Genomic DNA, 57,671 nt, shown 5'->3' with positions numbered 1-57,671 from the left:
CGGCGAGAGCGCGTCGATGTCGAGCGCATCCAGCGCGCTGCGCAGCTGGTCGGGCTCTTCCTCCTGCGCCTGCGCGGAGACCGCGAAGAGCGGCAATTCGCCCAGACCCGCGCCGAGCCCGCCGGTCGCCTCGCGACCCTTTTCGAGCTTGTCGAGCACCGCCTTGGCGCGGCGGATGACCGGGGCGGGGACGCCCGCCAGCTTGGCCACCGAAAGGCCGTAGCTGCGGTCGGCCGCGCCCTTGGCCAGCTCGTGCAGCAGCACCAGATCGCCCTTCCATTCGCGCGCGCGGACATGGTGGAGGCTCAGCGCATCGCATGTTTCGGCGAGGCGGCTGAGTTCGTGATAGTGCGTCGCGAAGAGGCAGCGGCACTTGAGCTGCTCGTGCACCGTCTCGACCACCGCCCAGGCGAGCGCCATGCCGTCGTAGGTCGAGGTTCCGCGTCCGACCTCGTCGAGGATGACGAAGCTGCGTGTCGTCGCCTGGCTCAGGATCGCAGCGGTCTCGACCATCTCGACCATGAAGGTGGAACGCCCGCGGGCCAGATTGTCCGAAGCGCCCACCCGGCTGAACAGCCGATCGGCGAGGCCCACGCGGGCCGAGGTGGCGGGAACGAAGCTGCCCGCCTGCGCGAGCAGGAGGATGAGCGCGTTCTGCCGCAGGAAGGTCGACTTGCCGCCCATGTTAGGGCCGCCGATCAGCCACAGCCGGTCGTCGCTACCGAGCGAGCAGTCGTTGGCGACGAAGCGCTCGCCGCCCTTGGCCAGCGCCTGCTCGACCACAGGGTGCCGTCCGCCGCTGACTTCGAGACAGGGCTCGTCGAGCATCTCGGGTCGTGCCCAGTCGCCCTCGACCGCGCGTTCGGCGAGGGCCGCGCAGACGTCGATCCGGGCAAGCGCGGCGGCAGTCGCGGCGATCGCCTCGCGCGCGGCAACCACCTCGCCGACCAGCTCCTCGAAATGCGACTCTTCCGCCGCCAGCGCATGCGCGCCCGCCTCGGCGATCCGCGTCGCTTCCTCGTGCAGGCCGAGCGAGTTGAACCGCACCGCGCCGGCCATGGTCTGACGGTGGGTGAAGCCGCTGTCGGCGGCCATCAGCTTGTCGCCGTGCTTGGCCGGCACCTCGATGAAATAGCCGAGAACCTTGTTGTGCTTGATCTTGAGCGAGGGCGTTTCGGTCTGCTCGCGATACTTGCTCTCGAGCGCGGCGATCGCCTTGCGTGCATTGCCGCTCGTCTCGCGCAGTGCGTCGAGCGCATGGTCGTATCCCGCCGCGATGAAGCCGCCCTGGCTGCGTTCGGTCGGGGGCGAGGGCACCAGTGCGCGGGCGAGGTGGTCGACCAGCGCGGCATGGCCGCCGAGCGCATCGCCCACGCGGCGGAGCAGCGCGGGGAGGTCGGCGCTGCCGGCGAGCATCTCGCGCACGCGTCGCCCCTCGGCGAGACCATCGCGGATCTGGCCGAGATCGCGCGGAGACCCGCGCCCGGCGACGAGCCTTCCGAGCGCGCGGCCGATGTCGGGCGCCTGCCGCAGAACGCCGCGCAGGTCGGCACGCAACAGGGGATCGGAATGGAAATGCTGGACCCCGGCGAGCCGCTCCTCGATCGCGGAACGGTCGGCGAGCGGCGCCGAGAGGTCCTCGGCCAGCTGTCTCGCACCCGCGCCGGTGGCACAGCGGTCGACGCAGGCGATCAGACTGCCCGCGCGCCCGCCGCCCTGCGCCTCGAGGATTTCGAGACTGGCGCGAGTCGCCGCGTCCATCGCCAGATGCGCGCCGCTGCCGCGCGCGACCGGTGGGAGGAGGAAGGGCAGGCTGCCGCGCCCGGCGTGGTCGAGATAGGCGATCAATCCGCCCGCCGCGGCCAGCATCGGCCGGGTGAAGCTCCCGAGTCCATCGAGCGTGGCGACGCCGTGGATCGCCTTCAGCCGCGCTTCGCCCTCCTCGCTGCGAAAGTCGGCGCGCGGGCGGGCGATCACTTCACCAAGCGACTGATCCCAGTCCTCGGGCGCCACGACTTCGCTCGCGCCGAGACGCGCGAGCGCTGCGTCGAGCGCTTGCGGAGCGCATTCCTCGAGCTCCATCCGCCCGGTCGAAATGTCGCAGGCAGCCAGCCCGACGCCGTCGCGCAGCGGTGCCACGGCCACCAGCAGGTTCGCCCGTCGCGGTTCGAGCAGCGCCTCTTCGGTCAGCGTGCCCGCGGTGACGAAGCGCACGATGTCGCGCGCCACCAGCGCCTTGGACGAGGGCGTGCCCTCGCGCTTGGCGCGGGCCTTGGCTTCGTCGGGCGTTTCGGTCTGCTCGGCGATCGCAACGCGGCAACCGCCCTTGATGAGGCGTGCGAGGTAGCCTTCCGCCGCATGGACGGGGACGCCGCACATCGGCACTGGTTCGCCGCCATGTTCGCCGCGCGTGGTCAGTGCGATGTCGAGAATGCCCGCGGCGGTCTTCGCGTCGTCGAAGAACAGTTCGAAGAAGTCGCCCATGCGGTAGAACAGCAGCGCGTCGCCGGCCTCGCGCTTGAGGGCGAGATATTGCTGCATCATCGGGGTGGGCTGGCCTGACATGCCCCCGGGCCTAGCGAGCGCGGCGGCGATTCGGGAGTCGCGCGGGGTGCCCTTTCCCCTATGACTTCGCGGCGCGAGCGGTTAGGGGCGGGGGCCAGCGAGACGAGGACCCCTATGGCTGACGAAAAAACCGCATTCAACACCCGCGAAGCGCTGTTCTACCACGAGACGATCCGCCCCGGTAAGATCGAGATCATCGCCTCCAAGCCGATGGCGACGCAGCGCGACCTCAGCCTCGCCTACTCGCCGGGCGTTGCGGCCCCTGTGGAAGCGATCGCGGCCAACCCCAAGGATGCGGCGCGCTACACCGCCCGCTCGAACCTCGTCGCGGTGATCTCCAACGGCACCGCCATCCTCGGCCTCGGCAATCTCGGTGCACTCGCCTCGAAGCCGGTGATGGAAGGCAAGGCGGTGCTGTTCAAACGCTTCGCCGATGTCGACTCGATCGATCTCGAACTCGATACCGAGGATCCGGACAAGTTCATCGAGGCGGTCGCGCTGATGGAGCCGAGCTTCGGCGGCATCAACCTCGAAGACATCGCCGCGCCCGAATGCTTCATCATCGAGCAGGCGCTGCGCGAGCGGATGAACATCCCGGTCATGCATGACGACCAGCACGGCACGGCGATCATTTCGGCGGCGGGGCTGATCAATGCCTGCCACCTGACCGGGCGCGACCTCAAGGACGTGAAGATGGTGGTCAACGGGGCGGGGGCCTCGGCGCTCGCCTGTACCGCACTGATCAAGTCGGTCGGCGTGCGGCACGAGAACGTGATCGTCTGCGACCGCGCCGGCCCGATCTATCCGGGCCGCGACAATGTCGACCAGTGGAAGAGCGCGCATGCCGTCGAAACCGAGGCGCGCAGCCTCGAAGAGGCCCTAGTCGGCGCCGATGTCTTCCTCGGACTCTCCGCCGCCGGCGCGCTGAAGCCCGAATGGGTCGCCAAGATGGCCGACAAGCCGATCATCTTCGCCATGGCCAACCCGGTGCCCGAGATCATGCCCGAGGAGGCCAAGGCGGTGCGCCCCGACGCGATCATCGCCACCGGACGCAGCGACTATCCCAACCAGGTCAACAACGTGCTCGGCTTCCCCTTCATCTTCCGCGGCGCGCTCGACGTTCAGGCGACCGCGATCAACGAGGAGATGAAGGTCGCTGCCGCGCGCGCCATCGCCGAACTCGCGCGCGAGCGCGTGCCCGATGAGGTCGCCGCCGCCTATGGCGTCAGCCACCAGTTCGGCGAGGAATACATCATCCCTGCGCCCTTCGATCCGCGTCTCATGGAGGTGGTCTCGAGCGCGGTCGCCAAGGCGGCGATGGACAGCGGTGTGGCGCAGGCGCCGATCGAGGACTTCGATGCCTATCGCCTCGCGCTGAAGGCACGCCTCAACCCGACCACCGCCGCGCTCACCAATATCTACGAGCAGGCCAAGGCCAACCCCAAGCGGATGGTCTTCGCCGAGGCAGAGGAGGACGTCGCGCTGCGCGCCGCGATCCAGTTCCGCGACTTCGGCTATGGCGAGCCGATCCTCGTCGGGCGGACCGAGAAGGTGCTCGAAAAGCTCGCCGAACTCGGCGTCGACGATCCCGACGACTGGATCATCGAAAACTCGGCCGTGTCGGACAAGGTGCCGGCGATGGTCGACTATCTCTACAAGCGCCTCCAGCGGCGCGGCTATACCGAGCGCGACGTCGGCCGGATGGTCAACCAGGAGCGCAACGTCTTCGCCGCGCTGCTGGTTGCGCTGGGTCACGGCGATGCGATGATTTCGGGGCTGACCCGCACCTTTGCGCAGACCGCGCGCGAGGTCGGCCGCGTGCTCGACCCCAAGCCGGGCGCGGTACCCTTCGGGATACACATGATGATCGGCAAGAACACCACCGTGTTCCTCGCCGACACCACGATCAACGAGCGCCCGACGGCCGAACAGCTGGCGCATATTGCCAGGGAAACCGCCGCGGTCGCGCGCCGCATGGGGCACGAACCGCGCGTCGCCTTCCTCTCCTATTCGACCTTCGGCAATCCCTCGGGTCAGTGGCTCGACAACATCCGCGATGCGGTGGCGATCCTCGACGCCGAAGAACCCGGGTTCGAGTACGAAGGCGAAATGGCGCCCGATGCCGCGCTCAACCCCAAGGTGATGCAGCTCTATCCCTTCAGCCGCCTCTCGGGCCCTGCGAACGTGCTCGTCATGCCCGGGCTGCAGTCGGCCAATCTCTCGGCCAAGCTGCTGCGCGAGCTGGCCGGTGAGACCACCGTCGGCCCGATGATGATCGGGATGGAGAAGCCGGTCCAGATCGCCCCGATGACTGCGATCGCGCCCGACGTGCTCACGCTGGCGGTGCTGGCAAGCGCTGGAGTGGTGGGCTAAAGCGATGATCGCCTGCCAGCGCGACCGCTTCGCCATCCCCGACGAGGTGCACTACCTCAACTGCGCCTATATGGCGCCGCTCGCGCACAAGGTGAGCGAAGCAATGGTCGAAGGCGCACGGCTGAAGGAGCAGCCGTGGGATTTTCGCCCAGGTGACTTCTTCTCGGTGGCCGAGCGTTTCCGGACCACTGCCGGTCGGCTGGCGCAGGTCGATGCCGAGTGCGTCGCGATCGTGCCATCGGTCAGCTATGCTCTGGCCACCGCCGCCGCCAATCTCTCCTTTGCCGAGGGGCAGCAGATCGTCACGCTGGCCGACCAGTTCCCCTCCAACGTCTATCCCTGGCGCGAGCTTGCCGCTCGCCGCGGAGGCGAGGTGGTGGCGGTGCGGCGTCCGTCGCAGGATTGCTGGACCGATGCGGTGCTCGAAGCAATCGGTACGGACACGGCGATCGTCGCGCTGCCGCACAATCACTGGGCCGACGGGCGGGTGGCGGACCTCGTCGCGGTCGGGGAGAAGTGCCGGTCGGTCGGCGCCGCGCTGGTGCTCGACCTGACGCAGTCGCTTGGGGCGATGCCGCTCGATTTCGCCGCGGTGCAGCCTGATTTCGCCGTAGCCGCCTGCTACAAATGGCTCATGGGCCCCTACGGCATAGGCATGCTCTACGTCGCCCCGCAGCACCATTCGGGCCGCCCGATCGAGTACAATTGGATCAATCGCGCCGGGTCGGAGGATTTCGCGCGGCTGGTCGACTATCGTGCCGATTACCAGCCCGGCGCGCGGCGCTTCGACATGGGCGAGAAATCCAACCCGCCCCTGCTGATCGGGGCGACCGCAGCGCTCGAATTCCTGCTCGAATTCGGGGTCGACGCGATTGCCGAGACGCTTGGCGCGGCGACGCAGCGAATCGCGGACGAAGCCAGCGAACTTGGCCTCCAATCGGCGTCGATTGGGACACGCGCACCGCATTTCCTCGCGCTCGAATTCCCCGATGGCGTGCCCGAGGGACTTACCGATCGCCTTGCCCAAGCACAGGTGTATGTGTCGCTGCGCGGCCAGTCGCTGAGGGTGACCCCGCATCTCTACAATAGCGAGGCTGATAGCGAGGCGCTCATCGCGACCCTGCGGGACTGTCTCGCCTAGTCCTCTTCGTCGACATAGGCCGACAGGTCGACATGGTAGTGCTTCGAGTTTTTCGGATCGACCCGCACGGGGACGTCCTTGCCCGATAGCTGCTCGCTCAAGTCGACCCAGACCGGATCGCTGGTGAAGCTCGTCTGCTTGCCGGTGAGGGGATGGCTCGCTTGTGCAGCGACGCGCCACGGGCTGCGTCCGTTCACCGTGGTGCTCGTATCGCGGTAACATTCGACGAACTTCGCGTCGATCGGCACGCCGACCCGCTTCAGCCGCGAGACGATCAGGCGACGGCGAAAATAGAAGTAGCAGGTGACCCAGCCCACGGTCGCGAAGATGCCTCCGAAGACAAGCAGGAAGACCGGCAGCATCCAGCGCCCGGAGAAGTCGTCGATCAGCGCTTTTTCGGGCGTGTCGGGAAGGTAGATGATCTGAACCTTCTCGCCGCGCGAATAGCTTGGCGGGTTGCTGCCGGAACTGGCGTTGTAGGTATGAGGTCGCCGATCGCGATCGCGGAACTCGACCACGGGAGAATATGTCCCGCCGCCTTCGCTGTCCGAGCTGAATTCGAGATCCACCACGATCCCCTCGGTGCGGATCCCGCCATCGATGATCGCCTGGTTCGAACGCCAGGACCAGACCCCGCCGGCCATGATTGCCGATCCGACCAGTCCGAACGCCAGACCCATCCACATGACGAATTTGGGCATGCGATGCTACTCCCTCCGCCGCCACCCTAGCGCGGTGGGAAGCGCAATGACCAGAGTGGCTTGCCGATGGTTAAAAGGGCAGGTCCTTGCCCGCATAGTCGGCGTAGCGGAAGCCCGCACCGCTCGCTCCTTCGAGGACATCGGCAAGACCCTTGACGCTTTCGGAGACGCTCAAGGGGGCCTGCGGGCCGCCCATGTCGGTCTGCACCCAGCCCGGATGGAGCGCGAGCGTGGCGATCCCGCGCGGACCGGCATCCTGTTCGGCCACGCCCTTGGCGAGCATGTTGAGCGCTGCCTTGCTGCTGCGATAGAGTTCGTAACCGCCCGAGCTGTCGGCGATCGATCCCATCAGCGAGGTCATGAAGCCGAGCGTGCCGCCATCCTTGACCGCGGGCAGCAGCGTCTTCGCCGCGCGCACCGGGCCGAAGGCATTGGTCATCATCACCTCGGCGACCTCTTCGGCACTGGCCTGCTCGCTCGACTGGTGGCGTGCGCCGGTAATGCCCGCATTGACGAAGAGGACGTCGAGTTCGCCTGCGCCGAAGCCGAGATCGGCATAGCTCGCCGGATCGGTCACGTCGCAGGTGACGATCCGCAGCGCGTCGCAGGCGAGTGCATGCAATTCCCCGCTGTGCCCGCGCTCGCTGGCGACGACCCGCCAGCCTCGGCCGAGAAACTCGCGCACCAGCCCGAGCCCGAGTCCTCGCGATGCGCCGAGAATGAAGATTGTCCTGTCGCTCATGGTCCGTCTCTTTCCGTTCGATTTCGATCACGCCGCGTTCGGCTCGCCGCATTGCCACCTGATTCCGTCTGCCGGTTCATCGCTGCGCAAGCGCCCAGGTTCCAACGGCGTTGCGGGGGCAGACTAACGCACCCGAAAGGAAGTGAAATGAAAAAGACAATCGCAGCGGCCGCAATCCTCGCCGGTGCCATGGTCGCAGCGCCGGCGATGGCGCAGGACAGCAACACCGCTCCGGGCGGTTTCTATGTCGGCGCGCTCGCCGGCTACGAAGGTCTCAATGTCGATTCGGCCGACAACAGCGTCACCGCCGATGCCGATTCGGCCGTCTACGGCGTCACCGCCGGCTACGACTTCTCGCTCGGCAGTGCTTTCGTCGGCGTCGAGGGCGAACTGTCGAAGAGCGGCGGTTCGACCGAATTCCCGAGCAGCTTCGGCGGCGCCCGCGACGGGCTCGAGGCCGAAGGCCAGTACTATGTCGGCGCACGCGCCGGCTTCGCGCTGACCCCGGGCATCGCAGCCTACGGCAAGGTCGGCTACACCGCGCTCGACACCAAGGCGTTCACGTCCGCCGGTTCGCTCGACGAGCTCAAGGAAAACGCCAGCGGCCTGCGCTTCGGCGGCGGCCTGCAGGTCCAGCTGCCCGGACCGCTCGAAGGTCGCCTCGAATACCGTCGTTCGCGCTACAACGATGTCGGCGGTGACGTCGGCGATGCGACCACCGACCAGGTCGTCGCGGGCGTCGGCCTGCGCTTCTAAGGCGCCGATCGGTTTCGAACTATCCGGGGGCCGTCCGGGAGACCGGGCGGCCCCTTGTCATTTGCGCCGGAAGCGGAAGTACCAGACCTCGTGGCCGTAGACCGTGCGCGCCTTGTGTTCGTAGCGCGTCTCGGGCCAGCCCGAGGGGCGATTTTCCCAGCTCGCGCGGCCCTCCACCTGCCATTCGAACTCGTCGGTGAAGCGGCGCATCACCATCAGCGCGTGGCGCAGATAGACCGGGTGATCGGTGCCGAAGCGAAATTCGCCGCCCGGCTTGAGCTTGTCCGCGATCATGCGCACCGGCCCGTCGTTCATCATCCGCCGCTTGGCGTGCTTGGCCTTCGGCCAAGGGTCGGGATGGAGCAGGTAGACCATGGTCAGCGCGCCATCGGGCACGCGGCGCAGCACCTCGAGCGCGTCGCCATGGTGGATACGGACATTGGCCAGCGTCCGGTCGCGGACGTGGGTCAGCGCCTGCGCCACGCCGTTGACGAAGGGCTCGGCACCAATGAAGCCATGGTCGGGCAGCAGGTCGGCGCGCTCGGCCATGTGCTCGCCGCCGCCGAAGCCGATCTCGAAATGGAGCGGGCGATCGAAGCCGAAGAGCGCTTCCGAGGTTACCGGGCCTTCGGGGGGAACCGCAATCTGCGGCAGCAACCTCTCGACCAGCTCCTGCTGAGAGGCGCGCAGCGGCTTGCCCTGGCTGCGGCCGTAGAGCCGGTTGAGCGTGGTCGGATCGCCTTCCTTATATGCTGACATGCGCCGCGCCGTAGCGCCATCATCCCCAGGCCGTCCAGAGTCCGTAGGCACTGGTGATGCTCAGCGCGATGCCGACGAGGATCAGCATGAGCTTGGGGCTGAAGTGCTTGGCCGCCATCGCGCCGAAGGGCGCCGCGGCGATGCCGCCGATGATCAGGCCCAGCGTCGGTCCGGCGATATGCGAAATGCCGAGGTGGTAGACGAAGCTCGCCGAGATGCTCAGCGTAAGAAAGAATTCGACCGAATTGACCGTGCCTACGACCTTGCGCGGGTCGGCGCCCTGGACGAGCAGGTTGGAGGTCACCACCGGGCCCCAGCCGCCGCCGCCCGCCGCGTCGAGAAACCCGCCGACCAAGCCGAGCGGTGCGACGTGCTTCGCCTCGCGCAGCTTTGGCGGGTAGAGCACGCCGCGCACCAGCAGCCAAACGCCGATGCCCGCCAGATAGGCCAGCACGAAGGGCTTGATCGTCTCGCCGTCGATCGAGGTGAGCAGATAGGTTCCTACAAGCCCCCCGATCACGCCGGGGATCAACAGCCGCAGGAACAGTCGCCCGTCGATATTGCCGTGCAGCAGATGGCTGATGCCCGAGGTCGCGGTGGTGAAGCATTCGACCAGGTGGACCCGCTGCGAGGCGAGCGCGGGCGGCACGCCGAGCAGGCCGACCATCAGAGTGTTGGTGATGACCCCGAAGGCCATGCCCAACGCTCCGTCGACCATCTGCGCTGCAAAACCGATGAGGATGAAGGGGACGATGGGCCCCAGATCGAAACCGAACACCTCCATTGCGGGGGCGGGCCTTTCGCTGTTGATACCCGCGGCCTCTACTGCGATTCGCGTGCCGCTGCGAGATAGAAAATCTGCGTAACTCGGGTGCTTGGGAAGATTCGCGCTGCTACCCCATTGCGGTGAGCGCCGGACAAAGAAAAACGCCCGGCAGCCGAAGCTCCGGGCGTCTCTCGCATTCCCGTCCGTGGAATTCGCTATCAGGCCGCTTCGGCCTCTTCGTTCGGGTCGCGCAGCACGTAGCCGCGGCCCCAGACGGTCTCGATGTAGTTCTCGCCGCCGCAGGCATGGCTCAGCTTCTTGCGCAGCTTGCAGATGAACACGTCGATGATCTTCAGTTCGGGCTCGTCCATCCCGCCGTAGAGATGGTTGAGGAACATTTCCTTGGTCAGCGTGGTGCCCTTGCGCAGCGAAAGCAGCTCGAGCATCGCGTATTCCTTGCCGGTCAGGTGGACGCGGGCGCCATCGACCTCGACCGTCTTGGCGTCGAGGTTGACCGCCAGCTTGCCGGTACGGATGACCGATTGGCTGTGGCCCTTCGAGCGGCGGACGACGGCATGGATGCGGGCGACCAGCTCTTCGCGGTGGAAGGGCTTGGTGACGTAGTCGTCGGCGCCGAAGCCGAAGCTGCGGATCTTGCTGTCCATTTCGGCGATGCCCGAAAGGATCAGGACCGGCGTCTGCACCTTGGCCACGCGCAGCTTCTTGAGCACGTCGTAACCATGCATGTCGGGCAGGTTCAGGTCGAGCAGGATGATGTCGTAATCATAGAGCTTGCCGAGGTCCAAGCCCTCTTCGCCGAGATCGGTCGAGTAGACGTTGAAGCCCTCGGTCGTGAGCATGAGCTCGATAGCCTTGGCGGTCGTCGGCTCGTCTTCGATCAGCAGTACGCGCATCGTAAGTCCCCTGTATGACCGCCGGTCTCTAGCGGTAACCCCAGAAAAGGGATGTTGTACTCTATTAACCACACAACATCTGAACGGAAAAGGTTAACGCGGCGTAAATCGCGTTAACTTTTTTCACGTGGTCCATGGGGATTACAGCGCGGCGAGTTTCTTTTGGCGCCGGCGCTGCGCGCTCGAGCCGATTCCGATCGCCTCGCGATACTTGGCCACGGTGCGCCGGGCGAGGTCGAACCCCTCCGCATTGAGCAGCTCGGCGAGCTTCTGGTCGGACAGGACCTTTTTCGGATCCTCGCCCTCGCACAAGGCCTTGATACGCGCCTTGATCGCTTCCGACGAGGCGCCTTCGCCATCGGCCGCAGCGACGCCGCTGGAGAAGAAATATTTGAGCTCGAATGTGCCGCGCGGGCAGGAGAGGTATTTGTTGCTGGTGACCCGGCTGACGGTGCTCTCGTGCATCTCGCTCTGCTCGGCCACTTCGCGCAGCGTCAGCGGGCGCATCGCGGTAACCCCTTGGCGAAAGAAGCCCTCCTGCCTCTTAACGATTTCGGCGGCGGTCTTGAGGATCGTCTTCTGTCGTTGGTCGAGCGCGCGGATGAGCCAGTCAGCCTCGCCCAGCTGTTCGTTGAGCCAGCTCTGCGAAGCCTTGTCGCGGGCACCCGATTTCAGCTCGAGATAATATTCGCGATTGACCACGAGCCGGGGCAGGCTCGCCTCGTTGAGGCGGATGTCCCAACCATCCTTGCTTGGCGTGATCAGCACGTCGGGCACGATGGCCGACTGCGCACTGCCGCCGAAGGCGAGCCCCGGCTTGGGGTCGTAGCCACGCAATTCGGCGAGCATGTCGGCGAAATCCTCGTCGTCGACTTCGCACATGCGCTTGAGCCGCGTGACGTCGCCAGCCGCGACGAGGTCGAGATTGTCGATCAGCCGCGCCATGCAGGGATCGTAGCGATCGGCTTCGCGCGCCTGCAGCGCCAGACATTCGGCGAGCGTGCGCGCACCGACGCCGGTCGGATCGAGCGACTGGACCGTTTCCAGCGCGCGTTCCGCCTCGACCAGCGGAACACCGAGTTCGTCCGCGATGACGCGAAGCTCGGTGGGGAGGTAACCGGCCTCGTCGAGCTCGCCGATGATCCTCAGCGCGACCAGCGCCTCGCGCGCGTCATGCGCCACGGCACCGATCTGGTCGGAAAGATGTTCGGCAAGCGTGGGACCGTTGGCCGACCGATTCTCGAGATCGGGCAACTCGCCCGTACCGCCGCCGATATCGCCGCGGCTCCAATCGCCGCCCTCTCCCTGGGCAAGATCCCCCGGAGCGGCTTCGGGGTCGAGCGCATGGTCGGCGATGTCGAGCGCATTGTCGCCGTCGAAATCGGGCGCGCTGTCGTGTTCCGAGGGTTCGGGGGAGGTATCGCCGCCGACCTCGTGGCGGATCTCGCCCATTTCGAGCAGCGGGTTCGATTCGAGCGTCTCGGCAACGAAGGTCTCGATTTCGAGATTGGACAGCGCCAGCAGCTTGATCGCCTGCTGCAGCTGCGGCGTCATCACCAGCGACTGGGTTTGCCGGATGTCTAGGCGCGGACCCAGCGCCATGCGTCAACTCCCGTCGGCTTCGCGCGTCACAGTGTGAAACTCTCGCCGAGATAGAGCCGGCGGACGTTCTCGTCCGCCACCAGCGCCTCGGGCGTGCCCGCGAACAGCACCTGGCCGCCGTAGATGATGCAGGCGCGGTCGACGATCTCGAGCGTTTCGCGCACATTGTGGTCGGTGATGAGCACGCCGATGCCGCGCGTCTTCAAATCCTTCACCAGGTCGCGGATGTCGCTGATCGAGAGGGGGTCGATCCCGGCGAAGGGCTCGTCGAGCAGCATGATCGACGGCTTGGCGGCCAGCGCGCGGGCTATCTCGCAGCGACGCCGTTCGCCGCCCGAGAGCGCCATGGCGGGGCTCGCGCGGAGCCGGGTCAACCCGAATTCCTCGAGCAGCCGTTCGAGCTCGGCCGCGCGAGTCTCGGCATCGGGTTCGACCATCTCGAGCACGCAGTTGATGTTCTGCTCGACCGTCATGCCGCGGAAGATGCTGGTTTCCTGCGGGAGATAGCCGAGGCCGAGGATCGCGCGGCGATACATCGGCAGCTTGGTCACATCCTCGCCATCCATGAGGATGCGCCCGGCATCGGGACGGACGAGGCCCATGATCGAATAGAAGCAGGTCGTCTTGCCGGCACCGTTGGGTCCGAGCAGACCGAGCACCTCGCCCTTGCCGACCGAGAGTGAAATATCGGTCAGGACCGCGCGCTTGTCATAGCTCTTGGCGATCGAAACCACCTCGAGTCCGCCCTGCGGGATCGGCGGGGCGGCATCGTGCACCGCATCGTATTCCGGGCTCGTCTGGATATCGGCCATGGGCCGCGACATAGCATGCACATCGGCCTTGAAAACCCGTGCAAAAGGCTTTTTCGACGAATTGGCAGGATTCGTGCATGATCCGCCTCCTGCAATCGGTGCAGCGTTGACAGAGCGCTTGCGCAGGATTGCTTGCCAGCAGGCCACAATTTTGAAACAATGCTCTCCGGGAAGAGAAAACAGGGGAGAGACGCCTTGAACGACGCGCTTCATGACGATCATATCGCCACCGGGCACACGGCACGCCGCGGACGCGACTGGCGCAAGGCGATGAGCGACAATGTGGCGCTGGCGCTGCTCGTTTACACCGCTCTCCAGATCTTCATGACCGTCGGCGCAATGAAACAGGGCGCATCCTCGATCCTTCCCTACCTCGCGCTTATCGTCCTTGTCGGGGGGATCATCCCCGCCTGCCGCTGGTTCGAACGCCGCTGGGTCGGGCTGAGCGACGACGAAGCCGCCGATATCGAGCGCAAGCCCGCATTCCGGCGCGACCAGATCATGCTGTGGGCGCTGGCCATCGGCCTGCCGGTGGCGCTGACCGCCTTCTTCAAGCTGGCTTTTTCCTGACCGGACCGGCGGTTGCCAGCGCGCCGCGCGCGGCCTACTTCGCGCGCATGATTTCTCAACATCGGCTTTTGCCATGATCGGCGTCGACGCAGCGCTCGCCCGCTGCCACGAGCTCGTCGACCTCGCGCGCCGGATGGGGGCCGATGCCGCCGATGCCGTCGCACGGGCCTCCTCTTCCGAAAGCGTCGGGGTGCGGCTCGGCGCGCTCGAGGAGGTCGAGCGGTCGGAGAGCGAGGAGGTCGGCCTCAGGGTCTTCGTCGGGCGCCGTTCGGCATCGATCAACACCAGCGATTTCGCACCCGAGGGGCTTGAGCTGCTGGCGCAGCGCGCGGTCGAGATGGCGCGGCTGGCACCCGAAGATCCCTATGGCGGGCTGGCTCCCTCCGAGGCGCTGTTCGCGGGCGAACCACGCGATCTCGATCTGGTCGATGCGGCCGCGCCCGCGCCCGAGGAGTTGCGCGCGGCCGCGCTCGCCACCGAGGATGCGGCGCGCGCCGTCGCGGGCGTGACCAATTCGAACGGCGGCAGTGCCTCCTATTCGCGCTCGGTCTTCGCGCTGGTCACCAGCAACGGCTTTGCGCGCGGCCATGCGGGCGGATCGCACTCGCTTTCGGCCAGCGTGGTCGCGGGCGAGGGCGGCGACAAGCAGACCGACTATGCCTATCGCACGCAGCGCCACCGCAGCGATTTGCCCGACCCGGCCGAAATCGGTCGCGAGGCGGGCGAACGCGCGGTGCGCAAGCTCGCGCCCGTCTCGATCCCCTCGGGCCGCATGCCGGTGGTGTTCGATCCCCGCGTGGGCGGTGGCGTGCTCGGCCATTTGCTCGGCGCGATGGGCGCTCCCTCGATCGCCCGCAAGGCGAGCTTCCTGATCGGTCGCGAGCAGGACCAGCTGTTCGACACTGCGATCAAGGTGCTCGAGGATCCGCATCGCCTGCGCGGACTGCGCTCGCGCAATTACGATGGCGAAGGGGTGGCGAGCGTGCCGCGCGCGCTGGTCGATGCCGGGCAGGTCACCGGCTGGCTGACCAATGTCGCCAGCGCCGCGCAGCTCGGGCTGCAGCTCTCCGGCCATGCCAGCCGGGGCAGTGGCGGCGCGCCGGGCATCTCCGTCGGCAATGTCTACCTCGAGGCGGGCGAACCGAGTGTTGCCGAACTCATCGCCGATATCGAGGACGGGCTCTACGTCACCGACCTCTTCGGGCAAGGGGTCAATCTCGTCACCGGCGACTACAGCCGCGGGGCGAGCGGCTTGCGCATTCGCGGCGGCGAGCTCGCCGAGCCGGTTGCCGAGATCACCATCGCCGGGACCCTGCCCGACATGTTCCGCGCGTTGGTGCCGGCGGACGATCTCGAATTCCAGCGCGGCATCGACGTGCCCACCTTCCGCATCGACGGCATGGCGATCGCCGGCACATGATCATGCGGCTGCTCCTGCTGCTCGCATGGGGGCTGGCGATCTCCGTGCCGGCCCACGCGCAGCTCCCGGAGCTCGACCAGCCGACCGAAGCGGCCAGCCCGGAAGCACCCGCTCCCGCCCAGACGATCGCCACCACGCAGGATAGCGGTGCCGACGCCAAGATCGCCGAGCGCATCGCGGGCATCTTCGCCGAGCTGCCCGCCTTCTCCTCGGTATCCGTGGCCGTTGCACAGGGTGTGGTGACGCTGTCGGGCACGGTGCCGCAGCAGGCCGATATCGCCCGCGCCGAGGCCATCGCCGGCCGCGTATCGGGGGTGGTTACGGTCGAGAACCGGCTCGAGCGCGACCTGTCGATTTCGTCGGAGAGCGGCGGCATCGCCACGCTCGCCGATCGCTGGGAGGGGCTGGTGAAGCTGCTTCCGCTGATCGCGCTGGCGCTCGCGGTCTGGGCCGGGATCACGCTTGTCGGCTATCTCATCGCGGGGCTCGAGCGCCTGTGGCACCGCCTCGCGCCCAACTCCTTCCTCGCCGAACTGATCGCCAGCGCAATCCGCTTCATCTTCGCGATCGTCGGCCTCGTGGTCGCGCTCGACATGGTCGGGGCGAGCGCATTGCTCGGCGCGGTGCTCGGCGGGGCGGGCGTGGTCGGCATCGCGCTCGGCTTCGCGATGCGCGACACGATCGAGAACTATGTCGCCTCGCTGATGCTGAGCCTGCGCCAGCCCTTCCGCGCCAACGACTGGGTGGTGATCGACGACAAGGAAGGGCGCGTCATCCGGCTGACCAGCCGCGCCACGATCCTGATGACGCTCGAGGGCAACCACCTGCGTATTCCCAACGGGCAGGTGTTCCGCGCGGTGATCCTCAACTACACGCGCAATCCGCAGCGCCGGTTCGATTTCGACCTTGGCGTCGATGCCGACGACGATGCCGATGCGGCCCGCCAACTGGGCCGCGAGACGCTCGCCGGGCTGCCCTTCGTGCTCGGCGATCCCGCGCCCGAGGCGCGGGTGATCGAGGTCGGCGAGAGTAATGTGGTGCTTCGTTTCCTCGGCTGGATCGACCAGCGCGAGGCCGATTGGTACAAGGCGCGTAGCGGCGCGATCCTGGCGGTCAAGGCGGCGCTCGAGGACGGCGGCTTCGCGCTGCCCGAGCCGATCTATCGCCTGCGCTTCGACGCGCGCACCCAGCCGCTGCCCCTGGCGACCACGCGCGAGCGTGCGGCTTCACCCGCCGACACTGCCCCACCGAAAAAGCCTGCGCCGGCAGCAGCGGTGGCGGACGTCACCCCGCAGGAGGAGATCAGCGAAATGGTCGAGGCCGAACGCCGCCAGGCCAAGGGTGCGAGCGAGAAGGATCTGCTCGACACCTCGCGCCCGGTCGAATGAGCCGGCCCGCATGAAAAGGGGGCGCCTCGCGGCGCCCCTATGATGTCACTTGGCCTTGTCGGCTTCGTAGCGTTCGATCGCCTCGATCACGATCTGCCGCGCTTCGGCGGCATCGCCCCAATTGCCGATCCGCACCCACTTCTCGCTTTCGAGATCCTTGTAGTGGGTGAAGAAGTGCTCGATCTGCTGGAAGATGATCGAGGGCAGGTCCTTGGTCTCGCCGACATCCGAATAATAGGGGAAGGTGGTGTCGACCGGCACGCAGATGAGCTTCTCGTCGCCGCCATGCTCGTCTTCGAGGTTGAGGACGCCGATCGGGCGGGCGCGCACGACACAGCCCGCGATGAAGGGCGAGCGTGCGATGACCAGTGCGTCGAGCGGGTCGCCATCGGGGCTCAGCGTATGCGGCACGAAGCCGTAGTTTGCCGGATAGCGCATCGGCGTGTGCAGGATGCGGTCGACGAACAGGGCGCCGCTGGCCTTGTCGAACTCATACTTGACCGGCTCGCCGCCGGTCGGAACCTCGATGATGACGTTGAGGCTTTCGGGCGGGTTGTCGCCCACAGGGATCATGTCGATGCGCATCTATACTCTCACGTTGCGTGCGGCCCCTCTCCCCAGAAAGACTGAGGCGCCCTTAGAGCGAGCGGGGCCGGGCCGCAACCGGCCAAAGACCTAGCGCGTGCGAGGAGCGAGCAGGAGGTCGAGCCCCTGCTTTCCCTTGCCGGTCTTTTCGATCCACGGGTAGCGTAGCCCGCCGTGGTAATCGATCGCCACGCTGTCGTAGCGGTCGCCGCGCTTGACCAGCAGGGTGATCGGCTCGCTGCCCGATTTGGCGGCGGCTACCGCTTCCTTGATCGTATCGGAGGAATATGCGGTGCCGTTGACGGCGACCACTTGCGCGCCGTTGACGATGCCCGCGTTGAAGGCCGGCCCGTCCCACAGGGTCGAGGTCACCTTGCCCTCATTGTCGAGATTGACGCCGAGCGAATTGAACAGGTCGAGATATTTCCCGCCCTGCATGCGGCCCTTGGCATAGGGGTTGGGCGTGTCTTTCCACACCAGCTGGTAACCGGCCATCTCCAGACCCTTGGTCGGCGCCGGCTGGTTCGGCTGGCGCAGGCGGGTGTCGAGGAATCTGGCCCAGTCGTAAGCGTAAACGCCGTTGAGCGTCTCCACCACCTCGTCGAAATCATAGGTCAGCACGCCCCAGTCGCCGTCGGTCTTGCCGAAGAAGGCCTTGGCGAAATCGTCGAGCCCCTTCTTGCCGCCCGTGCCCTCGCGAATGATCTGGTCGGCTTCGAGCCAGGTCAGCGCGCCCTCGACATAATAATCCTCGCTGCGCTGGAGCGAGGAATAGGGGAGCGGGCGGCGCGAATTGACGATCGGATCGTAGGTCGTGTCCTGCACCGCGCGCCAGGCGCGGCCCGGCTGGCCTTCGGAATAATTCGCCACCGCATTGGCGATCGTGCCGAGGATCGTGTCCTTCTGCTGCAGGCCCGAACGCGCGGCGAGGATCCAGCCCCAGAACTGGGTCTGGCCTTCATAAACCCACAGAAGATCGTCCTGCATCGGGGTGCGATAGTCGGGGGTCCACAGCCCCTCGGGGCGGCGGAACTTGCCGTTCCAGCTGTGCACCAGCTCGTGGCTGACAACATTGTGGTCCCAGTCCATCTCGTCCCACTTGATCAGCGCGTCGGGTTCGTACTGGTTCTCGGCCGAGCGGTGATGCTCGAGGCCGATCCCGCCCATCCGGTCGGTCATGGCGAGCAGGATGTCGTAATGGTCGAAATGCCGCGCGCCGAACAGTGCATCGGCCTCGTCCACCAGCCGGTCGAAGCGCGCGAGGTTTTCGGGCGCCAGCTCGAGATATTTGGGCGCGTCGGCGACCGCATCGAGCTTCACGCCCTCACCGAGCGACCATTGCTTGGCATATTTGCCCGCGAAGATCGGCGAATCGACCAGCGTCTCGTAATCGACATCCTGCCAGGTGACGGTGTCGCCGGTGCGCTCCTGCCCGTCGAGCGCGGTGAAGACCTGCCAGCCTTCGGGAACCGTGACCGTGGGCTTGACCGCGATGCGGCGGGTGTAGTGCCCTTCGGGATAGAGGCTCATCTTCTCCCACTGCAGGTTGAGCATTTCCTGCGTCATGGTGATCCGCCCCTCGCGCCCGGTGACGGGCGAGGTGTGGAGGAAGTTGGCGGTGACTTCGCGCACGCCCTCGGGCAGTTCGACCACGAAGCGGTAGACGTCGAGCGTGTCGCGCTTCCACGCAAGCGGCTGGCCGTTGGCGGTGAAGCGTATGTTCGACAGCAGGTTGATCGGCCCGCGCGCGGCATGGTTGCCGGGCAGCCATTCGGGGAACAGCAGCACCAGTTCGCGCGTGCCCGCCGCCACGGGGATCGTCTCGGTCACCGCATAGACGCCGCGGCGCGTATCGGTCGCATCGATGTTCAGCGCGATCGTCCCGCCGGGCCAGGCTGTATCCTGCGGCAGCGGCGTCCCGTCCTCCAGCTGCGGCGCGACCGGGGCCGAATTCGTATCGGGCCGGGCGGCGAGGGGGAAGGAGATGGCGAGGGCGGCAGCCAGGGCGAGCGACGCGGTCATTGTCTTCATGGGCGCCAGTCATGCGGACCGGGCGCGACCAAGGCAAGCGCAAGTTCGACGAGCGACTTCCCCCCCTCCATCGAACGCGCTAGACGCGCGCCCGACATGAGCAAGACCCCACAAGCCATTCGCGGAACGCAGGACATCTTCGGCGTCGATGCCGAAGCCTTCGCCTTCGTCGTCGAAACCTTCGAGCGCGTGCGCAGGCTCTATCGCTTCCGCCGCGTCGAGATGCCGGTGTTCGAGAAGACCGAAGTGTTCAGCCGCGCGATCGGCGAGACCACCGACGTGGTCGCGAAGGAAATGTACAGCTTCGAGGACCGCGGCGGCGAAAGCCTGACTTTGCGCCCCGAATTCACCGCCGGCATCGCGCGCGCCTTCCTCACCAATGGCTGGCAGCAGCATGCGCCGCTCAAGCTGGCGACGCACGGGCCGCTGTTCCGCTACGAACGCCCGCAGAAGGGCCGCTATCGCCAGTTCCACCAGATCGACGCCGAGATCATCGGGGCGGCTGAACCGCAGGCCGATGTCGAGCTGCTCGCCATGGCCGACCAGGTGATCCGCGAACTCGGGATCGAGGGTGTGACACTGCACCTCAACACGCTGGGCGACGGCGACAGCCGCGAAGCCTGGCGCGCCGCGCTGGTCGAACATTTCCGCGCGGTGAAGGACGAGCTGTCCGAGGATTCGCAGGAGCGGCTCGAGAAGAACCCGCTGCGTATCCTCGACAGCAAGGACCCGCGCGATAAGCGCTTGGTCGCCGATGCGCCCAAGATCGACGCCTATCTCTCGGACGATGCGCGCGCCTTTTTCGACGCAGTGACCAGCGGTCTCGACGCCGCGGGGGTCAAGTGGCAGCGCGCCGAAAGCCTCGTGCGCGGGCTCGACTACTACCGCCACACCGCCTTCGAGTTCATTCCCGACGAGGGCAGCGAGGCCGCGGGCAAGCTCGGCAGCCAGAGCACGATCCTCGGCGGCGGCCGCTATGACGGGCTGATGGAGAGCCTCGGCGGTGCGCCGACACCTGCGGTCGGCTGGGCTGCAGGGATCGAGCGGCTGGCGATGCTAGTAGGGGAGAAGGATGAAGGCGAACTTCAGGTTGCAGTCGTTGCGGAACATTCCCGAGTGGAGAAAGACGCGTCTAGATTAACTTCCCTATTACGCAGCAAAATGATCGTTGCAGATATGTTTGTTACAGGCAGCCCGAGGAAAAGATATGGTCGGGCGGTAAAAGCTAATCCAATGATCATAGTTTCATTGGATTACCGTGACGATGACTTGCATCAATCATGGAGAATAGAACGACCGATTGAGTCGGATGAGTTGCACGAAATTATGGCGACATTTACGCTGACTGGCGACACGTGATAGTACCCGTTAACCCGGACTTGACCTCAAGTCCGCTCCTTGCGGCCCAGTAAAAGACGAGCGCGGGCCTTGTCTTGGATGCGCGGAATTACTGTAGCGGGGGCGGTGATTTGACCATTCTCGCGGAACGCCTTTCCTACAGGCCGGATCGTTCGCTAAGGGGGCTCGGTTAGTTGGTAGGAACCGACCCGGCGTGGGCTCCCGACGCAAGTGTCGCCCCGCCTTTGCGTTAAAATTGCGCTATGAAAGAATAAGCTAGGCTAGAAAATCGAAGTTGACATCCCGTCGCCTTTGTCGCCCATCCATCACCCAAAAATACCATGACCATTCCCGCCGAACGCCTCGACCAGATCGCCAACCGTTTCGCCGAGCTCGAGGCGCGCATGGCCTCGGGCCAGCTCGAAGGCGACGCCTTCGTCCAGGCGAGCCGCGACTATGCCGAACTCGAGCCGGTGGCCAAGGTTGCCGCCGAGGTGAAGGCGGCGCGCGAGGAGATCGCCAGCCTCGAGGAGATGCTCGGCGATCCCGAAATGAAGGCCATGGCCGAAGAGGAGCTGGCCGACTTGCGCAAGCGCTTGCCCGAGGCCGAACGCGCGCTCGCCATCGCCATGCTCCCGCGCGACAGCGCCGACAGCAAGCCCGCGATGCTCGAAATCCGCGCCGGAACCGGCGGCGACGAGGCGGCACTGTTCGCGGGCGATCTCTACCGCATGTACGAACGCTTCGCCGCCGAACAGGGCTGGACAGTCGAGCCTGTCAGCATGAGCGCGTCCGAAGTCGGCGGGTTCAAGGAAGTGATCGCCAACGTCACCGGCACCGGCGTCTTCGCCAAGCTCAAGTTCGAGAGCGGCGTCCACCGCGTCCAGCGCGTGCCTGAGACCGAGAGCGGCGGGCGTATCCACACCTCGGCGGCGACCGTGGCGGTGCTGCCCGAGCCCGACGAGGTCGATGTCCAGATCGATCCGGGCGATCTCAAGATCGACGTCTATCGCGCCAGCGGTGCCGGCGGGCAGCACGTGAACACCACCGATTCCGCGGTCCGCATCACCCACTTGCCGACCAACACCGTGGTCACCTGCCAGGACGGACGCAGCCAGCACAAGAACCGCGAAAAGGCGATGCAGGTGCTGCGCACGCGGCTCTATGACGCGCAGCGCGAGGCGACGCAGGGTGCCGAGGCCGAGGCGCGCAAGGCCATGGTCGGCAGCGGCGACCGGTCCGAGCGCATCCGCACCTACAATTTCCCGCAAGGGCGCGTGACCGACCACCGGATCGGTCTGACGCTGCAGAAGCTGCCGCAGATCATTGCCGGACCGGGTCTCGGCGAACTGGTCGACGCGCTGATCGCCGAGGATGAGGCCAAGCGGCTCGCGGCGATGAGCGAGTGAGAGTCTCGCCGGTGGATGCACGCGGCCTTCGACAAGCTCAGGCTGAGCGGGTGTGGGTTGGACCCGCGTCAGCGTCCGCTCGTCCTGAGCCTGTCGAAGGACAGTCGCCCGGCGCGCGACAATGACCGTCGGCGACGCCATCCGCAAGGCAGCAGCCCGCCTTTCGTCCACCAGCGACACCGCGCGGCTCGATGCCGAACTGCTGATGGCGCATGTGCTCGATGCCTCGCGCTCGCAGATGCTGCTGGAGCGGATGCGCGACGCGGCCGAGGACCACCTGGCGGAGTTCGAGCAACTGGTCGCCCGCCGTCTGGCACATGAACCGATCGCCCACCTGCTCGGCGTGCAGGAATTCTTCGGGCTCGACTTCGCCGTCACCCCCGACACGTTGATCCCGCGCAGCGACAGCGAAACCATCGTCCGCGCGGCGCTCGGGGCGGCGCGGCCCGATGCCCGCGTGCTCGACATGGGCACCGGAACGGGTGCGCTGCTGCTGGCCTTTCTCGACCAGCGTCCCGAGGCGAGCGGTATCGGCATCGACGCCTCTCCGGCGGCAGTCCGCGTGGCAGCGGCCAATGGCGAACGCCTCGGACTGGCCGACCGCGCCCAATTTGTCAGGGCGAGCTGGCTCGACGAGGGCTGGGCGGCACCGCTCGGCCAGTTCGACCTGATCCTGTGCAATCCGCCCTATGTCGAGACCGGAGCCGCGCTCGATCCGGACGTGCGCGATTACGAACCGGCTTCCGCGCTGTTCGCCGGAGTCGAAGGGCTTGACGACTATCACGCCATCGTCCCGCACCTTGGCAAGCTTCTTTTTCCGGGCGGTGTGGTCGTCTTGGAAATCGGTGCGACTCAGGAGGACGCGGTTTCGCAGCTGGCCCGCGAATCGGGCTTCGCAGTGACCATGCAGCAGGACCTCGGCGGACGTCCGCGGGCACTGATTCTCACTTAGGGCTTGGCAAAGCCGATTCGAGCCTTTACCTCTGGCCACAGGCCAGCGGTGCGCGGCTAACGCCTCCCCGCCGGTTCCAGCTCCGACATTGCAGTTTTGGTGCGCGGCTTCGGCCCTGCATACCATGCACAGACCGGGGCACGCGAGTTGCGACAGGCGCAGCCGCGCAAGGGGTCACGCGGCCAGATGTGGACCGGTTCGGTTCGCGCCGCGCATTGAATGAGGACCAGCTACCCTTGAACACCAATCGCAACAACCGTCGTCGCGGACGCGGGAATCGTAATCAGGGCGGTGGCAACAACGCCAATCGCATCGATAGCCGCGCTCGTGGCAATGCCCCGCAGCTGCTCGACAAGTACAAGAAGCTCGCGCAGGACGCCCAGCACAATGGCGACCGCGTCCAGGCCGAATACTATCTGCAGTTCGCCGACCACTATTTCCGCGTGATCGCCGACAACAAGGCGCGCCAGGAAGAAGCCAAGGCGAAGCGCCACGACGATCGCGGCGGTCAGGGCGACGATGACGACGATGACGATGGCGACGACCGCCGCGGCAATCGTCGTCCGCGCGGGCGGCGCGACGAGCAGGACGAGGGCAATCGCAAGGACCGTGGCCGCAAGCCCCGGTCCGGTGACGATGCCGATTCCCGCGAGTACGAGCCTTCGGAAAACCCCTTCACCCGCCGTGACGAGGAAGAGGACGCTCCCAAGAAGCGCCGTGCTCCGCGCAAGGCGAAGCAGGGTCAGGACGGCGACGGCGAAATCGACGCTGCCGTGCTGCCGCCCTCGATCGGTGCGAGCGAGGGCGAGGACAAGCCTGCCCCGCGTCGTCGCAAGCGCAAGCAGGATGATGAAAGCGAAGTGAGCGCGGTCGGCTGATCGCGCTTGCAGTGCTGACCTGACCATCTAAGGGGGCAAGCCGATGGAGAAAATCCCCGGCTTGGCCCGCTCGCACCCGAATCTCGCCGCGCTCGTGCTGGGCGCGGCGTCTGCTTTCGGGTTCCAGCCTTTCCATCTCTGGCCTCTGGGGCTTGCCGCGATCGGCGCCTTCGGCTGGCTCGCCTGGCAGTCGCCCGGCTGGAGGCGCGCGCTTTTGGCCGGCTGGCTGTTCGGCGTGGCGCATTTCACCGTCACCAACAACTGGATCGCCACCGCCTTCACCTATCAGGCGGAAATGCCCGCCGTGCTCGGCTGGGCCGCGGTGCCCTTGCTGTCGCTCTATCTCGCCGTCTGGCCTGCCTTCGCCACCTGCGCCGCTTGGCTGGTGGCGCGGCGCAGCGGCCTTCCGGTCTTCGCGCTGGCCTTCGGCGCCAGTTGGATCGCGGCGGAATGGCTGCGCAGCTGGGTGTTCACGGGTTACAGCTGGGGGCCCCTGTCGATGATGGTGGTGGGGCCATGGGACCGGCCGGGCTTCGCCCGGCTGCTGCCTTTCGTTGGCAGCTACGCTCTTTCGGGGATCGTTGTCGCGCTCGCCGTCTCGGGCGCGGCGCTCGTCGGGAGGCGGCGCTGGGTGCCGGCTGCGGGGTTGGTGGTGGCGGTGACCGCGCTGCTCTATTGGCCCGCGGGCAAGGCCGATCAGGGCATTCTTCCGCTGACGCTGGTCCAGCCCAATTTGCGCCAGGACGACATCAACGACGCGACCAAGTTCGAGGACCAGTTTCAGAGCATCGCCGCGCTCAGCGTGCCCCGGCAACCGCTCAGCCACCGCCTCGTGCTGTGGCCCGAAAGCGGCGTCCCCGATTATCTGCGCGACGGCTATCCGCAGCGCTACTACAACCAGATGACTGCGGGTGGTGATCCCGCATTCGCCCGGACGCGGATCGGCCGCGTTATCGGGAACGACAGCCTGCTCCTGACCGGCCTGGTGGACCTCGAGATCGGCACGGTCGACGGGCGCGAACGCGCTATCGGGGCCTACAATTCGGTCACCTCCATCGATTCGAAGGGGCAGCTGGGCCAGCGCTACGCCAAGGAGCACCTCGTGCCCTACGGCGAATATCTGCCGATGCGCGACCTGCTCGAGCCGCTGGGCCTGTCGCGCCTGGTGGCAGGTTCGATCGATTTCATCCCCGGTCCGGGGCCGCAGAGCTTCGACCTGGGCGACTACGGCAAGGCGGGCATCCAGATCTGCTACGAGATCGTCTTCTCCGGAGCGGTCGCCGACCGGAAACACCGCCCCGACTATATCTTCAATCCCTCGAACGACGGCTGGTTCGGCGCCTGGGGCCCGCCGCAACATCTGGCGCAGGCGCGGATGCGGGCGGCCGAGGAAGGCCTCCCCGTCCTGCGTTCGACGACCACCGGCATAAGCGCGGTGATCGACGCGCGCGGCGTGGTGCGCGAGCATATCGGCCGCAATGTCGCCGGGCGGATCGATACGGTCGTGCCTCCCGCGCATGCGCCGACCTGGTTCGCCCGGCTCGGTCACTGGCTCACGCTGCTATGGGTCGTACTATTGTTGGGGCTTTCACTGGTTGCCATGCGCCGCGCAGGAGGCTACCGCGCGAAAGACACATAAAGACTTCTTTATATCGGGAAATCCAGTTTCATGCGCACCAGCTTTCTCTTCACGTCCGAGAGCGTCTCGGAAGGCCATCCCGACAAGGTTTCAGACCAGATTTCGGACGCCATCGTCGATCTGATGCTGGGGAAGGATCCCGAGGCCCGCGTGGCTTGCGAGACCATGACCACCACCCAGCGCGTGATCCTGTCGGGCGAAATTCGTTGTGCCCCGATGTACGACGCCAACAACCCTGACTGGGCCGAGAACGGCGGCTGGGCTCCGGGGGCCAAGGAAGAGATCGAACGCGCAGTGCGCCATACGGTGCGCGAGATCGGATACGAGCAAGACGGCTTCCACTGGCAGACGCTGACCTTCGAGAACCACCTTCATGGACAGTCGGCGGAAATCGCGCAGGGCGTCGATGCCAGCGGCAACAAGGACGAAGGCGCGGGCGACCAGGGCATCATGTTCGGCTTCGCCTGCGATGAAACTCCCGATTTCATGCCGGCGACGCTCGACTACAGCCACAAGATCCTCGAGCGCCTCGCCGCCGATCGCAAGAGCGGTGCGGCCCCTTTCCTCGAACCCGATGCCAAGAGCCAGCTGTCGCTGCGCTACGAGAATGGCAAGCCGGTCGCCTGCACCGCGATCGTCGTCTCGACGCAGCATGGCAAGGGCTACCACGAGGGTGAGAAGGAAGCCGAACTCAAGGCCTATGTTAAGAAGGTCGTCGCCGAGATCCTGCCCGACGGCTGGGTATCGGACGAGACCGAGTGGCACATCAACCCGACCGGTGCCTTCGAGATCGGCGGCCCTGACGGCGATGCCGGCCTCACGGGTCGCAAGATCATCGTCGACACCTATGGCGGGGCGGCTCCGCATGGGGGTGGCGCATTCAGCGGCAAGGACCCGACCAAGGTCGACCGTTCGGCCGCCTACATCACACGCTATCTTGCCAAGAACATCGTTGCGGCAGGCCTTGCCAAGCGCTGCACGATCCAGCTGAGCTATGCGATCGGCGTTTCGAAACCGCTGTCGCTCTATGTCGACACTCACGGCACCTGTGCGGAGGGTGTGACCGACGAAGGGCTCGAAGTGGCGATCCGCAACATCGAGAAGCTCGGTGGTCTGACCCCGCGCGGTATCCGCACGCACCTAGGCCTCAACAAGCCGATCTACCGCAAGAGCGCAGCCTATGGCCATTTCGGACGTCAGGCTGAAGGCGATACCTTCCCTTGGGAACGCACCGACCTGGTCGACGACCTCAAGGCCGCACTTGGCTGATCCCTAGCCGTGCTCGCCCTTGCGCGGGCTGGGATGGTCGAGAGCGAGTTCGGCTTCGGAGAAGGTGAACGGGCTGCGCACGCCGGGGATGCCGTCGAGGTCCACACGCAGGCCGCGTGCCTTCACCTGCGCTTCGGCAAAGACCGCGTCGATCGCGTTGACGCGACCGGCGGGGATGCCGTCTTCGGCGCAATCGGCGAGCAGCTCGTCCATCTGCCACTTGCAGGTCTCGGCGGCGATGATCGCGTCGAGCTCGGCGCGATTGGCGAGCCGACCCTCGTTGGTGGCGAATTTCTCCTCGCCCAGCAGATCCTCGCGGCCGAGCAGCGAAAGCAGCCTGCGGAACAGCCCGTCATTGGCAGGCGCCAGCACCACCTCGCCATCGACGACCGGGAAGACGCCATAGGCGCTCACCTGCGCGTGCTCGTTGCCCATCCGCGGCGGGTTCTCGCCGATGGTGAGGAAATGCAGCGCCTGGCTTGCGAGCAGACCCACCGAGCAGTCGAGCAGGGCCATGTCGACCAATTGTCCGCGCCCGGTGCGTTCGCGCATGGCGAGTGCGGCCTGAATACCGATGACTGAGTAGAGCCCACATGTGAGATCGGAGATCGAGATCCCCATCTTCATCGGCTGGCCCTGCGGTTCGCCGGTCAGCGCCATGAAGCCGCTCATCGCCTGGATGACGAAATCATATCCGGCTTCGTGGGCACGCGGTCCGGTTTGGCCGAAGCCCGTGATCGAGCAATAGACGAGGCGCGGGTTGGCCTTGGCGAGACTGGCGTAGTCCAGCCCGAACTTCGCCAGCGTTCCGGTTTTGAAATTCTCCAGCACTACGTCTGCCGATGTGGCAAGATCGCACACGCGGCCGAGGTCGTCCTCATCCTTGAAGTCGGCGACGATCGACCGCTTGCCGCGATTGGTCGCGTGGTAATAGGCCGCTTCGCGCTCACCGTTCGCGCGCTCGACCCAAGGCGGGCCCCACTTGCGAGTCCCGTCGCCATCGGGACTTTCGACCTTGATGACGTCGGCACCCAGATCGGCAAGGATCTGGCCCGCCCAGGGGCCGGCCAAGACGCGGGCCAGTTCGAGGACCTTGAGCCCTGCGAGCGGAGCATTCGGATTGCGAGGTTCGTCGAGCCACATGGCTCGCGGCTTGCGCGGGTGGCCGACGCCGGTCAAGTCACTCCATGCCGACTGCTGCGGCAAGTCCGCCGACCGCCTCGAGAAATTCCTCGCGGAAGTCCTGCACCACCTGCCGGCTCGAGCGGACCTGCTCGACCAGCCCGACGCCTTGGCCGACGAAATAGCTGACCAGTTCGCGCGCGCCTTCGTTGCCTGCCGCGGCCTCGCGCTCGATCCGCGCGAAAGCCGGCTCTGAGACCATGCCCATCAGCGGCATCGGCAGCGTACCCGGGCCTTCGGCCGCGTCCCAGGCGTCGTGCCAGGCGGTCTTGAGCTGACGCGCGGGCTTGCCCGTGCGGCTGCGTGAACGGACCGTATCGCGGCTCCTTGCCGCGACCATCTTGTCGCGGAAGGCCTCGCTCGTCTCGGCTTCGGGCGTGGCGAGCCAGATCGAGCCGGTCCAGGCGCCCTGCGCTCCCGCCGCCATCATCCCGGCCATCTGCCCGCCGGTCATGATCCCGCCCGCCGCGAGCACGGGGATCTCGTGCCCCGCACGGGCGAGTTCGCGAACGACTTCGGGGATCAGCACCAGCGTCGAGACCTCGCCGCAGTGCCCGCCGGCCTCGGTGCCCTGCGCGACGATGATGTCGACCCCTGCTTCGGCCTGGCGGATGGCGTGCTCCTTCGCGCCGACGAGTGCGGCCACGGGAACGCCGCGACGTTTGCCTTCCGCGATCATCGCGGCCGGCGCGATACCAAGCGCATTGGCGATGAGCCTGATCGGGTGGCGGAAGGCGACCTCCATCAGTGCGAGGCCGTTCTCGGGCGTGATGCCCATCCGCTCTTTCAGGATGGGCATTTCGGGTTCGGGGGCAATGCCGTACTGGCCGAGTACCGAGTTGACGAAGCCCTGGTAGGCGGGATCGATCGCAGCGGCGCGGCTCTTGTTGTCGGACAATTCGCGCACCCGCGGGTCGATGACTTCGGGTACGAGCACGTCGACCCCATAGGGTGCACCATCGACATGCGCGTCGATCCAGGCGAGTTCTTCCTCAAGCTGTTCGGGTGTGAAGCGCGTGGCGCCGAGGACGCCGAAGCCGCCGGCCTTGCTGACGGCGGCGACCACGTCGCGGCAGTGGCTGAAGGCGAAGAGCGGGAATTCCGCCCCGGTCATCTCGCACACGCGGTTCATAGGCATTTAGGTCTCTCCCTTGAAACCTACCCTATCCCTGCCACGCAGAGGCGCAAGCGATGTTTACTGGCCTTCCATGATCGCCGGGGCATCGCCGGGTTCGGGCTTCCACCGCGTCTCGGGCGGGAAGACCTCGCCGACGGTGCCCTTCTGCCAGGCCCCGTAAGCCGGGTTGGGCACGAGGAACCAGCCATTGCCCCACAGCTGCGCATAGGCGCCGCGCGCCACCATCGCGCGGCGCGCGGCAATCGCGTCGCCATCGGCGTTGAAGACGTCGGCGAAATCGCCGAGGTTGTCGCCCGCCATCGTGATCACGCAATAGCTGTCGGCGATGCGCGCACGGCGGCCGTCCTTGCGGCTGCCCATGGCATCGTCGCCGCGCAGGAACAGGTTTTCGAGATGGACCGCGGGCCCGGCCCCGGCCGCCTCGATCGCGGCCACGGTGCCGGCGGCCGTGTCGGAATTGCGATTGGTGTTGAAGATCACGGTGATGCCCGCTTCGCGCAACCGCCTGAGCCCGGTGACCGCGCCAGGCACGGGCTGGGCGATCCCCGCGCCATTGTCTGCCCATTGCTTCCATTCGTCCGGTTCGAAGGACTTGCCGCTGAACGCCTGCCAGTATTCGTAGCCGGTGTTGAGGAGAACGGTTTCGTCGACATCGAAGACCGCGGCGAAAGGCTTGGCAGAGCCGTCGGCGCGCAGGCAGGATGGCGTGCCGATCCCGCCGTCCGCATCGGGCAGGCCGAGCGGCACCGACTGCGGAGCCTCGCGTTGCTGCGCGACCAAGATGGCGTAATCCGCGATCTGCCGCCAGGTCTGGATCGAGGCACCGGCAGCTTCGCCCGAAGCGTAGAGCCAGCGCATCGTATCGGGCGCAGGCTTTTCATCGCCCACTTCCGGCGCGGGTGCGCTCGCAATCGGAGCTGCATCGGCGATGGCGCAGCCGGCCAGCGCGAGGGCGCTGGTCGCGATCAGAATCAGGCGGGTCATGCTCTTGCCTCCATATCGGCAGGAAGGGGGAGGGAGGGTGTCTCGACCTGCCATAGCAGCGAATGGATGCGCCACTCGCCGTTTTCGTCGCGCCTGAACTGGAACGAGTTGATGCCGCGCGTCGCGCCTTGGGTCCCATCCGGTTCGGTCCAGTCGCCCGAGTAGGACGACCAAGCATGCGCGATCGCGCCGAAGACTTCGATCCGGTTGACGAGCGCGCTTTCGGAAAAGCCCCGATCGGTGAGAAAATCGCGCTTGGTCGCGATGTATTCCTCGACCGTGCAGCTCTCGGTGCCGTCGGCGCGAATGGCGGTCATGCGTGCGCAGGGCCAATACATCGCGCGCATCGCGGCCCAGTCTCTCGGTTCGCCAGCCGGCCCCGAGATCACGGTATAGGCCTCGGCGACCAGGTGCTCGATCGCCCTTGCGTCCTCTTGCGTTCCACGCTCCATGGACTTGCCGTAATCCAGCGCCCGGGCGCTGTCACTAGCCTCCTGCGGTGTCTATCGGAGGCGATGGATTGTGCAGTGCAACGCGATTTCGTTTCGGTGCAATAAACTGCAATCACGCATTTCAGACACTTGGCGACTTTTCTGCTATACGAGTTGCGCGTCACGCAACAATCCTTGTTCTTTTCGCACTTGCACAAAAAGGCGGCCGCCAGCATATCTCTCCCTGCCTTTCAGGCATCCTCTCCCAAGACTTCCAAGCCCGGTTGGTTCGCCAGCCGGGCTTTTTTCTTACCGGCTGGACCTTCGCGCCCGGCTCGCTCATTGCATCGATTGGTACGGGTCCCCAAGTGGGGCCGGAAAAATCGAACAAGTAATGGAGCCGAGCCCAGATGGCCGATGCGGACGCTGCACCAGCGGTAGAGGAAACCACAGTCAGGCTGCAGGTGGCGGCGGCACGGCAGGACGAAAGCGGGCAGGGCATCGCGCGCATGCCGCGATCCGCCTTCCAGGCGCTTGGCGTCACCGAAGGTGGTGTCGTCGAGATCACCGGCAAGCGCACGACCGCGGCGATCGCCATGGCCGCCTATGACGAGGACCAGAGCCTCGACGTCGTGCGACTCGATGGTCTCCAGCGCGGCAATGCCGAAGTCGGCTCGGGCGAGCATGTGAAGGTCGCCGCCGCCGAGTCGCGGCCCGCCACACGGGTAGTCTTCGCCCCCGCGCAGCGCGAGATGCGGCTCCACGGCCCGGCCCAGGCGCTCAAGCGCAATTTCTTCCGCAAGCCGCTGGTCGCCGGCGATCTGGTCGCGACGACCGGCCAGCAGCCGGTGCAGAACATGCCGCCCGAAGTGCGCCGCATGTTCAACGCCCCTGCTTATGCGCTCACACAGATCCGCCTCAGCGTCGTCTCGACCAGTCCCAAGGGCATCGTCCATATCGACGAGAACACCGAGGTCGAGCTGCGCGCCGAGTTCGAGGCGCCGCGCGATGCGCGCGCAGTGGTCAATTATGACGATGTCGGCGGGATGGGCGAGACGATCCAGCAACTGCGCGAGATGGTCGAGCTGCCGCTGCGCTATCCCGAGCTGTTCACCCGGCTGGGCGTCGATCCGCCCAAGGGCGTGCTGCTCCACGGCCCGCCGGGAACGGGTAAGACCCGTCTTGCGCAGGCGGTCGCCAACGAGAGCGACGCGAACTTCTTCACCATCAACGGGCCCGAAATAATGGGTTCGGGCTATGGAGATAGTGAGAAGGCGCTGCGCGAGGTGTTCGAGCAGGCGAGCAAGGCTGCGCCAGCGATCGTCTTCATCGACGAGATCGATTCGATCGCGCCCAAGCGCGACCGTGTGCCCGGTGAGGCGGAGAAGCGTCTCGTCGCGCAGCTGCTGACCCTGATGGACGGGCTCGAGGCGCGCTCGAACCTCGTGGTGATCGCGGCAACCAACCGCCCCGATGCCATCGACGAAGCGCTCCGTCGTCCGGGCCGCTTCGACCGCGAGATCGTGATCGGCGTCCCCGACGAGAGCGGACGGCGCGAGATCCTCGGCATCCACACCCGCGGCATGCCGCTGGGGGACAAGGTCGACCTCAACGAGTTGGCCAAGGCGACCTACGGCTTCGTCGGCGCAGACATCGCCGCGCTCGCGCGCGAAGCGGCGATCGACGCAGTCCGCCGCATCATGCCGCGGATCGATCTGGACGAACGCACCATTCCTCCCGAAGTGCTCGACGATCTCTATGTCGGGCGGGAGGACTTCCTCTCCGCGCTGAAGCGCATCCAGCCTTCGGCCATGCGCGAGGTCATGGTGCAGATGCCCAATATCGGCTGGTCCGATATCGGCGGGATCGGCGACGCGATCGAGAAGCTGAAGGAAGGCATCGAACTGCCGATGAAGAACCCCGAGGCCTTCCATCGCCTTGGCATCCGTCCGGCCAAGGGCTTCCTCCTCTATGGCCCCCCGGGCACAGGCAAGACGCTCTTGGCAAAAGCCGTGGCCAAGGAAGCCAATGCCAATTTCATTTCGCTGAAAAGCTCGGACCTGCTGTCAAAATGGTATGGCGAGAGCGAGCAGCAGATCGCGCGCCTGTTCAAGCGCGCCCGCGCGGTCGCCCCCTGCGTGTTGTTCATCGACGAAATCGACAGCCTCGTGCCCGCTCGCGGCAGCGGGCAGGGCGAACCGCAGGTCACCGGCCGCGTGGTCAATACGATCCTGGCCGAGATGGACGGGCTCGAGGAACTGCAGTCGGTCGTGGTCATCGGTGCGACCAACCGCCCGACGCTGGTCGATCCGGCGCTGCTGCGCCCCGGGCGCTTCGACGAACTCGTCTATGTCGGCACCCCCGACAAGGCGGGACGCGAGCAGATCCTCGGCATCCACACGAAGGACATGCCGCTCGCCGATGACGTCGACCTCGCCGACATCGCCGGGAAGACCGAGCGCTTTACCGGCGCCGATCTGGAGGACGTGGTGCGTCGGGCAGGCCTCAACGCGCTTCACCGCGAAGGCGGGGATGTCCAGAATGTTGCCGCGGTCGATTTTGCCGCCGCGCTCGACGACAGCCGCGCCACGGTCACCTCGCAGATGGAAGAGGAATACCGCAAGATGCGCGGCGAGCTGAAGAAGCGCGCCGCCGACGTGCGCCCGATCGGCTTTCTCTATGAGGGCATGGTCGAAAGCACCCGCGACGAGAAGCACGGCGGCGAACCGACGGGTTAGCTTCCCTTCACGCGCTGGTTCGCCGCCTCGACCTCGAGCCGGTGGCGGATCAGCGCCTCGGGCTGGTTCTGCTTGATCCAGGCAAGCATGTGCTCGCGGACATCGCAGCGCAGCGTCCACAGATCGCCGATCGTATCCGCGCTCATCGACAGGCGTAGCTCGATGCTTTCGGGATAGGCTTCGGTCATCAGCAACTGGAGGTTGCGCCCGTCCCACAGCGCGTGGGCCTGGACGAAACGCTCGAATTCCGCACGGATCGGTTCGACATCGGCGATCGGGTCGAGATGCAGCATGACCGGGCCGGTAAGCTTCTCGCTGACCCGCGACCAGTTCTCGAAGCTGCCGTCGAGGAAGCGGCTGGTCGGCACCACGAGCACGCGCTCGTCCCAGGTGCGCACGGTGACGAAGCTCATGCGGATTTCCTCCACCCGCCCCGCCTGGCCGTCGACCTTGACGAGGTCGCCGATTCGCAGCGGCTGGGTGAGCGCCATCTGCAGGCCCGCGATCAGCGACTTGAGCGCCGGCTGGGCCGCTGCACCGACAGCCAGCGCGGCAAGGCCGGCCGAGGCGAGCATGGTCGTGCCGATATCGCGTACGCCCGGAACGTTGAGCATGATCAGCGAAACGGTGATGATGATGATCCCCACCTTCACCGTGCGCGAGAGGATCGCGATACGCGTCAAGCGTCCGCGATGGGCTACCGGATCTTCGGCCTCCCCGATCTGCGCCTCGTAGCCGCGCGCGAGCCCGCGCACGACGGCATAGGCGACCCAGCCGACCACCGCAGGGGTAAGAAAGCGGGCGAGCACGTCCCAGCCGCGCCCGACCAGCGCATCGTTTTCAGCGGCCACTGCGATCGCGAAGGCTATCGCCGCCCAGCGCAGCGGCTTGCGCACCGCTTCGACCACGGCATCGTCGAGCGTGCTCTCCGAGGTCAGAGTCAATCGGCGCAGCACCACGAAGGCGACCCAATGCGCCAGCAGGGCAAGCGCGACCGATCCGCCCAGCGCGATCAGGGTGTGGATCAGGCCGTCATAGGAGATCGACCAATTGCGCGGATCGTAGCGTTCGAGCATTACGACAATCGGTATGGGTGGGCGAACCTGATGGCAAGCCTAGTCGCCGACCGGCAGGTCGATGGATACCAGCAGTCCGTCCTTGGTGAAGCCGCGCTCGAACGTGCCGCCGAACTGGCGTGCGGCGCTGGTCATCAGCAGGCTGCCGAAGCCCTTGCGCTCGGGCAGTTCGGACAGCTCGGCGCCGCTTTCGCGCCAGGTCAGCTTCACGATGCCGTCGGTTTCTGTCCAGGTGACATGCACGGTGCCGTCGTTCTTCCAGGCACCGTATTTGACCGCATTGGTGGTCAGTTCGTGCAGCACCAGTCCGAGCGGGGTCACGCGCTTCGCCGGAAGCATGACGTCGGGGCCGTCTATTTCGGCCGGGTGCTTGCTCGAACGGTATGGGGCGAGCGAGGTCTCGACCAGAGCGCGGAGCGAGGCGACCGGGCGTTCGAGCTCGCCCTGGCTGACCTCGTGCGCGGTGAGCAGCGCACGGATCCGCTGGGCGATGCTTTCGGTCACCTCCTTCGCCTCGGGCTTGTCGCGTGCACTCATCTGCACGATCGCAAGGATCACGGCGAAGAGGTTCTTCACCCGGTGGTTGAGTTCGCGCGCGAGCAGGTCGGCACGGTCGCGCGCCTCGCTGACCACTGCCGCCTGTGCAGCCTCGGCCTCCGCCCGGGCGGCACGGCCGACCAGGCGCGCGCCGGCGAGCATGGCCAGCACCAGCAGGACGAGGAGCGCCCCGAGCAGCGGAAGAACGCGGGCCTCGGTCCGGGCCGCCTCGGTGATGCGCTCGGCAAGGACCTCGTTTTCGATGTCCTCCATCTCGGCGATCGCGCGACCGAGCCGCTCCATGGTCTCGACGCCTTCGTCGGTCAGGATGGCGCGGCGCGCATCGAGCAGCTGGCCCTTCTCGAGCATCTCGACGCCGCCCGCCATCTCGTCGAACTTGGCGCGCGCAAGCGTGTCGATCTGGTCGACCAGCTGTGTCTGGCGCGGAGTGGCATCCTCGCCGAGCAATTCGCGGATGCGGTCGAGCGACGGTTGGATCTGCTCGCGCCCGGCGTGGTAGGGCGCGAGGTAGCGGCGATCGAGCGTGATGAGATAGCCGCGCTGGCCGGTCTCCCCGCTCAGCGCCGCACGGTTCACCTGGCGCAGTTCCTCGAGCACCTCGACGGTGCGCCCGACCTGTTCGCGCTGGGCGCGCTCGGCCTCGACCGTCTGGTAGACCAGCACCAGCGTCGCGAACATGGCCGCTGCGATGAAGGTCAGCAGCGCGACGTTCATCCAGCGCGGATCGCGCGTCCGCGCGACGAACTCGTCGATCTCGTTCAGTGTGCTGCCCCCCAGCTGGTGCCCGTTCCGATCTCCACCCCCAACGGTACGTCGAGCCTCACCGCCGGTTCCGCGGCGCCGGCCATCACACGCTCGATCACCGCGGAGGCGGCATCGACATCGGCTTCGGGCAGTTCGAAAACCAGTTCGTCATGGACCTGCAGCAGCATGCGAACATGGGCAAGGCCAGCTTCTTCGAGCGCGGGCATCATGCGTGCCATGGCGCGCTTGATGATGTCGGCGCTGGTGCCCTGGATCGGCGCGTTGATCGCCGCACGCTCGCTCCCTTGTCGCTCGGCCTGGTTCTTGGAGGAAATCCGCGGGAACCAGGTCTTGCGCCCGAAGAGCGTCTCCGAATAGCCGCGCTCGCGCACCTCCTCGAGCTTGCGAACTATGTATTTCTGGATGCCCGGAAAGCGCTGGAAATAGGTGTCGATCATAGCCTGCGCTTCGTCGGGCTGGACGCCGAGCCGTCCGGCGAGGCCCCAGCGCGAGATACCGTAGAGAATCGCGAAGTTGATGGTCTTGGCCCGGCCGCGCGTATCGCGGTTGACCTCGCCGAACATTTCGGTGGCGGTGCGCGCATGGATGTCCTCGCCATTGGCGAAGGCCTCCTTGAGCGAGGGCACGTCGGCCATATGCGCGGCGAGGCGCAGTTCGATCTGCGAATAGTCGGCGGCGAGCAGGACGTGGCCCTCGCTGGCGACGAAGGCGTCGCGAATCTGGCGGCCGATCTCGGTACGGATCGGAATGTTCTGGAGGTTCGGGTCGGTCGAGGAGAGGCGGCCGGTCTGCGCCCCCACGAGGCTGTAGCTGGTATGGACGCGCCCGGTCTCCGGGTTGATCGCTTCCTGCAGCGCGTCGGTATAGGTGCTCTTGAGCTTTGCCAGCTGGCGCCATTCGAGCACCTTGCTCGCGATCTCCGCTCCGTCACCGGAGAGGCGCTCGAGCACGCTCTGGTCGGTCGAATACTGTCCGCTCTTGCCCTTCTTGCCGCCCTTGTAGCCGAGCTTGTCGAACAGCACGTCCCCGAGCTGCTTGGGGCTGCCGACGGTGAATTCGGTGCCGGCGATCTGGTGAATCTCCTTCTCCAGCCGCGCGGTCTCGCTCGCAAATTCTTCCGACAGCTTGGCCAGCCGGGTGCGATCGACCTTGATGCCGTGGCGTTCCATCTGCGCGACCACGGGGACGAGCGGTCGATCGACCCGCTCGTAGATCTTCGTCCCACCTTCGGTCGCGAGCCGCGGCTTCAGATGCTGGTAGAGGCGCCAGGTCACGTCGGCATCCTCGGCCGCGTATTCGGTCGCCTTGTCCAGCGGCACTTCGCCGAAGGGGATCGCCTTCCTGCCGGTGCCGCAGACTTCCTTGAAGCTGAGGCAGGTGTGACCGAGGTGGCGCTCGGCGAGCTCGTCCATCCCGTGGCCCCCGCCGATCCCGTCGAGCTGGCGGCCGGCGTCGAGATCGAAGCTGATGATCATCGTGTCGTCGATGGGCGACACGTCCACCCCGTTGCGCGCGAGGACGTTGAGATCGTATTTTCCGTTGTGGAAGACCTTCAGCACCGCCTCGCTTGCCAGCATCGGCGCCAGTGCGGCGAGCGCCGCAGCCCTGTCGATCTGTTGGGGCTTCTCGGCGAACATGTCGCTGCCGCCATGACCGAGCGGGATGTAGCAGGCATCGTTGGGGCCGAGCGCGAGGCTCACGCCCACGAGGTCGCACAGCATGCAGTCGAGCGAGCTGGTCTCGGTGTCGACCGCCACGAGCCGCGCGGCGTGGGCACGCTCCACCCAGTGCTCGAGCCGCTCGATGGTCTGGACGCACTCATAGGCAGACCGATCGACGGCCGGGAAGTCGGGCAGCGGCTGGCGACTGCCTTCGCTGCTTGCGGCCGCGCCGGGCGTGTCCTGCCTGGCCGGGTTGAGGTCGGTCTTACGCGAAGGGCTTCCGGTTCCGGCGTCGAGCCGTTTCAGGAGGCTGGTAAAACCGTGTTTCGATAGAAAGGCTGCCAGCGGTTCGGGGGGCACGCCTTCGAGCTTCATCTCGTCGAGCGCGATGGGGAGCGGGCAGTCTTCCCTGAGAGTGACCAGGACGCGACTCATCTCGGCATCGGCGCGATGTTCGAGCAGGCGCTCCTTGAGCTTGCTCTTCTTCATGTCTGCCGCCGCATCCAGCGCGGCGGTAAGGTCGCCATGCTCGGCGATCAGCTTGCTTGCGGTCTTCGGCCCGACGCCGAAGATGCCCGGGATATTGTCGACCGAATCGCCCATCAGCGCGAGCACGTCGCCGACCTTCTCGGGCGGCACGCCAAACTTCTCCTCGACTTCCTCGATATAGATGCGCGCATTCTTCATCGTATCGAGCATGTCGATCCGCGCCCCGTCCTTCTCGCCGACGAGCTGCATCAGATCTTTGTCGCTCGACACGATGGTGACGTTCCATCCCTGGTCCTGTGCGACCCGCGCGTAAGAGGCGATCATGTCGTCGGCTTCGACGCCGGGCTCCTCGATGCAGGGCAGGCTGAAGGCACGCGTCGCATGGCGAATCAGCGGAAACTGCGGCACCAGGTCTTCGGGCGGATCTGGGCGGTGCGCCTTGTACTGGTCGTAGATCTCGTTGCGGAAGCTGTGGCTCGACTTGTCGAGGACTACCGCCAAATGGGTCGGGCCGTCGGCCTTGTGCAGGTCGTCGGCCAGCTTCCACAGCATCGTGGTATAGCCGTAGACCGCGCCGACCGGCGTACCTTCGGGGTCGGTGAGCGGGGGGAGTCGGTGGTAGGCGCGGAAGATGTAGGCCGAGCCATCGACCAGGTAGAGATGCGGTGTATCAGCCATTGTGGAGGGGCTTAGCAACGGCATGCCACAATGGGGAGCGCGATTTTTCCTGCGCTGCGCAAGCGGCGGATTAGTGCCAATTCCGGCCCAATTACGGCAAGAATGTGGCGGAGATTGGGCGAAACAGCTTGCGGTGCCCCAATTCGGCCATTATTTAGACACTGTGAGGCCCCATTTCGGGACTCGCGCGGGGAGAGGCCTTCGGGCTTTCGAACTGCACTCAAACTCGCTGTTCAAGGATTTACACCTATGCGCAAGATCGCTCTTTTCGCTGCCGCTTCGGCCGCTGCCCTGACGCTCGCTGCTTGCTCGGAAGCCACCGAAGACGCTGCTGAAGCAACCGCAGAAAACGCTGCTGCCGACACCGAAGCCAACATGGAAGCCGCTGGCGACGCCATGGAAGCCGGCGCTGAAGAAGTTGCTGCGGAAGCTGACGAAGCTGCTGCTGAAACCGAAGCTGCTGTCGAAGGCGACGAAACCCCGGCCGAAGCCGCTGCCGACTAATCGGTCGCCGTTTCGAACGCGGTTTACCGTTTCGAAAAAGAAAGGGCGGTGCCTTGCGGCGCCGCCCTTTTTCTTACCCCGCTTTGAAGAGCCTTAATTGCCGCCGTACTCCGCGCTCGCCCAGTTGCGGCCATCGTTGTCCGAGTTCTGCCAGAAGCCCTGATAGAGCGCCTGCGTGATGCTCGAAATGCGCGCATCGCGGTTGGCACGTGCTGCGAGCTTCTGGCTACGGCTGCCGTTTTCGATCGCCATCGAGGGGCTTTGCCCGGTTACGTAGATCGCCACAGCGATCGCACGTCCGTCGGGCGTGTTGAAGATCCCGATGTCGCTGGCTGTGCGGGCGAGCGTTCCGGTCTTGTGGGCCAGATTGGCGCTGACCGGCAGGACCGACCTCATCCGGTGTTTGCCGGTGCTCGTTTCCTCCATCGCGTCGAGCAGCACGCGGCGCGAATGCTCGCTGAGCCACTTGCCCTGATAGATGCCGGCTAGCAGTTTCCCCATCGCGCGCGGCGTGGCGCTGTCTTCGCGCACGACGTTCCAGGCCGGATCGGTGCGGCCATCGTCGCGGATCAGCGAGGCGATGTTGCGGGTCAGCTCGAATTCCTCGATCCCCGCCTCGCGCATCCACTTGTTGACGGCGCGCGGACCTCCGACTGCCGCGAGCAGCGCGTCGGTGCAGTCGTTGCAGCTCTTGCTGATCATCAGGCTGAGGTGCTGATAGGCGGGCAGATAGGCGCCACCGGGCCGCGGTAGGCGATATTCGCTGCTCAGACTCCAGCGGCCGGCATCCACTCCGGCGAGGAAGGTTGCCGCGATCGCCACCTTGCTGGTGCTCGCCATCGGGAAACGCTGGTCGGCAAGGACGCCGACATCGCGACCGGTAGAGAGATCGATGGCATAGACGCCGATGCGCCCGTTCGAACCCTCCGCCAACTGCGCGATCTGCCGCTCGAGCGGCGAGGAGAGCGCTGCCTCATAGGCTTGCGGCGCTCGCACCTCTGTGCCCAGCACCGCGTCGAACTGGTTCTCGAATCCGCCACCCTGTGCCAGCGATGGAGGTGCGATGAGCATCGCCCCGATCACTGCCAATCGTCCAAACAATCCTTTTCGCATACCGACCCTGTACACCCTCCGTGGTTAGGCGAAGCTTAATGACAAGCTCAGGGTACGGCACAAGCCTTCTCGCGACGAAAAGTGTTGCGCGCGGGACAGGTTTGGCGTTCTCCATATTGCTTCCGGTCCCGCGCGCCCGAGATCATGCGTTGGCGATGGCCTGTTCGATCTTTGCGGTGGATGCGCCCGACAGGGTCTTGTCGATCTCGCCGACGAGGCGTTTTTCGAGTTCCGAATGATAGTGGCGCCGCATCTCGCCCAGCGTCTTCGGGTCCGCGATCACGAGGACATCGGTGATCTCCCCGGCGATCGACTTGGCGTTGAGCCATTGTGCCGCCGCGGCGCCATGGGCCAGCTCTTCGAGGTCGGTCCGACCGACCTGCTGGCCGACGTCGTCCTGATGCTTCACGCCGGCGCTGAAATTGGTCGCATCGAGCGCGGGCTTCTGCGCATCCGACAGCCGCGGCTCGAGTGGCTTGCCGGTATTGCGCATCACGGTGAAGTTCTTGCCATCGACGATCGCGACATGGGCGTTGTTGGGAAGGCGCATGAATTGGTCTCCTCTAATGTTGTTCGTCCAGACAACGTGCCAGCGAGCGGAGAGGTCCGGGGTTGAGCCGGTCGCCGAATCGCGGCACAGATAGGTTGCATGGGAGAGACTGAAAGCGCGGGGGCGCTCGATCAGGGATTGGCTAGGGCGCTCGCGCGAGCAGGCTTGACCGCGCCTGAAGGGCTGCGACGCCTGACTGGTGGCGCCACGATGGAAAGCTGGCGCTTTTCGAGCGGTGCGGAGGACTTCGTCCTGCGGCGCGCGCCGAGCCTGTCCTTCATGGAGGGACGACCCTACGGACACGACACCGAAGCCGCGATCATCCGCGCAGCGCACCGGGCGGGCGTGACCGCGCCCGAAGTACTGGTCGAGCTGATGCCCGAGGATGGCATCGGCAGCGGGTTCGTCATGCGCGCGCTGCCCGGTACGCCCGACCCGCGGGCGATCCTCGCGATGGATGATCCGGGACAATTGCTGCGCGAAGTGGCGCGGGATCTGGCGCGGATCCATTCGCTGAGCCGCGAATCGCTGCCCGGCGACGTACCCGAGATGGACTATGCGGAAGCGGTCGCGGGTCTCGCGCAGCAATTCGACGAGGCAGGCGCGGACCGGCCGATCATCGCACTCGGGCTCCACTGGTTGCAGGCCAATCTGCCGCCCCGTGTCGAACCCGTGCTCAACCACGGCGACTATCGCCTCGGCAATATCCTCGCCGAGGATTCGCACCTCACCGGCGTGCTCGACTGGGAACTCGCGCATTTCGGCGACCGCCACGAGGATCTCGCCTTCGGCTGCATGGCCGTGTGGCGCTTTGCGCGGGTCGACCGACCGGCGCTCGGGCTCGGCACTCTGGAGGATTACCTGTCCGCCTACGAGACTGCCGGAGGTGCCGCCGTCGATCCGGCCCGGTTCCGTTTCTGGCTGGTCTATCGCACCGTCTGGTGGGCACTCGGCTGCCTGCGCATGGCGAGCTTCTGGCGCAGCGGCGACGACCGCATGCTCGAACGCGTGGTCATTTCGCGGCGAACCAGCGAGCAGGAACTCGACCTGCTGCTGCTGCTCGAGGACGACGCACCCGAGGAGGAGCGCCTGCGGCCCGTGTCCCCGGCGGCGGGGGCACACCAGCCCTCAGGCGAAGCGAGCGTGGGCGAGATCGCGACTGCCATCGCCGAATGGCTGGCCACGGTGAAGGACCGGATGGAAGGCCACGACCGCTTCCAGCTGGCGGTGGCGCGCAATGCGCTGGGGATGATCGCCCGCAACGACGCCGCCGCGACGCAGGCCGAGGACGCGACCCTGGCACGCGACCTGCTCGAGGGCAGCGCATCGCTGGCGACCCCCGGCATGCTCGCCCGGCTGCGCCGCGCAGCCCTCGACAAGCTGGCGGCCGACGTACCCAAATATCCGATGCTCGCGCGAGCGCGGAACCTGTGGATGGGAGAGGACTGATGGATTTCGCGATACCCCAAGCGCTCGAGGACTATTACGCTGAGCTCGAAGCCTTCATCGAGGGCACGATCGAGCCGTTGGTCGCCAGCGACGACAACATCCGCTTCTTCGACCATCGCCGCGAGGATGCGCGCACTGACTGGGAGCGTGGTGGGCTGCCCAACCACGATTGGGAAGACCTGCTGCGGCAGGCGCGCAAGGCGGCGGACGAAGCTGGTCACTGGCGCTTCTCGGCGCCGAAGAAATACGGCGGCCAGGACGGGTCAAATTTGTGGATGGCGGTGATCCGCGACCGTTTCGCGCAGCGCGGGCTCGGGCTCCACAACGACCTCCAGAACGAGCATTCGATTGTCGGCAACTTCCCATTCGTCGCCATGTTCGAAACTTTCGGGACCGAAGAGCAGAAGCAGGAATTCATCAATGGCGGGTTCGAGGGGACGCGCCGCGTCGCATTCGGGCTGACCGAGCCCGACCACGGCAGCGACGCGACGTGGATGGAGACCAAGGCGGTGCGTGAGACGCGCGACGGGGGCGATGGCTGGCGGATCGACGGCGAGAAGATGTGGATCACCGGCATGCATGTCGCGACCCACTGCGCGATGTTCGCACGGACGGGCGGCAAAGATGGCGATGCGAGCGGGATCACCTGCTTCCTCGTGCCCAATCCCACGCCCGGACTCGAGATCGAGGAGTGGATGTGGACCTTCAACATGCCCACCGACCATCCTCGGTTGAGCGTCAACAATGTCTGGGTGCCCGACAGCGCGATCCTCGGCGTCGAGGGCCGCGGGCTCGCGCTGGCGCAGAGCTTCGTCCACCAGAACCGCATCCGCCAGGCGGCCTCTTCGCTGGGCGCGGCCAGCTACTGCATCGAGGAAAGCGTCCGCTATGCGCGCGAGAGGAAGCCCTTCGGCGAGGAGCTGGCGAGAAACCAGGCGATCCAGTTCCCGCTGGTCGAGCTCGCCACGCAGTGCGAGATGTTGCGCCTGCTGATCTACAAGACCGCCTGGGACATGGACAACATGCCGCATGAGGAGATCGAGAAGACGATCTCGGACAAGGTCTCCATGTGCAATTACTGGGCAAACCGACTGGTCTGCCAGGCCGCCGACCGCGCGATGCAGGTGCATGGCGGGATCGGCTATTCGCGGCACAAGCCGTTCGAGCACATCTATCGCCACCACCGCCGCTATCGTATCACCGAAGGTGCCGAGGAGATCCAGATGCGCAAGGTTGGCGCCTATCTCTTCGGTTATCTCGGGCCCCGGCGCGGCAAATACGGCTGATCGACGAAGGGCATTGCCAAGCCTTGCCGGGATGCTAGCCCTCGCAATCAGATGAGGGAGAACACAATGATCCTACGCCTTTCGCTGGTCGCCACCCTGCTGGCGACCGCCGCCCCGATTGCCGCGCAGTCCACGCCGATCGTGCTTCCGGGCGCACCGGGAGAAGCACCTCGGGTAATTGACGCCGAGCAGGCGATCGCGCTGTCCGATACGCGCTTCTCGCCCGCCGACGTCGCCTTCATGCAGGGGATGATCGTCCACCACCAGCAGGCGGTCGACATGGCCAAGCTGGTCAAGGAGCGCACCAACAACGAGGCGATTCTCAAGACCGCCGACCGGATCGAGGCGGGCCAGAAGGACGAGATGAAGTTCATGCGCACCTGGCTCGAGGACCGCGGCCTCGAGGTCGCCATGCCGGGCATGGGCCATGCGCACCACACGATGAAAGGCATGGCCTCGCCCGAGCAGATGCGCGAGCTCGCCGCTTCGAACGGCACCGCATTCGATCGCCAGTTCCTCCAGCTGATGGTCGAGCACCACCGAGGCGCGGTGACCATGGTCGACGACCTCCACCATATGCCGGGCAGCGCCTACGACCCGGTGATGTTCGAATTCACCAACGATGTCGTGACCGACCAGAAGGCCGAGATCGACCGGATGAATGCGACGCTCGCCACGCTCTCGACCGATCCGCGCGCGACGCTCGAGCCCGGTTTCCGCGACGCTGGCGAAGCGATTTCGAATCTGCGCAAGGTCGCCAGCCTCGAAAAGCCGGCCGGCTTCTTCGATCCCGAAAACCCGGCGCAGCTACAGCCGCTGAAGGAAAAGAAGGACGAGGACGAAGAAAAGGCCACCAAGTCGCCGCGCAAGGAAGGCCAGGAGGCCGAAGAGGACAAGCCGGAGTTCGGCGAGCGCGGCTCGCTCTTGAGCTTCGCCTTCACCGACATGGCCTTTTCGGGTGATATGCTCGTGGCGGGCAGCTATCATGGCTTCAACGCCTATCGCCTCGGCGAGGACGGCGTGCCCCAGCTGGTCAGCTCGGTGGTCTGCCCCGGCGGACAAGGTGACGTCTCGATCGCGGGCGACCTGCTGGTGATGAGCGTGCAGGACAGCCGCGCGCGCATCGACTGCGGCCTGCAGGGCATCGACGACAAGGTCAGCGCCGAGCGTTTCCGCGGTATCCGCATATTCGATATTTCGGATATCACCCGCCCGCGACAGGTCGGCCAGGTCCAGACCTGCCGCGGCAGCCACACCCATTCGATCGTCGAAGCCGACGAAAAGCGGCTGGTGGTCTACAATTCGGGCACGAGCTACGTTCGCGACGACGAAGAGCTGGAAGGCTGCTACGAAGTCGGAGGCGACAACACCGCGCTGTTCAGCATCGACGTGATCGAGATCCCCGTGGCCGATCCCTCCAAAGCACGCATCGTCGACCGGCCGCGCGTCTTCGCCAAGGACGGCGAGATCGCCGGGCTGTGGCACGGCGGCGACCATGGCGAGGGTACGCAAGAGACGTATCGCACCGACATGTGCCACGACATCACCGTCTTCCCGGCGAAGAACCTCGCGGCAGGGGCCTGTTCGGGCAACGGCATCATTCTCGATATTTCCGATCCCCTGAAGCCGAAGCGGATCGACGACGTGACCGACAAGGGTTTCGCCTATTGGCACTCGGCCACCTTCAACAACGATGGCTCCAAAGTGCTGTTCACCGATGAATGGGGCGGCGGTGGACGGCCCCGCTGCCAGGCGGGCGACCCGACGAACTGGGGCGCCGATGCTTTCTACGGGATCGAGGACGGTAAGCTCGTCTATCGCGGGACCTACAAGCTGCCCGCGCCGCAGGGCGACAAGGAGAACTGCGTCGCGCACAACGGTTCGATCATCCCCGTCCCGGGACGCGATATCTTCGTCCAGGCCTGGTACCAGGGCGGCCTCAGCGTGATCGACTTCACCGATCCGGAGGACATCCACGAGATCGCCTATTTCGATCGCGGTCCGATCGACAAGGATCAGCTCGTCACCGGCGGCTACTGGTCGGCCTATTGGTACAAGGGGCGGATCTACGCGACCGAGATCAGCCGCGGGCTCGACGTCTTCGCGCTCGAGCCGAGCGAATACCTCACTGCGGAAGAAATCGCGGCCGCAGAAGGCGCGGTCTATCCCGGCGGACTGTTCAACCCGCAAACGCAGACGCAGGTCACCTGGCCCGAAGACTTGGTGGCTGCGGCAGAGGCGAGCCGCAAGGGTGGCTAGGCAGCGGCCCGGCGCTTCAGCTCGACATAGAGTGCCGGGAGACCTTGCGCCAGCGCACGCGAACGGAGCTCGGCGTCCGCCGCGGCCTGCTTGGCGGCGGCGTCGGGGACGAAGATGGCGCGGGGCTGCTTGGCGTTGCGCCGCGCCGCTGCGGCGAGCGCCGTTCGTCCAGCAGCATCGGGCTCGATGCCGAAATGCGGCAGGATACGCGTCTCCAGCGCTTGCGGAAGCTCGGCGTAGTCGCACAGGGCGAGGCGCTCGGTCGGCTCCGCTTCAAGCCCGGCCCGCGCGATCGAGGCAATCACCCAGGCGAGATAGTCCCGATCCGCAATGGCCTCCGCTCCATCGAGGCCGAAGCTTTCGAGCGCCACGCCGCCGCGCCGAGCATGCAGCCCAGGTCGCCGGGTCTGTGACACCAGCACCTCGATGGGGTCGCGGAAGAGGAAAAGCGAAGCTGCGGACGGGAACAGCTCGGCGATACGGGGGAGGGCGAGCGTGTGCCAGCTATCGAGCTTGACGATGCGTGTGGTCGTTTCCGCGAACCGTTGGCGCAGGAGCGCACCGGCCATCCCCTGCACCATCCGAGCGGGGATCACGCCGTCGAGAAACAGCTTGATCGCCTGATCGAGGACGGGGGGTTCGGAAACCACGGTCACCCGGTCCAGGGCGCCCAACATCTGCCCCACCAGCGTCGACCCACAGCGCGAGAGATGGAACACGAGGCCGTCGGGTTGGGAGTGCCCTGCGAAGGCGCGCAGGGCGTCGAGCGAGGTCGAGCAACGCAGCACCAGGTTGATCGGGTGCGCGGCCACCCGGGCCATCGTCTGTTCGAAAAAGGGTTCGTCGAGCGGCGCGAAGGCAAAATGCAGCCATTCGACCCGCGGCGTTCCCCCTTCGCCATAGATCTGCACCGGTAGCCATTGACCCGGCGGCGCCCGGTCGAGGTGCAGCAAGGGCGGCCGATCGCGAACGGCGGCGGCTTCGGCCAGCACCCGCGACCAATCTGCCGTGCAACCATCGGTCAGGGTCAAGACCCCGGCAAGCTCGGCAGGGTCGGCGCAGGACGCCAGACGGCGCTCGAAGGCTTCGTCTGCAGCCACCTGCGCGATGATCTCGGCCAGAACTGTGCTGTCCATGTGCGTCCCCTTCCGAACCGCAGTGGCACAGATGCTGGCAAGGAGCGATAGGGGCAAGCAGGCGCCGGGTGGCTTGCGTCAGGCGCCGATCGCCTTTCGCACATCCTGGACGAAGCCGGTGCGCCGGATGATCTCGTAGAGCAGCCGGGCGGCCAGGCGGCCCGGCCAGCGCATCGGCCGGGGGACCTGCAGGAACAGCACCACGCGGGGCTCGCGGGTCTCGTTCCACACCTCATGCACGTTGGTTTCGTCGAAGACGAGCCATTCGCCATGGTGCCAGCGGACCGGTTCGCCGTTGACCTCCATCTCGCAGCGCTCCGGTCCCCCAGGGACCGACAGGCCGAGATGGCAGTTGAGCCAGGCCTTGGTCAGACCGCGATGACGCGGGACATGGGTGCCGGGCTCCATGATCGAGAAGAAGCCCACGACCAGCCCCGGGACCCGGTCGAGCATGGCGGCCGTCCGCGGACAGCGCGTGCGATTGGCCTCTGCCTTGAAACCATAGCCTTCAAAGAAGAAGCTCTTCCACGCCGATGTATTGGCGATACGGCGGTGATCGGGTGATATGCTGCCGAAGGCGGGGATCGACCGGCGCTCGGCGAGCAGGGGAGCGAGTTCCTCCTGAACCACGCGCCAGTTGCGGCGCAATTCGTCGAGGCAGGGCAACAGGTCCGCTCGCAGGATCGCGTCATCGCGGATCAGCGACTGGCGCGCGAACCAGCGATTGATCGGGTCGCGCAGGCGTTTGGCCGTGCGGACCAGCGCCGACTGCTTCGGTCGTGTATAGCGCTCCCGCGCTTCGGGCTGCGAGGGATTGTCGTTCGACACCGCGAGGGGTTCGAACCCATCCTCGCGACCGTCCATGCGGGGGCGGGCTTGGTACCCATCCCTCATACCATGGAGCATACCGGGCGGGTTGCGGCGAAGCTTGGAAAATCGCGCCAATGATGCTGCGCGAACGAAAGGCCCGGCGGGATCGCTCCCGCCGGGCCTCTGTAAGTCCGGTTGGTCGGTAAGGCTTAGAAGCCCATGCCGCCCATCCCGCCCATGCCGCCCATGTCGGGCATCCCGCCGCCAGCCGGCTTGTCTTCCGGCTTGTCGACGATGGCGGCTTCGGTGGTGATCAGCAGGCCGGCGACCGAGGCTGCGTCCTGCAGCGCGGTGCGCACGACCTTGGTCGGGTCGATCACGCCGGCAGCCACGAGGTTCTCGTAGGTGTCGGTCGCGGCGTTGAAGCCGAGCGTGTCGTCATTGGCGTCGACCAGCTTGCCGGCGACGACCGCGCCGTCGTGACCGGCGTTGGTCGCGATCTGGCGGACGGGAGCCTGCAGTGCGCGACGGACGATGTCGATGCCGCGGGTCTGGTCGTCGTTTTCGCCTTCGAGGCCGTCGAGCGACTTAGTGGCGTAGAGCAGGGCGGTACCGCCGCCCGGGACGATGCCTTCTTCGACCGCTGCGCGGGTTGCGTGCAGCGCGTCGTCGACGCGGTCCTTGCGCTCCTTCACTTCGACCTCGGTGGCGCCGCCGACCTTGATCACCGCAACGCCGCCGGCGAGCTTGGCCAGACGTTCCTGCAGCTTCTCACGATCGTAGTCCGACGAGGTGTTGTCGATCTGCGTGCGGATTTCGTTCACGCGTGCCTTGATGTCGTCTTCCGAACCGGCACCGTCGACGATGGTCGTGTTGTCCTTGTCGATGGTGACCTTCTTGGCCTGGCCGAGCATGTTCAGCGTCACGTTCTCGAGCTTGATGCCGAGGTCTTCGCTGATCATCTCGCCCTGGGTCAGGATCGCAATGTCCTGCAGCATGGCCTTGCGGCGGTCGCCGAAGCCCGGTGCCTTGACCGCTGCGACCTTGAGGCCGCCGCGCAGCTTGTTGACCACGAGGGTGGCCAGCGCTTCGCCTTCGATGTCTTCCGCGATGATCAGCAGCGGGCGGCCCGACTGGACAGCCGCTTCGAGAACCGGGAGCATCGCCTGCAGGTTCGAGAGCTTCTTCTCGTGGATCAGGATGTACGGGTTTTCGAGTTCGACCGTCATCTTTTCCGGGTTGGTGATGAAGTAGGGCGACAGGTAGCCGCGGTCGAACTGCATGCCTTCGACGGTTTCGAGCTCGAATTCGAGACCCTTCGATTCGTCGACGGTGATCACGCCTTCCTTGCCGACCTTGTCCATGGCTTCGGCGATCTTCTCGCCGACTTCACGGTCGCCATTGGCCGAGATGATGCCGACCTGCGCGATTTCCTGGCTGCCCGAAACGTCCTTCGATCGGCCCTTGAGGTCTTCGACGACCTTGGCGACGGCGAGATCGATGCCGCGCTTGAGGTCCATCGGGTTCATGCCGGCGGCGACCGACTTCATGCCTTCGGTGACGATCGACTGGGCGAGCACGGTGGCGGTGGTGGTGCCGTCACCGGCAGTATCGTTCGCCTTCGACGCGACTTCCTTGATCATCTGCGCGCCCATGTTCTCGAACTTGTCCTTCAGTTCGATTTCCTTGGCGACGGTGACGCCGTCCTTGGTGATGCGGGGTGCGCCGAAGCTCTTGTCGATCACGACGTTGCGGCCCTTGGGACCGAGCGTGACCTTGACGGCGTTGGCGAGGGTGTCGACGCCGCGCAGAATGCCTTCGCGCGCGTCGCGGCCGAACTTAACGTCCTTGGCTGCCATGGGTGTGTCTCCTGGAATTCTCGTTTAGTTGAAGAAATACATCCGGGTCGGCGATCAGCCGATGATCCCCATGATGTCGCTTTCCTTCATGATCAGCAGGTCTTCGCCATCGAGCTTGACCTCGGTACCCGACCACTTGCCGAACAGCACGCGATCGCCGGCCTTGACGTCGAGCGGGGTGACCGTGCCGTCTTCCGCCTTGGCGCCGTTGCCGACGGCGACGATTTCGCCTTCGCTCGGCTTTTCCTTGGCGCTGTCGGGAATGATGATCCCGCCGGCGGTCTTCTCTTCGGCTTCGATGCGACGGACCAGAACGCGGTCGTGCAGCGGACGAAATGCCATGATGATGACCTCTCTCTTCTACGAGTTTGAAACATGTGTTGGCACTCACTCGGTGAGAGTGCCAGCGGCGCGCATTTGGGGACGCGCCCGGAACGAGTCAACGGGACGCCGAACAAAAAAATGAACTCTTGCAGGCGTGCCGCGTTGGGGTTGGCGAAAGCGGGCGGTCCTTCCCATCTGGCAGCCCCGAACCCATCTCCCGACATGCCAAGAAGAGGGCCGAGCGACCAATGTCCACCGACCAGACCATCGCTGCGCTGACTATTCCCGAACAGATCTGGTTGTGGTTGCGACTCAACATGATGGACATCGCCGGCGCCTTCGCGGTGCTGGTCATCGGCCTGCTGCTGGCGAAGATCGTATCGGGCTGGGTCGAGCGCGCGATGACCCGCTCGCCGCGCTTCGAGCCGACGGTGGCCAATTTCCTCTCCAACCTCGTCAAATACGCGCTGTGGGCGCTGGTGATCGTGACCGTGCTCGGCCAGTTCGGCGTCGAGACGACCAGCATCCTCGCGGCACTGGGCGGCATGGCGCTCGCCGTCGGTCTCGCGCTCCAGGGGACGCTGTCGAACGTGGCCTCGGGGGTGATGATCCTGGTGCAGAAGCCGTTCAAGGTCGGCGAGGGCATCACCGCCGGAGCGGTCACCGGGACTGTCCAGCAGATTGGCCTGTTCACCACCGAGATCAAGCAGTTCGACGGCCTCTTCGTGATGGTCCCCAACTCCGAGCTGTGGAACCAGGCGATCGTCAATTTCAACCGTCACCCGACCCGCCGCTTCGAGCTCAAGGTCGGCATCGGCTATGGCGACAGCATGGAGAAGGCGCGCAACGAACTGCTCGCGCTGGCCGAGGCGGACGACCGCGTCCTGGCCGACCCCGCGCCAGTCGCCTTCGTCAGCTCGCTCGACGACAGCTCGGTCGGTATCGGCATGCGCGTATGGTGCAACACGCCCGACTACCTCGGGCTGACCTGGGACCTCACCGAAGCGGCCAAGGCACGCTTCGACGCGGTCGGAATCTCGATCCCCTTCCCTCAGCGCGAGGTCACGCAGAAGGCGGCGTGAGCTTTCCGTTCGCGCGGCGGCATGTGAGCTCCAGCTGCTCGCGCCGTCCCCAGCGCCAGGTGAGCAGCGCGGCAGCGAAGATGAGGCCGGTCGCAAGCCCGATCCATACGCCGGTGCCTTCGAGCGGAGTGCGAAATCCCAGCCAGAGCGCGACGCCGAAGCCCGGGACCCAGTAGCTGAACACCGCGATCAGCATGGGCACACGGGTGTCCTGCAGGCCACGCAAGGCGCCGGCGGCGACCGCCTGGACGCCATCGAAGAGCTGGAACGCGGCAGCTACCTTCATATAGCGCACCGCGAACGCCACCATCGCGGCATTCGCGGCGAGGGCCGGATCGATGTAGATGCGCAGGAGCGTGACCGGCGCCAGGATCATCAACGATGCGGTAAACAGCATGAAGGTCGCGCCCATCGCAATCCCGACCCAGCCCGCGCGGCCCATCGCCTCGCGATCGCCCGCGCCGTAGTGGTAGCCGACCCGGATCGTCGCCGCCTGACCGAGGCCGAAAGGTATCTGGAAGGCCAGCGCCGCGATCTGCAGCGCGATCGTATGCCCGGCGAGTTCGGCCGGACCGATCCGTCCCATCAGCAGCGCCGCCCCGCTGAACAGTCCGGCCTCGGCGATGATGATCACCATCACCGGCGTGCCGAGCACCACGAGTTCGCGCATGCGCGGCCATTCGGGCTTCCACCAATTGCCGAAGATGCGATAGCGGCGCAGCCGCCGATCCCAGCGGATTGCAGCAACGTAGCTCGCGAACTGGACGATCGCGGTGCAGACGCTGGCGAGCGCCGACCCCTCGAGGCCCATGGCGGGCGCGCCGAAATGGCCGAAAACGAAAGCGTAATTGAAGACGACGCTGGCGACGAGCGCCACGCCGGTGATGGCGGTGGCAAAGACGGGCCTGCCGAGCGCGGAAACGAAATTGCGCAATACGCTGGCGGCGATCATCGGCCACATCGCGAACATGATGATGAGTAGGAAATCGCCGGCGCGTGCGGCCAGATCGTCCTCCTGTCCGGTGAGGCGCATCAGCGCTTCGCCCTGCCAGCAGATGGCCATGCCGACGAGCGCTGCGGCGAGCGAGAGCCACAGCGCCATGCGCACCGAGCGACGTACCTCGCGCACCGAATGACGCCGGCGGCCGAGTTCCTCGGCGATCAGGGCGGCGACCATCCCGACCAGCCCGGTGAAGGCCCACATCGTCAGGCCGAACAGCGCGATCCCCAGTGCCGAGGCGGCCAGTTCACGTTCGCCGAGGCGGGCGACGAAGATCACGTCGACCGCATGAACCAGCATCTGCAACAGATTGGCGAGCGCCAACGGCCAGGCGAGCCGGAAGGTCTCGCGAAGCTCGTCGCGCCATCCGTCGCTACCGATCGGCAGGGGTTCCAGGGCGTGGTCGTGCGTCATGCAGCCGGCCCGGATATGCGATGTGCACGGCGCGCTCAAACGCCCAGCCGCGCGGGCGCGCATTTCGCGCTAACCATGATACCGGCGCGCCACAGTGCCTGCCCGCCGCTCATGCGAAAAAGGGCGGCGCCTTGCGGCACCGCCCTTCGTCTGATCTCGCGAACGAGATCGAAGCGTAAGCGTATGGCTTACTTGAGCTCGACGGTACCGCCGGCTGCTTCGATCTTGCCCTTGATTTCTTCGGCTTCAGCCTTGTTGACGCCTTCCTTGAGCGGCTTGGGCGCGCCTTCGACAAGAGCCTTGGCTTCCGAGAGGCCCAGACCGGTGATGGCGCGGACTTCCTTGATGACCTGGATCTTCTTGCCACCGTCGCCGGTCAGGACGACGTCGAATTCGTCCTTTTCTTCGGCTGCGGCACCGGCGTCGCCACCGCCAGCGGGGGCAGCAACGGCAACGGCAGCGGCGGCGCTAACGCCCCACTCTTCTTCGAGCGCCTTGGCAAGCTCAGCGGCTTCCATGACGGTCAGCTTCGACAGTTCTTCAACAAGCTTGGCGATATCGGCCATGATGTTTCACTCCAAAATTAAGGCCGGGGTGCCCCCAAAATGCCTGGGTGGCCATGCCCCGATGAATATGTGTTCGTACGTCGAACCGGCTCTTACGCGGCTTCCTTGGCGCCATAGGCACCGAAAACGCGAGCGAGCATCGAGGTGGGTTCCTTGATCGTGCGGACGACCTTGGTCGCCGGCGCGTTGAGGAGGCCCACGATCGTGCCACGAAGTTCGTCGAGGCTCGGCATCGAGGCGAGTGCCTTGACCCCGGCTTCGTCGAGCTTCTGCGCGCCCATCGATCCACCGACGATTTCGATCTTGTCGGTGGTCTTGGCGAAGTCCACCACGGCCTTGGCCGCGGCGACCGGATCCTCGGAATAACCGAGGGCGGTCGGACCGGACAGGTACTCGTCGAGACCTGCGTAGTCGGTGTCCTTCAGGGCGAGCTTGGCCAGACGGTTCTTCGCAACCTGGTAGGTCGCGCCGGCTTCACGCATCTTCGAGCGCAGTTCGGTCGACTGGGCGACCGTAAGGCCCAGGTTGCGGGTCACGACGACCACGCCAGCCTGGTTGAAGACTTCGCTGAGCTGGGCGACCGCATCGGCTTTCTGCGAACGATCCATGCCATACTCCTTCACTATGACCGACCAGGATGGCTCCCGGACGGCCGGCTACGTTTGTCCGTGCCGAAAACGACACGGGCGAGTCCGTTGATGGGGAAGGAGTGCGCCAGATGGCGCGAAACGGCGATGCGGGGCATCGCCATGCAATCTCTGTTCCCCGTCTAGGCTGGAAATTAAGACCGGCAGATCCCGGTCACCAACTGTCTCGGACGGATGGCCGCTTGCACGGCCGGGCGCGCATCTAGCGGAATTCTCCCGCGAGTCAAGGCACAGCGGTTACAGCGCACACAAGCAAAGAGGCCCGTCCCTTGCGGAACGAGCCTCTCGCAATCCTGGGCTCGGCGCCGGAGCGCCGAGCCGGAATGGATTATTCAGCCGGAGCTTCTTCAGCCGGAGCTTCTTCGGTCGCGGTCGCGTCGGTAGCGGTCGCGTCGACGGTAGCTTCGGTGGCCATTTCGTCGGTCACAGCCGGGGTCTCTTCGACGACCGGAGCTTCGACGGTGGTTTCTTCAACCGGAGCTTCCTCGGCAGCCTGTTCACCGCAAGCGGCGAGGGTCAGCGCAACGGGAAGCGCGGCAACGAGTGCGATCTTCTTCATGTGATTCTATTCCTGTAACGCCATGATTGGCGTGGCCATAAAATAGCCTCATTTTCGCCAAGGAGAAGACACAATCTTCGCGGGGGCGAAATTTTCTCGCAGCCATCGTTACGACCAGCGCGACCGCTGGCGCGGAAGCAGCGGCAAAGTCGTTCGCCGGGCGATAGATGCGATTGGTGGAGGAGCCTTCGACCCGGCCGGGCCGATCCGCCATCGACCGCACGTCTGACGGGAGGTTTCGGATGTATCGCGTGATGTCGGCCATGGCCGTCCTGTGCCTTGCGGGTTGTTCCGGCCCTCCCGTGGCCGAACCCGCCGCCCAGGCGATCGGTGAGAAGACCGGCCTGACCGCAGGCGACCGCGAGGCGCTGCGGGCGCTCGACCACAGCTACGCCAGGGCATGGCTGAAGCACGGAACCGCAGCGCAATCCGAAGCGCTGCTCGCGCTGTTCGCCCCCGATGCGGTGATCTATCCGGGCGGCGGGGGAGAGTCGCTGTCGGGCATGGACCAAATGCGCGCCTTCTGGTTCCCCGAGGGCTCGCCTCCGACCGAAGTCGAGTATTTCGAGCGTGAACCCGTAGCGATCGAGGGCTCGCCCGCCCTTGCGGCGGTTGCAGGGCGGAGCAGGATCGCCTTCACCTATGCCGGCAAGCGCAGCGCCCAGGAAGGCTACTACATCATCCATGCCCGGCCGGACGAAGCCGGGCACTGGAAGATCGTGCGGATGATGTGGAGCAATCGTCCGGTCGACTAGTCTGCCAACGGATTTCGATGGTCTCTCGATTCCCCGGTTGACCGGCGGCCCCCCAATTCCTACATGCCCCGCGACCGCACGCTTCGAGCGAGTCCGATTCATGCGCGGGAATCGGGCACAGGATGGAGGCGGCGTTTCCATAATCGCGACGCTTGAGAAGCTGCAGCAGGCCACCGGGACAGGTGCGTCATCCGCTGCGGCCTTTTCGCGTCCCGACCATGGATCTCACGCGCATGAGACTTGAATTCCGGTCCCGACCGCGCGGGCCCGGCGCACACGAGAAGAGGTAACTACCCCTTATGGCTACCAAGGCGAAGGCTCCGAAGAAGACCCGGGGCACGAACGCGCAGGGCACGGCGAAGCGTCGTATCCGCAAGATCTTCGGCGACATCCACGAAGTCGTCGACATGCCGAACCTGATCGAGGTGCAGCGCGAGAGCTACGAACAGTTCCTGCGCTCGAACAAGGAAACGGGTTACGTTTCCGGCCTCGAAAAGACGCTGCGTTCGGTGTTCCCGATTCGCGACTTCGCCGGCACCGCCGAACTCGACTTCGTCCACTACGAACTCGAAGCGCCGAAATACGACATCGTCGAATGCCGCCAGCGTGGCATCACCTATGCCGCCCCGATGAAGGTCACGCTCCGCCTGATCGTGTTCGAGGTGGACCAGGAAACCGAAACCCGTTCGGTCCTCGATATCAAGGAGCAGGACGTCTACATGGGCGACATGCCCCTGATGACGGGCAACGGCACCTTCATCATCAACGGCACCGAGCGCGTCATCGTGTCCCAGATGCACCGTTCGCCGGGCGTGCTGTTCGACCACGACCGCGGCAAGACCCACTCCTCGGGCAAGCTCCTCTTCGCGGCCCGCATCATCCCCTATCGCGGTAGCTGGCTCGACTTCGAATTCGACGCCAAGGACGTCGTCAACGTGCGTATCGACCGCAAGCGCAAGCTGCCGGTCACCGCGCTGCTGTTCGCGCTCGGCCTCGATGCCGAGGACATCCTCAACCACTTCTACAAAACCGTGGCCTGGAAGCGCGCCAAGGACGGTTGGGAAATTCCCTTCGTCGCCGAACAGTGGCGTGGCCAGAAGCCGGCCTTCGCGCTGGTCGATGCCAAGACCGGCGAGGAAGTCTTCCCCGCTGCCCAGAAGATCAGCCCGCGCGCTGCCAACAAGGCGGCCAAGGACGGTCTCGAAACGCTGCTGCTCCCGACCGAGGAAATCTTCGGCCGCTACGCCAGCCGCGACATGATCGATGAAAAGACCGGCCGCATCTACATCGAAGCGGGCGACGAGGTCTCGGCCGAGAACCTCGAAGTGCTCGATGCCGCGGGCATCGACGCGATGGACCTGCTCGACATCGACCACGTCAACACCGGCCCGTGGATCCGCAACACGCTGAAGGTCGACAAGGCCGAGAACCGCGACGAGGGCCTGGAAGCGATCTACAAGGTCATGCGTCCGGGCGAGCCGCCGACCAAGGAAACCGCCGAAGCGCTGTTCGAAGGCCTGTTCTTCGACGGCGAGCGCTACGACCTGTCGGCCGTCGGCCGCGTCAAGCTCAACATGCGCCTCGAACTCGATGCCGAGGACACCGTCACCACGCTGCGCAAGGAAGACATCCTCGCCGTGGTCAAGGAACTGGTCGACCTCAAGGACGGCAAGGGCGAAGTCGACGACATCGACAACCTCGGCAACCGCCGCGTCCGTTCGGTCGGCGAACTGCTCGAGAACCAGTACCGCGTCGGCCTGCTGCGGATGGAACGCGCGGTGAAGGAACGTATGAGCTCGGTCGACGTGTCGACCGTCATGCCGAATGATCTGATCAATGCGAAGCCCGCCGTGGCTGCCGTTCGCGAGTTCTTCGGATCCAGCCAGCTCTCGCAGTTCATGGACCAGACCAACCCGCTCTCGGAAGTCACCCACAAGCGCCGCGTTTCGGCGCTTGGCCCGGGCGGCCTCACCCGCGAGCGTGCCGGCTTCGAAGTGCGCGACGTCCACCCCACGCACTATGGCCGCATCTGCCCGATCGAGACGCCCGAAGGCCCGAACATCGGCCTGATCAACTCGCTCTCGACATTCGCCCGCGTCAACAAGTACGGCTTCATCGAGACGCCGTACCGCAAGGTCATCGACGGCAAGGTCACCGACGAGGTGGTCTACCTCTCGGCGATGGAAGAGCAGAAGCACACCGTCGCGCAGGCTTCGGCCGACCTCAACGACGACGGCTCGTTCGTCGAGGAACTGGTTTCGGCCCGTCACGACGGCGACAATTTGATGGCGCCGCGCGAAACCATCACGCTGATGGACGTCAGCCCCAAGCAGCTCGTCTCGGTCGCGGCATCGCTCATTCCGTTCCTGGAAAACGATGACGCCAACCGCGCACTGATGGGCTCGAACATGCAGCGCCAGGCGGTTCCGCTGGTCAAGGCGGAAGCGCCCTGGGTCGGTACCGGCATGGAAGAGACCGTCGCCCGCGATTCGGGCGCGGCGATCGCGGCTACCCGCGGCGGCATCGTCGACCAGGTCGACGCTACCCGTATCGTGATCCGTGCCATCGGCGATGTCGAACCCGGCCAGTCGGGCGTCGACATCTACACGCTGCAGAAGTTCCAGCGTTCGAACCAGGACACCTGCATAAACCAGCGTCCGCTGGTGAAGGTCGGTGAAACGGTCGAAGCCGGCGATATCATCGCCGACGGTCCCTCGACCGATCTCGGCGAACTGGCGCTGGGCCGCAACAGCCTCGTCGCCTTCATGCCCTGGAACGGCTACAACTACGAAGACTCGATCCTGATCAGCGAACGCATCGTGAAGGACGACGTGTTCACCTCGATCCACATCGAGGAATTCGAGGTCATGGCCCGCGACACAAAGCTCGGGCCCGAGGACATCACCCGCGACATCCCGAACGTCGGCGAGGAAGCCCTGCGCAACCTCGACGAAGCGGGCATCGTCTACATCGGCGCCGAAGTGCACCCGGGCGACATTCTCGTCGGCAAGATCACGCCCAAGGGCGAAAGCCCGATGACGCCGGAAG

47 protein-coding genes (2 of these 47 running past the window's edge) are annotated in these 57,671 nt (G+C 65.8%); 20 read left to right on the top strand and 27 right to left on the bottom strand.

From position 1 onward, the window contains the following. Positions 1-2,565, bottom strand: the 5' portion of a protein-coding gene (mutS, locus tag K3181_RS06360; RefSeq protein WP_221601882.1) for a DNA mismatch repair protein MutS. It extends 60 nt beyond the left edge of the window; the window shows 2,565 of its 2,625 coding nt (coding positions 1-2,565); it begins with the start codon at positions 2,563-2,565; its stop codon lies beyond the left edge, outside the window. Between the two features lie 114 nt (positions 2,566-2,679). On the opposite strand from mutS, the gene K3181_RS06355 reads away from it, so the two are divergent. After that, positions 2,680-4,938, top strand: a complete 2,259-nt coding sequence (locus tag K3181_RS06355) for an NADP-dependent malic enzyme (protein ID WP_221601880.1) — start codon at positions 2,680-2,682, stop codon at positions 4,936-4,938. Positions 4,939-4,942: 4 nt separating this feature from the next. Then, positions 4,943-6,079, top strand: a complete 1,137-nt coding sequence (locus K3181_RS06350; RefSeq protein WP_221601878.1) for an aminotransferase class V-fold PLP-dependent enzyme — start codon at positions 4,943-4,945, stop codon at positions 6,077-6,079. On the opposite strand, the gene K3181_RS06345 is transcribed toward K3181_RS06350, so the two are convergent. Further along, positions 6,076-6,780, bottom strand: coding sequence for a DUF3592 domain-containing protein (locus K3181_RS06345; RefSeq protein ID WP_221601876.1), 705 nt, complete (start codon positions 6,778-6,780; stop codon positions 6,076-6,078). The two genes, K3181_RS06350 and K3181_RS06345, sit on opposite strands and share 4 nt — an antisense overlap. Before the next feature lie 70 nt (positions 6,781-6,850). Beyond that, entirely contained in the window at positions 6,851-7,522 is a 672-nt protein-coding gene (locus tag K3181_RS06340) for an SDR family NAD(P)-dependent oxidoreductase (protein WP_221601866.1), read from the bottom strand. Positions 7,523-7,669: 147 nt separating this feature from the next. Between K3181_RS06340 and K3181_RS06335 the strand changes: the two genes are divergently transcribed. Further along, on the top strand, positions 7,670-8,278 hold the full coding sequence (locus K3181_RS06335; protein ID WP_221601864.1) for an outer membrane protein: 609 nt from the start codon (positions 7,670-7,672) through the stop codon (positions 8,276-8,278). 57 nt (positions 8,279-8,335) lie between these two features. Here K3181_RS06335 and trmB read toward each other — a convergent pair whose 3' ends face one another. From trmB to lptB, 5 genes are all read right to left on the bottom strand, one after another. Beyond that, a complete protein-coding gene (gene trmB / locus K3181_RS06330) occupies positions 8,336-9,037 on the bottom strand; it encodes a tRNA (guanine(46)-N(7))-methyltransferase TrmB (RefSeq protein ID WP_221601862.1) in 702 nt (233 codons plus the stop codon). 19 nt (positions 9,038-9,056) lie between these two features. Next, complete coding sequence (locus K3181_RS06325) at positions 9,057-9,821, bottom strand: sulfite exporter TauE/SafE family protein (RefSeq protein WP_221601860.1); 765 nt, start codon at positions 9,819-9,821, stop codon at positions 9,057-9,059. 200 nt (positions 9,822-10,021) lie between these two features. Continuing rightward, positions 10,022-10,717 carry a response regulator transcription factor CtrA gene (ctrA, locus tag K3181_RS06320; RefSeq protein WP_050601718.1) on the bottom strand — a complete coding sequence of 232 codons (696 nt, stop codon included), beginning with the start codon at positions 10,715-10,717 and terminating at the stop codon, positions 10,022-10,024. A 141-nt stretch (positions 10,718-10,858) separates the two neighbouring features. Continuing rightward, positions 10,859-12,319 carry an RNA polymerase factor sigma-54 gene (rpoN, locus tag K3181_RS06315; protein WP_221601858.1) on the bottom strand — a complete coding sequence of 487 codons (1,461 nt, stop codon included), beginning with the start codon at positions 12,317-12,319 and terminating at the stop codon, positions 10,859-10,861. A gap of 26 nt (positions 12,320-12,345) precedes the next feature. Further along, positions 12,346-13,131: an LPS export ABC transporter ATP-binding protein gene (gene lptB, locus K3181_RS06310; RefSeq protein ID WP_221601850.1), complete on the bottom strand. Its 786-nt coding sequence runs from the start codon at positions 13,129-13,131 to the stop codon at positions 12,346-12,348. Positions 13,132-13,326: 195 nt separating this feature from the next. On the opposite strand from lptB, the gene K3181_RS06305 reads away from it, so the two are divergent. The 3 genes from K3181_RS06305 (at position 13,327) to K3181_RS06295 (ending at position 16,509) form a co-directional block, all read left to right on the top strand. Beyond that, positions 13,327-13,701, top strand: coding sequence for a hypothetical protein (locus K3181_RS06305; protein WP_370034599.1), 375 nt, complete (start codon positions 13,327-13,329; stop codon positions 13,699-13,701). 73 nt (positions 13,702-13,774) lie between these two features. Further along, entirely contained in the window at positions 13,775-15,121 is a 1,347-nt protein-coding gene (locus K3181_RS06300) for a TldD/PmbA family protein (RefSeq protein WP_221601841.1), read from the top strand. Next, complete coding sequence (locus tag K3181_RS06295) at positions 15,118-16,509, top strand: mechanosensitive ion channel domain-containing protein (RefSeq protein WP_345725452.1); 1,392 nt, start codon at positions 15,118-15,120, stop codon at positions 16,507-16,509. The genes K3181_RS06300 and K3181_RS06295 overlap by 4 nt, the downstream gene beginning before the upstream one ends. A 45-nt stretch (positions 16,510-16,554) precedes the next feature. On the opposite strand, the gene ppa is transcribed toward K3181_RS06295, so the two are convergent. Both ppa and K3181_RS06285 read right to left on the bottom strand, forming a co-directional pair. After that, complete coding sequence (gene ppa / locus K3181_RS06290) at positions 16,555-17,094, bottom strand: inorganic diphosphatase (RefSeq protein ID WP_221601839.1); 540 nt, start codon at positions 17,092-17,094, stop codon at positions 16,555-16,557. Positions 17,095-17,184: 90 nt separating this feature from the next. Then, entirely contained in the window at positions 17,185-19,125 is a 1,941-nt protein-coding gene (locus K3181_RS06285; protein WP_221601837.1) for a M61 family metallopeptidase, read from the bottom strand. Positions 19,126-19,221: 96 nt separating this feature from the next. On the opposite strand from K3181_RS06285, the gene hisS reads away from it, so the two are divergent. The 6 genes from hisS (at position 19,222) to metK (ending at position 26,610) form a co-directional block, all read left to right on the top strand. Next, positions 19,222-20,484, top strand: a complete 1,263-nt coding sequence (hisS, locus tag K3181_RS06280) for a histidine--tRNA ligase (protein WP_247714877.1) — start codon at positions 19,222-19,224, stop codon at positions 20,482-20,484. Positions 20,485-20,804: 320 nt separating this feature from the next. Next, complete coding sequence (prfA, locus tag K3181_RS06275) at positions 20,805-21,872, top strand: peptide chain release factor 1 (protein ID WP_221601835.1); 1,068 nt, start codon at positions 20,805-20,807, stop codon at positions 21,870-21,872. A gap of 121 nt (positions 21,873-21,993) precedes the next feature. Next, entirely contained in the window at positions 21,994-22,824 is an 831-nt protein-coding gene (gene prmC / locus K3181_RS06270; RefSeq protein WP_221601825.1) for a peptide chain release factor N(5)-glutamine methyltransferase, read from the top strand. 236 nt (positions 22,825-23,060) lie between these two features. Beyond that, the gene (locus K3181_RS06265; RefSeq protein WP_221601814.1) at positions 23,061-23,702 is read left to right on the top strand and encodes a DUF4167 domain-containing protein; all 642 of its coding nucleotides are present in this window, start codon (positions 23,061-23,063) and stop codon (positions 23,700-23,702) included. Between the two features lie 43 nt (positions 23,703-23,745). Further along, positions 23,746-25,341 (top strand): apolipoprotein N-acyltransferase, encoded by a 1,596-nt coding sequence (gene lnt / locus K3181_RS06260; protein ID WP_221601812.1) that lies wholly within the window; start codon positions 23,746-23,748, stop codon positions 25,339-25,341. Positions 25,342-25,371: 30 nt separating this feature from the next. After that, positions 25,372-26,610 carry a methionine adenosyltransferase gene (metK, locus tag K3181_RS06255; RefSeq protein ID WP_221601810.1) on the top strand — a complete coding sequence of 413 codons (1,239 nt, stop codon included), beginning with the start codon at positions 25,372-25,374 and terminating at the stop codon, positions 26,608-26,610. A 3-nt stretch (positions 26,611-26,613) separates the two neighbouring features. Here the strand turns inward: metK and K3181_RS06250 are convergent, their stop codons facing one another. From K3181_RS06250 to K3181_RS06235, 4 genes are read right to left on the bottom strand one after another with little or no spacing between them, the layout of a single operon-like run. Further along, positions 26,614-27,753, bottom strand: a complete 1,140-nt coding sequence (locus K3181_RS06250) for a CaiB/BaiF CoA transferase family protein (RefSeq protein ID WP_221601808.1) — start codon at positions 27,751-27,753, stop codon at positions 26,614-26,616. Between the two features lie 37 nt (positions 27,754-27,790). Then, positions 27,791-28,930 (bottom strand): NAD(P)H-dependent flavin oxidoreductase, encoded by a 1,140-nt coding sequence (locus K3181_RS06245; RefSeq protein WP_221601806.1) that lies wholly within the window; start codon positions 28,928-28,930, stop codon positions 27,791-27,793. A 57-nt stretch (positions 28,931-28,987) separates the two neighbouring features. Further along, positions 28,988-29,914, bottom strand: a complete 927-nt coding sequence (locus K3181_RS06240; protein ID WP_221601804.1) for a 5'-nucleotidase, lipoprotein e(P4) family — start codon at positions 29,912-29,914, stop codon at positions 28,988-28,990. Then, the gene (locus K3181_RS06235) at positions 29,911-30,366 is read right to left on the bottom strand and encodes a Cif family virulence factor (protein WP_221601802.1); all 456 of its coding nucleotides are present in this window, start codon (positions 30,364-30,366) and stop codon (positions 29,911-29,913) included. The genes K3181_RS06240 and K3181_RS06235 overlap by 4 nt, the downstream gene beginning before the upstream one ends. A 389-nt stretch (positions 30,367-30,755) precedes the next feature. Between K3181_RS06235 and K3181_RS06230 the strand changes: the two genes are divergently transcribed. Continuing rightward, positions 30,756-33,083: a CDC48 family AAA ATPase gene (locus K3181_RS06230; RefSeq protein WP_221601800.1), complete on the top strand. Its 2,328-nt coding sequence runs from the start codon at positions 30,756-30,758 to the stop codon at positions 33,081-33,083. Here the strand turns inward: K3181_RS06230 and K3181_RS06225 are convergent. The 3 genes from K3181_RS06225 to polA are packed head-to-tail and all read right to left on the bottom strand — an operon-like array spanning position 33,080 to position 38,310. Beyond that, on the bottom strand, positions 33,080-34,159 hold the full coding sequence (locus K3181_RS06225; RefSeq protein WP_221601798.1) for a mechanosensitive ion channel family protein: 1,080 nt from the start codon (positions 34,157-34,159) through the stop codon (positions 33,080-33,082). The genes K3181_RS06230 and K3181_RS06225 overlap by 4 nt on opposite strands. 39 nt (positions 34,160-34,198) lie before the next feature. Further along, on the bottom strand, positions 34,199-35,431 hold the full coding sequence (locus tag K3181_RS06220; protein WP_221601797.1) for a sensor histidine kinase: 1,233 nt from the start codon (positions 35,429-35,431) through the stop codon (positions 34,199-34,201). A 44-nt stretch (positions 35,432-35,475) separates the two neighbouring features. After that, entirely contained in the window at positions 35,476-38,310 is a 2,835-nt protein-coding gene (gene polA, locus K3181_RS06215; RefSeq protein WP_221601795.1) for a DNA polymerase I, read from the bottom strand. A gap of 249 nt (positions 38,311-38,559) precedes the next feature. On the opposite strand from polA, the gene K3181_RS06210 reads away from it, so the two are divergent. Continuing rightward, the gene (locus K3181_RS06210; protein ID WP_221601793.1) at positions 38,560-38,814 is read left to right on the top strand and encodes a hypothetical protein; all 255 of its coding nucleotides are present in this window, start codon (positions 38,560-38,562) and stop codon (positions 38,812-38,814) included. A gap of 93 nt (positions 38,815-38,907) precedes the next feature. Here the strand turns inward: K3181_RS06210 and K3181_RS06205 are convergent, their stop codons facing one another. Together K3181_RS06205 and K3181_RS06200 are read right to left on the bottom strand one after the other, a co-directional pair. Continuing rightward, positions 38,908-39,897 carry a serine hydrolase gene (locus K3181_RS06205; protein WP_345725479.1) on the bottom strand — a complete coding sequence of 330 codons (990 nt, stop codon included), beginning with the start codon at positions 39,895-39,897 and terminating at the stop codon, positions 38,908-38,910. Positions 39,898-40,069: 172 nt separating this feature from the next. Further along, positions 40,070-40,477 carry a baeRF12 domain-containing protein gene (locus tag K3181_RS06200; protein WP_221601791.1) on the bottom strand — a complete coding sequence of 136 codons (408 nt, stop codon included), beginning with the start codon at positions 40,475-40,477 and terminating at the stop codon, positions 40,070-40,072. Positions 40,478-40,642: 165 nt separating this feature from the next. Here K3181_RS06200 and K3181_RS06195 point away from each other — a divergent pair, with 165 nt between their 5' ends. The 3 genes from K3181_RS06195 to K3181_RS06185 all read left to right on the top strand — a co-directional run bounded on the left by K3181_RS06195 (position 40,643) and on the right by K3181_RS06185 (position 45,471). Next, complete coding sequence (locus tag K3181_RS06195; protein ID WP_345725451.1) at positions 40,643-41,926, top strand: phosphotransferase; 1,284 nt, start codon at positions 40,643-40,645, stop codon at positions 41,924-41,926. Then, entirely contained in the window at positions 41,926-43,212 is a 1,287-nt protein-coding gene (locus K3181_RS06190) for an acyl-CoA dehydrogenase family protein (protein WP_221601786.1), read from the top strand. Before K3181_RS06195 ends, K3181_RS06190 begins: the two co-directional genes overlap by 1 nt. Before the next feature lie 66 nt (positions 43,213-43,278). Next, entirely contained in the window at positions 43,279-45,471 is a 2,193-nt protein-coding gene (locus tag K3181_RS06185; RefSeq protein WP_247714876.1) for a DUF305 domain-containing protein, read from the top strand. On the opposite strand, the gene K3181_RS06180 is transcribed toward K3181_RS06185, so the two are convergent. The 4 genes from K3181_RS06180 to groES form a co-directional block, all read right to left on the bottom strand. Continuing rightward, complete coding sequence (locus K3181_RS06180) at positions 45,468-46,607, bottom strand: sulfotransferase (protein ID WP_221601782.1); 1,140 nt, start codon at positions 46,605-46,607, stop codon at positions 45,468-45,470. The genes K3181_RS06185 and K3181_RS06180 overlap by 4 nt on opposite strands. 78 nt (positions 46,608-46,685) lie before the next feature. Continuing rightward, entirely contained in the window at positions 46,686-47,471 is a 786-nt protein-coding gene (locus K3181_RS06175) for an aspartyl/asparaginyl beta-hydroxylase domain-containing protein (RefSeq protein WP_221601780.1), read from the bottom strand. A gap of 155 nt (positions 47,472-47,626) precedes the next feature. Then, positions 47,627-49,276 carry a chaperonin GroEL gene (groL, locus tag K3181_RS06170; RefSeq protein ID WP_221601778.1) on the bottom strand — a complete coding sequence of 550 codons (1,650 nt, stop codon included), beginning with the start codon at positions 49,274-49,276 and terminating at the stop codon, positions 47,627-47,629. A 54-nt stretch (positions 49,277-49,330) separates the two neighbouring features. Beyond that, positions 49,331-49,618 carry a co-chaperone GroES gene (gene groES / locus K3181_RS06165; protein ID WP_221601777.1) on the bottom strand — a complete coding sequence of 96 codons (288 nt, stop codon included), beginning with the start codon at positions 49,616-49,618 and terminating at the stop codon, positions 49,331-49,333. A gap of 230 nt (positions 49,619-49,848) precedes the next feature. Between groES and K3181_RS06160 the strand changes: the two genes are divergently transcribed. Next, a complete protein-coding gene (locus K3181_RS06160; protein WP_221601775.1) occupies positions 49,849-50,682 on the top strand; it encodes a mechanosensitive ion channel family protein in 834 nt (277 codons plus the stop codon). On the opposite strand, the gene K3181_RS06155 is transcribed toward K3181_RS06160, so the two are convergent. From K3181_RS06155 to K3181_RS06140, 4 genes are all read right to left on the bottom strand, one after another. After that, complete coding sequence (locus K3181_RS06155; protein ID WP_221601773.1) at positions 50,663-52,096, bottom strand: MATE family efflux transporter; 1,434 nt, start codon at positions 52,094-52,096, stop codon at positions 50,663-50,665. The genes K3181_RS06160 and K3181_RS06155 overlap by 20 nt on opposite strands. 188 nt (positions 52,097-52,284) lie before the next feature. Continuing rightward, positions 52,285-52,662: a 50S ribosomal protein L7/L12 gene (rplL, locus tag K3181_RS06150; RefSeq protein ID WP_221601771.1), complete on the bottom strand. Its 378-nt coding sequence runs from the start codon at positions 52,660-52,662 to the stop codon at positions 52,285-52,287. Positions 52,663-52,754: 92 nt separating this feature from the next. Beyond that, entirely contained in the window at positions 52,755-53,270 is a 516-nt protein-coding gene (rplJ, locus tag K3181_RS06145) for a 50S ribosomal protein L10 (protein ID WP_103023013.1), read from the bottom strand. Between the two features lie 367 nt (positions 53,271-53,637). Continuing rightward, positions 53,638-53,868, bottom strand: a complete 231-nt coding sequence (locus tag K3181_RS06140) for a hypothetical protein (RefSeq protein WP_221601770.1) — start codon at positions 53,866-53,868, stop codon at positions 53,638-53,640. Positions 53,869-54,170: 302 nt separating this feature from the next. Between K3181_RS06140 and K3181_RS06135 the strand changes: the two genes are divergently transcribed. Continuing rightward, a complete protein-coding gene (locus K3181_RS06135) occupies positions 54,171-54,623 on the top strand; it encodes a YybH family protein (RefSeq protein ID WP_221601768.1) in 453 nt (150 codons plus the stop codon). A 299-nt stretch (positions 54,624-54,922) separates the two neighbouring features. Beyond that, positions 54,923-57,671, top strand: partial view of a DNA-directed RNA polymerase subunit beta gene (rpoB, locus tag K3181_RS06130; protein WP_221601766.1) — the 5' portion only. The gene runs 1,445 nt beyond the window's last position; the window shows 2,749 of its 4,194 coding nt (coding positions 1-2,749); the start codon lies at positions 54,923-54,925; its stop codon lies off the right edge, out of view.

Source organism: Qipengyuania mesophila (genome assembly GCF_019711655.1).
GTDB lineage: Bacteria > Pseudomonadota > Alphaproteobacteria > Sphingomonadales > Sphingomonadaceae > Qipengyuania > Qipengyuania mesophila.
This window is presented reverse-complemented; position numbering and strand designations above follow the sequence as displayed.

Coding starts and splice junctions, on each gene's coding strand:
- K3181_RS06325 (WP_221601860.1), bottom strand. CDS start 9,821: ATGGAGGTGTTCGGTTTCGATCTGGGGCCCATCGTCCCCTTCATCCTC.
- K3181_RS06240 (WP_221601804.1), bottom strand. CDS start 29,914: ATGACCCGCCTGATTCTGATCGCGACCAGCGCCCTCGCGCTGGCCGGC.
- K3181_RS06220 (WP_221601797.1), bottom strand. CDS start 35,431: ATGAACGTCGCGCTGCTGACCTTCATCGCAGCGGCCATGTTCGCGACG.
- K3181_RS06225 (WP_221601798.1), bottom strand. CDS start 34,159: ATGCTCGAACGCTACGATCCGCGCAATTGGTCGATCTCCTATGACGGC.
- K3181_RS06340 (WP_221601866.1), bottom strand. CDS start 7,522: ATGAGCGACAGGACAATCTTCATTCTCGGCGCATCGCGAGGACTCGGG.
- K3181_RS06230 (WP_221601800.1), top strand. CDS start 30,756: ATGGCCGATGCGGACGCTGCACCAGCGGTAGAGGAAACCACAGTCAGG.
- K3181_RS06180 (WP_221601782.1), bottom strand. CDS start 46,607: ATGGACAGCACAGTTCTGGCCGAGATCATCGCGCAGGTGGCTGCAGAC.
- K3181_RS06295 (WP_345725452.1), top strand. CDS start 15,118: ATGATCATGCGGCTGCTCCTGCTGCTCGCATGGGGGCTGGCGATCTCC.
- K3181_RS06285 (WP_221601837.1), bottom strand. CDS start 19,125: ATGAAGACAATGACCGCGTCGCTCGCCCTGGCTGCCGCCCTCGCCATC.
- trmB (WP_221601862.1), bottom strand. CDS start 9,037: ATGTCAGCATATAAGGAAGGCGATCCGACCACGCTCAACCGGCTCTAC.
- rplJ (WP_103023013.1), bottom strand. CDS start 53,270: ATGGATCGTTCGCAGAAAGCCGATGCGGTCGCCCAGCTCAGCGAAGTC.
- prfA (WP_221601835.1), top strand. CDS start 20,805: ATGACCATTCCCGCCGAACGCCTCGACCAGATCGCCAACCGTTTCGCC.
- K3181_RS06200 (WP_221601791.1), bottom strand. CDS start 40,477: ATGCGCCTTCCCAACAACGCCCATGTCGCGATCGTCGATGGCAAGAAC.
- groL (WP_221601778.1), bottom strand. CDS start 49,276: ATGGCAGCCAAGGACGTTAAGTTCGGCCGCGACGCGCGCGAAGGCATT.
- rpoN (WP_221601858.1), bottom strand. CDS start 12,319: ATGGCGCTGGGTCCGCGCCTAGACATCCGGCAAACCCAGTCGCTGGTG.
- ctrA (WP_050601718.1), bottom strand. CDS start 10,717: ATGCGCGTACTGCTGATCGAAGACGAGCCGACGACCGCCAAGGCTATC.
- ppa (WP_221601839.1), bottom strand. CDS start 17,094: ATGCGCATCGACATGATCCCTGTGGGCGACAACCCGCCCGAAAGCCTC.
- metK (WP_221601810.1), top strand. CDS start 25,372: ATGCGCACCAGCTTTCTCTTCACGTCCGAGAGCGTCTCGGAAGGCCAT.
- K3181_RS06245 (WP_221601806.1), bottom strand. CDS start 28,930: ATGCCTATGAACCGCGTGTGCGAGATGACCGGGGCGGAATTCCCGCTC.
- groES (WP_221601777.1), bottom strand. CDS start 49,618: ATGGCATTTCGTCCGCTGCACGACCGCGTTCTGGTCCGTCGCATCGAA.
- K3181_RS06160 (WP_221601775.1), top strand. CDS start 49,849: ATGTCCACCGACCAGACCATCGCTGCGCTGACTATTCCCGAACAGATC.
- K3181_RS06335 (WP_221601864.1), top strand. CDS start 7,670: ATGAAAAAGACAATCGCAGCGGCCGCAATCCTCGCCGGTGCCATGGTC.
- K3181_RS06210 (WP_221601793.1), top strand. CDS start 38,560: ATGCGCAAGATCGCTCTTTTCGCTGCCGCTTCGGCCGCTGCCCTGACG.
- polA (WP_221601795.1), bottom strand. CDS start 38,310: ATGGCTGATACACCGCATCTCTACCTGGTCGATGGCTCGGCCTACATC.
- K3181_RS06345 (WP_221601876.1), bottom strand. CDS start 6,780: ATGCCCAAATTCGTCATGTGGATGGGTCTGGCGTTCGGACTGGTCGGA.
- K3181_RS06350 (WP_221601878.1), top strand. CDS start 4,943: ATGATCGCCTGCCAGCGCGACCGCTTCGCCATCCCCGACGAGGTGCAC.
- K3181_RS06235 (WP_221601802.1), bottom strand. CDS start 30,366: ATGGAGCGTGGAACGCAAGAGGACGCAAGGGCGATCGAGCACCTGGTC.
- K3181_RS06190 (WP_221601786.1), top strand. CDS start 41,926: ATGGATTTCGCGATACCCCAAGCGCTCGAGGACTATTACGCTGAGCTC.
- rplL (WP_221601771.1), bottom strand. CDS start 52,662: ATGGCCGATATCGCCAAGCTTGTTGAAGAACTGTCGAAGCTGACCGTC.
- lnt (WP_221601812.1), top strand. CDS start 23,746: ATGGAGAAAATCCCCGGCTTGGCCCGCTCGCACCCGAATCTCGCCGCG.
- K3181_RS06155 (WP_221601773.1), bottom strand. CDS start 52,096: ATGACGCACGACCACGCCCTGGAACCCCTGCCGATCGGTAGCGACGGA.
- lptB (WP_221601850.1), bottom strand. CDS start 13,131: ATGGCCGATATCCAGACGAGCCCGGAATACGATGCGGTGCACGATGCC.
- K3181_RS06175 (WP_221601780.1), bottom strand. CDS start 47,471: ATGGACGGTCGCGAGGATGGGTTCGAACCCCTCGCGGTGTCGAACGAC.
- K3181_RS06185 (WP_247714876.1), top strand. CDS start 43,279: ATGATCCTACGCCTTTCGCTGGTCGCCACCCTGCTGGCGACCGCCGCC.
- K3181_RS06140 (WP_221601770.1), bottom strand. CDS start 53,868: ATGAAGAAGATCGCACTCGTTGCCGCGCTTCCCGTTGCGCTGACCCTC.
- K3181_RS06250 (WP_221601808.1), bottom strand. CDS start 27,753: ATGTGGCTCGACGAACCTCGCAATCCGAATGCTCCGCTCGCAGGGCTC.
- hisS (WP_247714877.1), top strand. CDS start 19,222: ATGAGCAAGACCCCACAAGCCATTCGCGGAACGCAGGACATCTTCGGC.
- prmC (WP_221601825.1), top strand. CDS start 21,994: ATGACCGTCGGCGACGCCATCCGCAAGGCAGCAGCCCGCCTTTCGTCC.
- K3181_RS06355 (WP_221601880.1), top strand. CDS start 2,680: ATGGCTGACGAAAAAACCGCATTCAACACCCGCGAAGCGCTGTTCTAC.
- K3181_RS06300 (WP_221601841.1), top strand. CDS start 13,775: ATGATCGGCGTCGACGCAGCGCTCGCCCGCTGCCACGAGCTCGTCGAC.